Source organism: Duganella radicis (assembly GCF_009720825.1).
Classification (GTDB): Bacteria; Pseudomonadota; Gammaproteobacteria; order Burkholderiales; family Burkholderiaceae_D; genus Rugamonas; species Rugamonas radicis.
The window spans coordinates 1-44,415 of record NZ_WNKY01000050.1; the positions used below are offsets into that span (position 1 = coordinate 1).

The window sequence follows — 44,415 nt, forward strand, 5'->3', positions numbered from 1 at the left end:
CATGCAGCTTGAAGGATTGCAAAGCTTGAGCGACAATCAGGCCGCACGGCTCTCCGCCGTGATTAACTGACCGGGGACCCAGCCCCTTGAGAATCACATCTCATACACCACGCCTGGGGACACAATCGATTTGAAGATCCCCGGTTCGGGTTCAGCTTGCCACCAACCACCTTTGCCGCAATCGGTTACATGCACAATAAGGTAGACACCATCACCACCAGCCCTATGCTGAAAAAGCTTCCGTTCGAACGCACAATGAACGAAGTGGCGCAACTGCAAGGCATCTTTCAGGAGCAAGGCTGGCAACTTGAGAATGATGCCACCTGGTTTGACCTAAGCCCGCAGGGACGCGCAGACCTGCGCGCCAGGATTCGCCTCGGAAATCATGGATGCTGCAAATGGGTGTCGCTAAGGGCACCAGGGAAATACTCCATGATTTTCCGGCTGCGTTGCGTTGACGACTGTGACAGCAAACTAGGGTTGGACCGCTATCTGATAGACATCAGTATCGGCGAAGACTACCTTGACGAGATCGAGCAGCGTAAGCGCCAAAAAGCAAGCTCTTAATAAAGGGGAATCCCACCACCAAAATCCGGGAGCCGTAAATCACGCGTGTGATTTACGGCTTTTTCGTTTTGGATCAAGCGAATCACAGATCGCCAGCGCGATAATGTCCCTCTCAAGCGGAGGTACATCATGAATGACCGACCTGAACCATGGGACTGGCCCACACCGGTCCAGGACGAAATCTCTCCTGAGGACCTTGCCATGATCGTGCAAGACATGAAAAAGAGTCCTGGATATGAAGAAGCACGCGCGCGCCGAATCACGGCGCTTAAAGAGATCTTCGGCTTGTGGGCCGAACGTACCGACATTCCCAAAGATGGCCTGGAGTACCAACGCATGATGAGGAAAGAATGGGAGTAGTGCTATTCGATACAACATTCTGATTGACGCTCTTCATTCACATCAGGAAGCCCACAACGAACTATCCTCTTGGGGTAATCCGGCAATTAGCGTTATCACATTTGCCGAGATCTACGCAGGCGCCAGTTCCCGTGAAACGCTAAAGATCAAGAAATTCATGGATCATTTCGGGTTTGAAGTGATTCACACGGACGACCTGATCATGATGCTTGCGACTTCGCTGAGACGCGCAAGCGTTCACAATCGGCGCAAGATTGCTTTACCTGACGCCATTATCATGGCAACTGCCCAAGCGCGTCGTCTTTTGGTCATCACACGCAACAAGAAGGATTTCAAGGGCCCCAACGTGCGCGTCCCCTACGAACTGGAGACTGTCACCACCACCCGCGTGGTCAATGTCCGCCCACTGCCCACGTAGGTTTTTTTCCACAATTCATATAGAAAATTTGCGTCGGCCTATACGATGTCGGCATACCAGCGGGCCAAAATAATCACTATCTTGATCGTTTCCACTTTCATCACACAGAGGGAAAACTCTCCCTCATAGATAAACCGGGGCTGCCCGGCCTTTTCCCGCCCCGGCCTTCGGCAAAAAAACGTTTTCCAAACGTATTGCTCACGCAACGCGAAGTGTTTAGTCTTGCTTCTGACAGGTCATCAGACAACCTGCATATCCCAGAACTAATCACTGAGGAAGACATGAAAAAGAAAATACTGGAGACTTTGGTTCCGCTCGCACTGGCGGCCATGTATGCACCTGCGGCAATGGCCCAGGACACGACCAAAGAGCAATCCCCCGCACCTGCGGCAACCGACGATCCCAACACCACCACCATCGTGGTCACCGGCTTCCGTTCCAGCCTGCAGAAAGCGCTGAATCTCAAACAGCAGGCCATCGGCGTGCGTGACTCCATCGTGGCGGAAGACATCGGCAAGTTCCCCGAGGCGAACGTGGCCGAATCGCTGCAACGCGTGCCGGGCGTGATCCTGAACCGCGACGAATCGTCCGGCGAAGGCCAGCGCATCTCGATCCGCGGCCTGCCGACCGAATACTCGGTCACCACCCTGAACGGCGCGCCGGTCAACACCACCTCCACCGCCACCATCGGCTCGGCCGCACGCGGTTTCAACTACGACGTGTTCGCGTCCGAACTGTTCGGTCGGGTGGACTTCTACAAATCGCCGCTGGCCGAGCTGACCGAAGGCGGCCTGGGCGGCGTGGTCGACCTGCAAACCCCGCGCCCGTTCGACAATCCCAAGCGCACCATCCGCTACGGCCTGACCGACACCTACAACACCGCCTCCAAGCACAACGACCCGAACGGCTTCGTGCTGTACTCGAACACCTGGGACAACCTCGGCTTCCTGATCGGCGCCTCGCACTCGGGCAACGTCAACACCCGTTCCGGCTTCGAGGCGACCGGCGGCTACAACAGCTCCGCCAACGGCAGCGCCAGCCCGGTCAAGGGCAACTTCGCCTTGTCGCTGGACTTCGACAGCCCGCTGGCCAATCTGGGCGGCTACACCCGCGCCCAGGTGGCGAATGCCTTCCTGCCGCGTATCTACCGCTTCTACGGCTCGGAAAACGAGCGTACGCGTGACGGCCTGGTGTCCTCGGTGCAGTGGAAAACCTCGACCCTGAACGTCAGCTTCGACACCATGTACTCCAAGCTGGAGAACACCCGCAAGGAACAGCTGTTCGGCATCCTGATCCGCAGCACCGCCACCACCAACCGCAACGCCCCGGTGGGCGCCTCCGGCAACAACGGCCTGATTCCGCTGAACGTGAAGATCGATCCGGCCACCAACCTGCTGACTGGCACCTTCGGCAACACCACCTACAACGCCGGCGCCGGCTACACCAAGGACGAAACCGAGTTCGGCTACGGCGCCCTGAACGCCAGCTGGAAGGCCAGCCCGAAACTGACCCTGAGCGGCCAGGCCAGCCTGAACCAGAGCACCGCCATCAGCGCCACCGGCCAGCTGTCCGGCTACATTTATGGCGCCACCTCCACCATCGACTACGGCGACGACCACGTCTACCCATCGATCTCCTCGCCGACCAGCTACACCGATCCAAACAGCTGGAGCGGCTTCACCATCAGCAGCGGCCGCACCAAGGAGACCGACAAGGGCAAGCAGGCGCGCGTCATCGCCGATTACGACTACGACCTGCCCGGCGGCTGGACCGGCCACCTGAAGACCGGCCTGTCCTACGTCGCCACCATCAAGGGTGTGGACAAGCGCAACGGCACCGCCCTGGCCACGGCCAAGTTGAACAGCATCGGCGCGGCCGGCCTGCGCAGCGCCATGACCTCGCAACTGCCGATCGACAACCTGGACTTCGGCGCCGGCTGGCCGCACAGCTGGGCCACCTGGAACAGCAGCTACTTCTACTCGCAGTTCGATCCGAACGTGTACAACCCGGATTCGACCTTCACCCCGTCGCAAAGCTTCGCGGCGGAAGAGGATGTGAAGACCGCCTTCGCGCAGTCCGACTTCAAGGGCGAGATCGCCGGCCACGAGCTGCGCATCAACGCCGGCGTGCGCTTCTCCAAGACCGAGACCAAGATCGACAACTTCAAGCAGAAGGGCACCAGCCTGGTCTACTCGCCGAACCATGAGCAAGGCTCGTACAGCAATGTGCTGCCGGCCATCAGCAGCGCCTTCGACGTGACGGACAACCTGATGTGGCGCGCCTCGTGGGGCAAGACCATCACCCGCGCCTCGCTGTCCATCATCGCCGCGCAGACCGTGATCCCGAACCAGTTCGACACCACCGCCACCTCGGGCAATCCGAACCTGCGCCCGCAGCAGTCGAAGAATCTGGACACCAGCCTGGAATGGTACTTCCAGCCCGGCAGCATGCTGTCCGGCGCGCTGTTCCAGAAGAAGTTGACCGACGCCACCGTGGCCAACACCCGCGTGGTGAGCTTCGCCTCGCTGGGTCTGCCGGATACGGCGCTGGGCCCGCTGTTCCAGGACGCCAACGGCCACGTCGATCCTAACCTGCCGATGACGCTGAAGACCTACACCAACGCCGGTGAGCAAACGCTGAAGGGCTATGAGCTGGCTTACCAGCAGGCCTTCAGCTTCCTGCCGGCGCCATGGAACGGTCTCGGTGCGCTGGCCAGCTACACCCACATCAATCCCTTCAACAGCGTGCCTTGGGTGACCAATGCGGGCAAGGTGATCGATGTGAACTCGGTGCCGAAATACGCCTACAGCACCACCGTCTACTTCGAGCAGGGCCCATGGGCGGCGCGCATGTCCTACAACTACAAGGACAAGTCGCTGCATCCTGACAGCCCGCGCAACCTGGGTGACGATTTGATCCGCTGGCGCGCGGGCCGCGGCTACCTGGACGCCAACATCAGCTATAAGATCAGCGACAAGCTGGAGCTGCGTCTGGATGCGCTTAACCTGAGCAACACGCTGGCGTATGATTACTTCGAAGACGCCAGCGGCAAATACGGCAGCGGCAAGAAGACCCGCATGGACTACGCGAAGTATGATGGCCGCACCATCAAAATCGGCTTGAGGGGGAAACTCTAAACCATGATGAAACGACTCTACGCCGCCGGCTTGCTGGCGGCTAGCTTGGCCGGCTGCGCTTCGGCGCCGCCGGCAGTCGACACCTCCGAACAGGAGGTGGTCGGCATTATGAACAAGGTGAACAACTACTGGCAGCAGCGCGAGCCGGCGCAGAAGTGGGCGTTCTGGGATATCGCCGCCTACCACACCGGGAACATCGAAGCGTACCGCATCACCGGCAACAAGGCCTGGCTGAAGTACTCGCAGGACTGGGCCGCCCACAACGACTGGCAAGGCGCCAAGTCCACCGACAAATCCAAATGGAAGTACCAGTACGGCGAGACCGACGAGCATGTGCTGTTCGGCGACTGGCAGATCTGCTTCCAGACCTATGCCGACTTGTACCAGCTCGATAAAGATCCGAAAAAAATCGCCCGCGCGCGCGAGGTGATGGAGTACCAGATGAGTACTCCCAACAAGGATTACTGGTGGTGGTCGGACGGCCTGTACATGGTGATGCCGGTGATGACCAAGATGTACAAGATCACCGGCAATCAGCAGTACCTCTCCAAGCTGAGTGAATACTTCGACTATTCCAACAGCATCATGTGGGACAAGGACGCGCAGCTGTACTACCGCGATGCGCGCTACGTCTATCCCAAGCATCAAAGCGTCAACGGCAAGAAGGATTTCTGGTCGCGCGGCGATGGCTGGGTGTTCGCCGGCCTGGCCAAAGTGCTGCAAGACCTGCCGCTGAACGATCCGCACCGCACCGATTTCCTGGTCAAGTACCAGCAGATGGCCGAGGCCTTGAAGAAGGCGCAAACGGAAGATGGCTACTGGACCCGCAGCCTGCTCGATCCGCAGCACGCGCCGGGACCGGAGACCAGCGGCGCCGCCTTCTTCGTCTACGGCTACCTGTGGGGCATCAATAACGGCTTGCTGGACCGCGCGGAATACCTGCCGGTGGTGCGCAAGGGCTGGCGCTACCTGAGCCAGACCGCGCTGCAAGCCGACGGCAAGATCGGCTACGTGCAGCCGATCGGCGACCGCGCCATACCGGGACAGGTGGTGGACCAGAATTCGACCACGGCCTTCGGCGTCGGCGCCTATCTGCTGGCGTCCTCCGAGCTGGTGCGCCTGCTGCGTCAATAACAACGGAGACTGAATGGAACGACGTAATTTTATCCAGGCACTCGCCGCCGGCGCCGCAGCCGGTGGCATCACGGCGGCGCAAAGTGCTGCCGCCGCTACGGCCAACGCGGCCAACACGGCCGGCGCTGGCCCTGGCGTCAGTGGCGCCGAAGCCCGTGCCCAACTGGCCGCGCTGGCGCAAAAAATGTCCGAGCCTGTGCTGACCAACATGGCCGCCGGCACGCTGAAAAAAAACTTCGCGCTGGAAGTCAGTCCCACCTGGGATGGCCGCGACAAAGGCGTGGCCTACCTTGAATGCTTCGGCCGCCTGATCGCCGGCATCGCGCCGTGGCTGGCCTTGCCCGACGACGGCACACCGGAAGGCCGCACCCGCAAGCGCCTGCATCAACTGGCGCTGCAAAGCTACACCAACTCGGTCGACCCGGCCAATCCCGACTACCTGTCATGGAAAGTCCACGGCCAGACGCTGGTGGATTCGGCCTACTTCACCAACGCCCTGATACGCGCGCCGCAAGCGCTGTGGGACCCGCTGGACGCCAGGACCAAGCAGCGCATCATCGCCGAAATCAAATCCCTGCGCCGCATCGAACCGCCCTACATCAACTGGATGCTGTTCGCCGCCATGAACGAAGCTTGGCTGATGTCCATCGGCGAAGAATTCGACCCGCTGCGCATGAACGTCGCCATCCGCAAGATCAACGAATGGTACGTGGGCGACGGCTGGATCAAGGACGGCGAGGCCTTCCACTTCGATTACTACAACGCCTTCGTCATGCACCCGATGATGGTGGAAATCCTCGACGTGCTCGATGCGAAAAAAGGCGCGTTCTGGAATGGCAAGCCGGAAGAGCTGCGCGCACAAGCCATCAAGCGCATGCAACGCTACAGCGAGCACCTGGAGCGCTTCATCGCCACCGACGGCAGCTTCCCGCCCATCGGCCGCTCGCTCACCTACCGCACCGCCGCCTTCCAGCCACTGGCGCTGCTGGCGCTGCGCAAGCAGCTGCCGCAAAGCCTGCCCGAAGGCCAGATCCGCGCCGCGATGCACGCGGTGCACAAGGCGGTGTGGAACGCCCCATCCAATTTCACCAAGGACGGCTACCTGACCATCGGCTTCGTCGGTCACCAGCCGGAGCTGGGTGACTGGTATTCCAACAACGGCAGCATGTACATCGCCTCCGCCAGCCTGCTGCCGCTTGGCCTGCCGGCCAGCGACAGCTATTGGACCGCACCGGCACAGGACTGGACCCAGAAAAAAGCCTTTGCAGGCGCCCGCTTCCCTAAAGACTATCCAGTGAACTACTAATGACGATCAAATCCATCTCCCGCCGCCGCGTGCTGCGCGGCGCAGGCGCAGCGGCTGCCGCAACCGTCGGCAGCCTGATGCTGCCACTGTCCGCACAAGCCGCCGCCCGCTTCACCATCAGCGACACCGATTTCATGCTGGACGGTCAGCGCCTGCAAATCCGCTGCGGCGAAATGCACTTCGCCCGCGTGCCGCGCGAATACTGGCAGCATCGCCTGAAAGCCATCAAGGCCATGGGCCTGAACACGGTCTGCGCCTATCTGTTCTGGAACTACCATGAATGGCGCGAAGGCCGCTTCGATTGGCAAGGCCAGCGCGATGCGGCGGAGTTCTGCAAGCTCGCGCAGCAGGAAGGCCTGTGGGTCATCCTGCGTCCCGGCCCGTATGCCTGCGCCGAGTGGGAAATGGGCGGCCTGCCATGGTGGCTGCTGAAGCAGCCCGGCGACGCCTTCCTGCGCACGCGCGATCCCAACTTCGTCAAGCCGGCCAGCCGCTACATGAAGGAAGTCGGCCGCGTGCTCGGCCCCATGCAGATCACCCACGGCGGCCCTATCCTGATGGTGCAGGTCGAGAACGAGTATGGTTTCTTCGGCGAGGATCTGGACTACATGCGCGGCATGAAGCAGATGCTGGTGGACGCCGGCTTCGACGTGCCGCTGTTCCAGTGCAACCCGACCAATGCGGTGGTCAAGTCGCACATCGACGGCTTGTTCAACGTGGCCAACTTCGGCAGCGATCCGATGACCGGTTTCAAGGCGCTGGACCAGGTGCAGAAAGGTCCGCGCATGTGCGGCGAGTACTACTCCGGGTGGTTCGACACCTGGGGCGCGCCACACCGCCGCGGCTCGGCCGCCGGCGCGGTGGCGGACATCCAGGCCATGTTGAAGGTCAACGGCTCGTTCTCGCTCTACATGGCCCACGGCGGCACCAGCTTCGGCCTGTGGGGCGGCTGCGACCGCCCCTTCCGTCCCGACACCAGCAGCTACGACTACGACGCGCCGATCAGCGAGGCCGGATGGACCGGCGAAAAATTCGCCGCCTACCGCGACGGCATCAAGCCCTTCCTGCAAGCCGGGGAAACGCTGCCGCCCGCGCCGGCGCCGAATCCGGTCATCGCCATCAAACCATTCACGTTGAAAGAATCTTGCGCGGTGGCCGCCGCGCTGCCGGCGCAGGCCATCCGCGCCGTGTCGCCGCAACCGATCGAGCAGTACGACATCAGCCGCGGCGTGGTTTCCTACCGCGTGACGCTGCCCGCCGGCCCGGCCGGCACGCTGGAGGCGGCCAAGGTGCGCGACCTGGCGTGGGTCAGCATCGACGGCAAGCAAATCGGCACCATGGACACGCGCCACCGCCGCTTCAACGTCGACATCCCGGCGCGCAGCAAGCCGGTGACGCTGGAGATCCTGCTGTACACCATCGCCCGGGTCAACTTCGGCGTCGAGATTCATGACCGCAAAGGCCTGCACGGGCCGGTGCGCTTCAACGGCCAGCCGCTGGAGAACTGGGAAATCCGCGCCATCGATTTCGACGCCGACGGCGTGCTGCCGCCGCTGACATGGAAGACCGGCCGCACCCAGGGCGCCGCCTTCTGGCGCGGCGGCTTCGACGTTGCGCAAACCGGCGACACCTTCCTCGACATGTCCGGCTGGGGTCAGGGCATCGTCTGGATCAATGGCCGCTGCCTCGGGCGCTACTGGAGCATCGGCCCGACGCAGACCATGTACCTGCCCGGCCCGTGGATCAGGCAGGGCCGCAACGAGGTGGTGGTGCTGGACCTGACCGGCCCGCGCACCGCGCGCATCGAAGGCGTGAAGGCGCCTATCCTCGACAAGCTGCGTCCGGAGCTGGACCTGGCGCGTCCGCCGAGCAAAGTGAAGCCGGCGCTGGAGGGCGTCAAGCCGGCGCACGAAGGCGAATTCGCGCAGGGCTCCGCCGTGCAGGACGTGCTCTTCGCGCAGCCGGTGAAAGGCCGCCAGTTCTGCCTTGAATCGCTGGACGCCTTCGACGGCAAGCAGTACGCCGCCGTGGCCGAACTGGCGCTGCTGGGCACCGATGGCAAGCCGCTCAACCAGTCCAACTGGACCATCGCCTACGTCAGCAGCGAGGAGTTCACCAAGGAAGACGGCGGCGCCCTCAACGCCATCAACGGCCAGGCCTCGGACTTCTGGCACACGGCCTACAGCGGCAAGGCGGCAACCGCGCCGGGCGCCAAGCACCCGCACCGCCTGATCATCGACCTTGGCAAGGACGACGTGGTGGCCGGCATGCGCTATACGCCGCGCCAGGGACCGGAAGGCGTCACCGGCCGCATCAAGCACTATCGCGCCTACGTCGGCGCGGCGCTGGTGAAAGGCTAAACCTCGCCCTTGCGCCCGGCCACCTGCCGGTACTGGCTGGGCGTGAGGCCGGTGGTGGCCTTGAATTGACGGGTGAAGGCGGAGTGGTCGCCGTAGCCGCAGGCCTGGGCGATGTCGGCCACGCTGGCATCGCCGTTCAGCATGCGCGAGGCGGCGTCCACCCGCGTCTGGATGATCATCTGGCGCGGCGTTAAATGGAAGATGCGCAGGAAGTAGCGCTCGATCTGCGCCACCGACATATTGGCGATGCGCGCCAGCTCCGGCAGCTGCAAGGGCTGGCCGTACTGTTCATGAATCACGTTCACCGCCGCCGCCACCTTGCGGTAGGCGGGATTCTTTTTGTCCGCCATCGCCAGATCGCGCGAGATGCCGGTCAGGCCGATGATGCGGCCTTGCGCATCGCGCAGCGCGGTCTTGCGCGTCAGGCACCAGCCGGGATCGCGGTTGGGATACAGGTGCAGTTCCAGCTGGTCTTCGATGTCGGCATCGCCGGCCAGCACCGCCATGTCCTGCGCCAGATAGGTCTGGCCGAACGGATGGGCAAACACCTCGGCCGGCGTGCGCCCGATCAGCGCCGACTTGTGCCGCTGGCCGCAACGCTGGACCAGCGTCTGGTTGACCACCACATAGCGCCCGCCGACATCCTTAACGAAGAACACCACATCCGGCAAGGCATCGAACAGCCCCTCGGCAAAGAACGGGTCGGCGATTTGTGCGCCGATCGCATGGCGCATGCTGTCAGTGTCTTTATGCATGCGGCCCATTGTGCACCATTATGCAGATTTCGTCACCCATCGTGCGCAGACGGTGCAAGACATGGCGCGGCGCCCGGCCTAAGATTTATAGCATGAAAACCATCTCCATCATCGATTCCCACACCGGCGGCGAACCTACCCGTCTGGTGACCGAAGGCGGCCCGGACCTCGGCAAAGGCCCGCTCAGCGAGCGGGTGGCCACGCTGCGCGCGGAGCATGACAATTTCCGTTCCGCTGTGGTGTGCGAGCCACGCGGCTCGGATGTGCTGGTGGGCGCACTGCTGTGCGAACCCTGCGAACCCGATTGCGTGGCTGGCGTTATCTTCTTTAACAACGTTGGCTATCTGGGCATGTGCGGCCACGGCACCATCGGCCTGGTGGCGTCGCTGGCCTTCATGGGCCGCATCTCGGCCGGCCGTCACCGCATCGATACGCCCGTGGGCGTGGTGGAAGCGGTGCTGCACGACGATGGCAGCGTCACCGTGGACAACGTGGCGTCCTACCGCAGCCGCGCCGCCGTCACCGTCGACGTGCCGGGACATGGCGCCGTCACCGGCGACATCGCCTATGGCGGCAACTGGTTCTTCCTGGTGGCCGATCACGGCCTGGAACTGGGTGTGCGCAACGTGGAAGCGCTGACCAGCTACACCGTAGCCGTGGCGCAGGCGCTGGCCGACCAGGGCATCACCGGCGACAATGGCGCGGTCATCGACCATATCGAGCTGTTTGCCGATTCGCGCACCGGCGCCGACAGCCAGAGCTTCGTGCTGTGCCCCGGCAAAGCCTACGACCGCTCGCCATGCGGCACCGGCACCAGCGCCAAACTGGCCTGCCTGGCCGCCGACGGCAAGCTGGCGGAAGGCGCGATCTGGAAGCAGGAAAGCGTGATCGGCAGCGTGTTCGATGGTTCCTACCGCGTGCGCGACGGCCAGCTGCTGCCGAGCATCCGCGGCAAGGCCTGGGTCAACGCACAGGCGCAGCTGATCCTCGATCCGACCGATCCATTCGTCTGGGGCATCCGTTGATCAATGCCGACGTGATCGTCGTTGGCGCCGGCATCGTCGGCGCGGCGTGTGCGGACGCGCTCAGCGAGCGCGGCGTGCGCGTGGCGGTCATCGAGCAGGACATCCCGGGCGGCGGCGCTACCGCCGCCGGCATGGGTCACCTGGTGGTCATGGACGACAACGCCGCCGAACTGGCGCTGTCGGCCTATTCGCTGTCGCTGTGGAAGGATCTGGTGGGCGACCGCCCGCAGCGCCACGAATACAGCGGCTGCGGCACCATCTGGGTCGCCGCCGACGAAGAAGAAATGCAGGCGGCGCTGGACAAGGCGCAAACACTGTCCGGGCACGGCCTGCTGTGCGAGGTACTGACGCCGGCCGCGCTGTACGCGCGCGAGCCGCAACTGCGCGCCGGCCTGGCCGGCGGCCTGCTGGTGCGCGGCGATGGCCTGGTGTATCCGCCCAAGACCACGCGCATCCTGCTGGACCGGGCGATGCGGCGCGGCGCCGTCACCAAGCGCGCCATCGTCACCGCGATTGAGGATCACGCCGTGGTGCTGAGCGACGGCAGCCGTCATCTGGCGCAGCACATCGTGCTGGCGGCCGGCGCCCGCTCGCGCACGCTGCTGCCCGAACTGCCGATCGAACCCAAAAAAGGACATTTGGCCATCACCGACCGCTATCCCGGTTTTGTGAAGCACCAGCTGGTGGAGCTGGGCTACATCAAAAGCGCGCACGCCTCCAGCGGCGATTCGGTGGCCTTCAACTTGCAGCCTCGCCCTACAGGGCAGATATTGATCGGCTCCTCCCGCCAGTTCGACACAATCGATCCGGCGGTGGAGCCGACCATGCTGCAACGCATGCTGCGCCACGCGGCCAGCTTCACGCCGCAACTGGCGGAACTGAACATCATCCGCACCTGGACCGGCTTCCGCGCCGCCACGCCGGACGGCCTGCCGCTGATCGGCCCCAGCGCCGCCAGGCGCGGCTTGTGGCTGGCCACCGGCCACGAAGGACTGGGCATCACCACCTCGCTGGCCACCGCGCAACTGCTGGCCGCCCAGATACAGAATGAAACCACGCGCATCCCGTTTGCGCCTTACCTGCCGGGGCGCTTCCATGACTGACGCACTGGTCACCCTCACCATCGATGCGCGCAGCATCCGCGTCCACTCCGGCGTCACTGTGGCCGCCGCCATCGCCATGGCCGGCAACAGCGTCACCCGGCGCTCGGTCAGCGGCGCGGCGCGCGCGCCATTGTGCGGCATGGGCATCTGCCAGGAGTGCCGCGTCACCATCAACGGCCGTCCGCACCAGCTGTCGTGCCAGACCTTGTGCGCCGACGGCATGCAAGTAGTCACCGCCAGCGAGGGCGTGGCATGAAGCACTACGATATCCTGATCGTCGGCGCCGGCCCGGCCGGGCTGGCGGCGGCGCATGCGGCCGCCGCGCAGGGCGCGCACGTCGGCATCATCGACGACAACCCGCTGGCCGGCGGCCAGATCTGGCGCGGCGGCCCGGACCTGCAAGCCGACGCGCGCGCGCCGCGGCTATGGCAAGCCTTGCGCGATGCCGACAACGTCGAATTCATGCCGCGGACGCGCGTGATGTACGCGCCGGAGCCCAATCACCTGCTGGTGCAAACACCGGAAGCGGCGCTCACGCTGCACTACAAGAAACTGATCCTGGCCACCGGCGCGCGCGAGCGTCTGCTGCCCTTTCCCGGCTGGACGCTGCCCGGCGTGACCGGCGCCGGCGGCCTGCAAGCGCTGTCCAAGGGCGGCTATCCGCTGGAAGGCAAACGCGTGGTGGTGGCCGGCAGCGGCCCGCTGCTGTTGGCGGCGGCCGCCACGTTGAAAAACAAGGGTGCGCAGATCGTCGCCATCATCGAGCAGGCGCGCATGCCGTCGCTGCTGCGCTTTGGCGCCGGCCTGCTGGCGACGCCGTCCAGGATCACGCAACTGTTGCAACTGACGACGCAACTGAGCGGCGTGCCTTACCTGCACAACAGCTACGTGCACTCGGCGCACGGCGACGGCTCGCTGCAATCGGTCCAGGTGCAGCGCGGCGGCGCGCGCGACCAGGAAACCCTGCAATGCGACTTCCTCGCCTGCGGCTACGGCTTGCTGCCGAACGTGGAACTGGCACAGGCGCTGGGCTGCGCCACCGGCAGCGTCCATGGACAGGTGGCGGTGACGGTGGATGAATGGCAAAAAACCTCGGTGCCCGACATTTACTGCGCCGGCGAAGGCACCGGCGTGGGCGGCGTCGACCTGTCGCTGGCCGAAGGCCGCATCGCCGGCCTGGCCGCCAGCGGGCAGATGACACAGGCGCAGCAAGCGTTTTCCATCCGCGCGCGCTGGCGGAAATTCGCCGCCCGCCTGGCGCGCGCCTTTGTGCTGCGTGAGGAAGTGCGCACGCTGGCCGGCGACGACACCATCGTCTGCCGCTGCGAAGACGTCTGCCACGGCGAGCTGCGCACCCACACCGGCTGGCGCAGCGCCAAGCTGCAAACCCGCTGCGGCATGGGCCCGTGCCAGGGCCGCATCTGCGGCGGCGCCACCGAGATCCTTTATGGCTGGCGTCCGGACGCGGTGCGCATGCCGATCTCGCCGACGCGCATCTCCAGCATCATCGATTAAGAACGCTTGATGGTCGAGCCGCGCAGTATCAGTTGCGGCTCGATCATGGTGGTGGTCGACGGCGCCTTGCCGTCGATGGTGGCGATCAGTTTTTCCATCGCCGCCGCGCCCATGCGCTCGCTCTGCAAATCGACCGTGGTCAAAGGCGGGGAAGTATATAAACCGTATTGAATATTATCGAAGCCCGCCACCGAAATATCTTCCGGCAGCTTGAAGCCCAGGGTCTGCGCCGCTTTCATGAAGCCCAGCGCCATCAGGTCGTTGTAGCAGATCAGCGCATCGGGATGCTCGGCGCCCAGCATGATGGCCGAGCAAACGCGCTCGCCCTCGGCCGACGTCGGCGCCTCGCCTTCATGAATGGTCAGCTCCAGTCCCTGCGACGCCAGGCATTCGCGGATACCGCCCAGCCGCTCCTCGTCGCGGCGCGAGCGCGGGAAGCTCAGGTAGGAGATGCGCTTGTGACCCAGCGATACCAGATGGCGCGTCAGCATGTAGGCGCCGCGGTGGTCGTCGCTGATCACCCACGGGATCTCCAGCCGGTTCAAACGGCCGAAGAACACCAGCGGCTTGCCCAGCTCCGTCATCCAGTCCATTTCCGATTCCAGCATGCGTGAGAACACGATCATGCCATCCACCCGGCGGCTCAGCGCTTCCAGCAACGGCCGCTCGCGGCCCGGGTTCTCTTCCGTATCGACCAGCAGCAGCGTGTAGCCATGCGCCAGCGCCACGCGGTTGGCGCCCTTGACGATGCTGGTGAAGTGCGGATTGCTGACGTCCAGCACCGACAGGCCGATGCTCTTGGTGCGGCCGGTGATCATGGACGCCGCCAGCGGATTGGAACGGTAGCCCAGCTTGGCAATCACTTCCGTGATGGTCGCCTCCACCGCCGGCGAGAACCGCTGCGCGCCGTTGACGAACTTGGAGACGGTGGCAGTCGAAACCCCGGCGGCGGCGGCCACGTCACGGATGGTTGCTACATTTTTTTTCATGTTCAGACGGTCGGGATGCGTGGCGGCGGCTGCGCCAAAGCGACAATCTTATCATGACGGCATGACCAACCTAGTCGGCGGCAAAGCTAAAACTGGTGCGGGAACGGTACACCTGCCCCGGATACAACGCCGTGCCGGGGAAATTGGCGTGGTTGGGACTGTCCGGCAGGTGCTGGGTTTCAAAGGCGAAGGCGCCGTAGCGCTGGTAGGCCACGCCCTCGCTGCCGGTCTCGCCGCCATTGAAGCCGTTGACGGTGTACAGCTGCACCGACGGCTCGCTGGTGCTGACCTCCATGCGCAGGCCGCCGCCCCACACCGTCGCCACCGGCGCGTAGGCGCCGTCCGGCTTGGAGAAGACCAGGCTGTGGTCATAGCCGCCCGGCACCGACGGCAGGCGGTCGTGCACGCTGGCGGCCTGGCGGAAATCGAACGGCGTGCCCGCCACGTCCAGCATCGCGCCGGACGGAATGCGCATGGCATCGGTTTCCAGATAGCGGTCGGCGGCGATCCGGAAGCGGTGGCCTTCCAGCGTGTTGGCGGCCGCGCCGGCCAGGTTGAAATAAACGTGGTTGGTCAGGTTGTGCACCGTCGGCGCCGACGTGCGGGCCTCGTACTCGATGCGGAATTCGTCACTGTTGCGCAACAGGCGGTAGGTGACGCTGATGTCCATCGCGCCGGGGAAGTTCTGGTCGCCGTCGGGACTGTGCAGGCGGTAGATGGAACCCAGCGACTCGGCCTCGTTGAAATCCTCGCGCCGCCATACGCGCTTGTCGTAGGGGGCGGGGTCGCCGTGGATGGCCATGCCGCGGTTGTTGGGGACCAGCTGCACGGTCTTGCCGTCCAGCGTGTAGCGCGCGTTGGCGATGCGCCCGGCGTAGCGGCCGATGATGGCGCCGTAGCGGCCGCGCGTGCGCTCGAACGCCGCCAGGTCGGGCAGCGACAGGATCACGTTGCGGCCCGCCACCTGCGCCTGGATCAGCGTGGCGCCGTAGTCGATGTAGGCCAGCCGCATGCCGCGCGCGTTTTCCAGCGTGACCTTTTGCACCGGCTGGCCGGACTGCGTGACGCCATAGGCCTCGGCGCGGATGCCGCTGGCAGCCGTGGCGCAGGCGGAGGCCGCGAGCAACGCGGCCAGTAGCGTCAGGCGCTTCACAGGTCGGTGATTTCCTTGTGGCGCGGCACCAGCGCCTTCATCACCACCCACGCCGCCAAGTAGGCCAGCGCACAAATGGCGAACATGATCATGTAGCCGGTGCCGATATCGTTGACCTTCTTGTAGTAGTCGAACACCCAGCCGCCCAGCTTGGTCAGCGCCACGCCGCCGATACCGCCGGCCATGCCGCCGATGCCGATCACCGAGGCCACCGATTTTTGCGGGAACATGTCGGACACGGTGGTGAAGATATTCGCCGACCAGGCCTGGTGCGCCGAGGCGCCCACGCCGATCAGCAACACCGGAATCCAGTAGCTGATCGCGCCCAGCGGCTGCGCCAGCAGCACCACCAGCGGCACAAAGGCGATCATCAGCATGGCTTTCATGCGGCCGTCGTACGGCGCATAGCCGCGCGACATGAAGTAGCTCGGGAACCAGCCACCGCCGATCGAGCCGACCATGGTCATGCTGTACAACACGGCCAGCGGAACCACGATGGCTTCGCCCTTCATGCCGTATTGCGCCGACAGATAGGTCGGCAGCCAGAACAGGAAGAACCACCACACGCCGTCGGTCATGAATTTGCCGAAGGCGAAGGCCCAGGTCTGGCGGTATTTCAACAGCTGGAACCACGATACTTTTTTGGCCGGCTCGCCGGCGCTGGCAGCCACCGGCACCGGCGCGTCGCTGCGGATGTAGGCCAGCTCGGCGGCCGACAGGCGCTTTTGCTGTTCCGGCTTGTCGTACAGCCACAGCCAGACGCTCATCCAGATAAAGCCCAGCATGCCGATCATGATGAAGGCGGCCTGCCAGCCCCAGATGGCGGCCAGCACCGGCACCGTGATCGGCGCCAGGATGGCGCCGACGTTGGCGCCGGAGTTGAAGATGCCGGTGGCGAAGGAGCGTTCCTTTTTCGGGAAGTATTCCGCCGTGGCCTTGATGGCGGCCGGGAAGTTGCCGGCCTCGCCCACCGCCAGCACCGCGCGCGAAATCATGAAGCCGACGATGGACGGCGCCACCGCCAGGCCGAACAGCGCCACCGTGGCCTGGCCCACCGGCACCGAGGCGGCATGCAGCAGCGCGCCCAGCGACCAGACGGTGATCGCCACCACGTAGGCGGCCTTGGTGCCGATCTTGTCGACCACGCGGCCGGCGAACAGCATGGAAATCGCGTAGACAAACTGGAAGGCGGCGGCGATGTTGGCATAGTCGGTATTGCTCCAGCCGAATTCCTCCGACAGGGCCGGTGCCAGCAGACTCAGGACCTGGCGGTCCAGGTAGTTGACGGTGGTGGCAAAAAACAACAGGGCGCAGATGGTCCAGCGGTATTTACCGACAGACTGGGCCACCGCTTGCGCATTGACGGGCTCGCTCAGGTTCATGGCATCACTTATTTTGTGTTGTTGGTGATGATCTCTCGGTCTCCACGAGATCATATGTAGTCGTATGTCATCGTACAACCATAAAAGTCCAGAAGCAAGCAGAATCAACTGCTTGCCTTGCCGCTGTTGTACGACGACTTACTTGGTTTTTACCAAAATCAAAGCAATCAGGCTGATCAGCGCGGCACCCGACAGATAATAGCCCACGTACTGCAAGCCGAGGTTGGTCGCCAGCCAGGTGGCGGCATACGGCGCCAGCGAGGCGCCCAGGATGCCGGCCAGGTTGAAGGTCAGCGAGGCGCCGGTGTAGCGCACCTCGGCCGGGAACAGCTCGGACAGGATGGTGCCCAGCGGGCCGTAGGTCAGGCCCATCAGGCCCAGCCCCACCGACAGGAAGATGGTCACCTGCACCGCGTCGCCGGAGCCGAACATCGGCGCCATCGCCAGGCCGAACACGGCGATCGCGGCCGAGACCCAGATCAGGGTGGTGCGGCGGCCCTTGCGGTCGGCCCAGATGGCCGAGAACGGAATCGTCAGCGCAAAGAACAGCACCGCGAACAATTGCAGGATCAGGAAGTTCTGGCGCGAGAATTTCAGCGCGCTGGTGCCCCAGCTCAGCGCGAACACCGTCATCAGGTAGAACAGCACGAAGGTGGCCAGCGCGATCAGCGTGCCCAGCAACAGCGCGCGGCCGTGCTCGTGCCAGACGGTCAGCACCGGCACTTTGACGCGTTCGTTCTTGTCCAGCACTTTCTGGAAGTCCGGCGTTTCATGGATTTTCAGCCGGATGTACAGGCCGACGATCACCAGCAGCGAGCTGGCCAGGAAAGGGATGCGCCAGCCGTAGCTGAAGAATTCGGCGTCGCTCAGCATCTGGCTCAGCAGCAGGAAGATGCCGCCCGACAGGAAGAAGCCGATCGGCGCGCCCAGCTGCGGGAACATGCCGTACCAGGCGCGCTTGCCCGGCGGCGCGTTCTCGGTGGCCAGCAGCACCGCCCCGCCCCACTCGCCGCCCAGGCCCAGGCCTTGGCCGAAGCGGCACAGCGCCAGCAGCGCCGGCGCCAGCGTGCCGATCGCGGCGTAGGTCGGCAGCAGGCCGATCACCACGGTGGACAGGCCCATGGTCAGCAGCGCCGCCACCAGCGTGGCCTTGCGGCCGATGCGGTCGCCGAAGTGGCCGAACACGGCCGAACCGACCGGGCGCGCGAAGAAGGCGATGGCGAACGTCGCCAGCGATTGCAGGGTGGCGGCGGCGGGATCGCTGGCCGGGAAAAACAGTTTGGGGAACACCAGCACGGCGGCGGTGGCGTAGATGTAGAAATCGAAGAACTCGATCGTGGTGCCGATCAGGCTGGCAAACAATACCGTGGCCGCCGAATTGGTCTTGGGCTGACTCATGCTGGACGCTCCTGCTGATGGTGGTGTGCGGGCCATCATACACACCACATTGCAGGATTGCCAAGCTTGCCAAGCTTGTCTAAGCGTCGATTTGCGCAAACGCCGCGGAGATGTCGTCCGCTTTCAACGGCCGCACCAGGCGCGCCACTTCCTGGCCATCGCGCAGGAAGATCAGCGTCGGCCACAGCTTGACGCGGAAGGAGCGCCCCAGCGGCCGGCCGGGCCCGTCCTCCACCTTGTAATGGGCGACTTGGTCGTGGCCGTGGAAGGCTTGCTCCAGCGGCGCCTGGGCCGCCATGCAGTGGCCGCACCAGTTGGCGCCGAACTCCAGCAGCAGCGCGCCCTGGGTGGCGTCGATCTCGGCGCGCTGCGGCGCCTCGGGGATGTAGCGTGTCTTCATTTTCTGACCTGTTTGCAGGGATCGTCGCGCGTTTGCGGCGCCACGGTCTGGATACTGTCATAGCGGCCGCCGTTATCGCCGCCCTCGATAAAGCCGACGCTGCGCACCTTGAGCGCCGGCGCCGCCTCGTGCAGCCAGTAGCCGACGCCGATGTCCTTGCGCACATGGCCGTTGCCGGCGATGAGCACGACGTCGCGCGGCAGCTGGTCGCGGATGATCCTGGCCATCCAGATATCGCGCGCCACCTGGGCGTTGACCATGCCGCCCACCATCATCTCCGGCAGCATATCGCAATGGCCGGTGACGATTTCCCTCTGCTGGGCGCTGATCAGCGCGGTGGGCAGCGGCTGGTCCAGCTTGTAATCCTTGACGCCTTGCGGGTCGAAGCTGGAGGCCACGCCGTCGCGCACCACACGCGAGGCATCGGCGCGCGACAGGTTGCCCGCCACCAGCGGCAGCTGGTAGGTGAGCGCCAGCTGAATCACAGGATAATACAGTTGCCAATCCCAGCGCGCACCGCCGGCCACCCGGATCACGCACTGGGCGTCGAGACAGCCTTTTTGCGCCTTGTTCAGCAAATCCTGGTTTTCGCGGTCGAACTGCTCCATGACGAGCGACGGCCGCCAGCCGGCTTCCACCCGCTGCCGCAGCAGCTCATAGCGCAGCTTGTGGCCCTGGGCATTGTCGTGCACTTCGCCCAGCAGCAAAACCTGGGGATTGGCCGCCTCCAGCAGCCCCGGCGCAAGGGTGGCGGCCGGCTTGCCGCCGCTGGCGCAGCCGGTTGCCAGCGCCGCCGCGGCCAGGCCCAAAGTCAATCGAATTCCGGGCTTATATGTGGAAATCATCTGATAGTCGCAAGTGTGCATAGAATTCAGTTGTTGTAGGGCTGGAGTTCATCTGCGCCACTGGCAAACTGCCGGTGGGTGTTGCTGCGACGCAAAAATCCGTTGTCACCAAAGAAAAAGACATGGCAAATTACTACTGGATATGGTTTAATAGCAGAACGGTAGCAAGTGTTAGTCGTTTGCGCCGTGGATTTTACAATGTGTGCATTAACCCGGCCTTAACTTCCTGTCTAAAAAAAACCATGCAGGAGTGTATCGTGAAAGTTTTGTCCTTGATCTCAACCGCATTACTTGCCCTCAGTCTCGCCGGCGCCGTACAGGCCAAGCCTGTCGCGCCTGTTACCAATAGCAATGTTGCACCCGCAACAATCGTACTCGCACATTGCGAGGAAAAAGACCCTGCACCATGTAGCATCAGCAGCAACGCGCCTGCCGCCAGGAACAGTGAAGCGGATCAAACCGCTTTGCCGCCGGCAGACCCGCAGCAGTCCGCCAACGATCCGGCTACGCCGGTACCGGAACCACAAACCTTCGTCATGTTGATGCTGGGTTTGGTTGTGCTCGGTTTCGCTTCGCGCCACCGTCAGGGCTCGGAAAAATTCACAGACGAATAAACTTTTCCAGCCTGGTCAAAAAATATCCCGCTCATGAAGCGGGATTTTTTTACAGGCAGACGCCTCGGATATTGCTCAGCGCCACGCCATGCACGATGGCGCGCAATACGCAGCCCAGCTTGTGCCAGCCATCCTCGGTGCCGACGATGGACAACAACACCAGCGCCACACCGACGGCCAGCAAAATCAGCAGGCCTTTGATCGCTTGTTTATCCATTCATTGATTGTAGCCGCTCAGACATGCAGGCGGGCATCGGCGTGCAGGGTGGTGTCATCGGCCGGCGTCACGCAGGGCATGCGCAGCACAAAGCTGGCGCCCTGCCCCAGCACGCTGGACACGGTGATGCTGCCGCCAAACTGCTTGGCGATCAGGTTGAACACGATGTTCAGCCCCAGCCCGGTGCCGCCCTGGCCGCGCCGCGTGGTGACGAAGGGGTCGAACACCTTGTCCAGCATGTCGGGCGGAATGCCCTTGCCATTGTCGGTCACCTGCATTTCGATCCAGTCGCCCTGCTGCGCCACGCCGATCGTGATGCGGCCCTCGTCCTCCGGCTCGAAGGCGTGCTCGACGCAGTTCAGGGTCAGGTTGGTGATGACCTGCGCCAGCGCGCCCGGATAACTGTCGAGCATGATGTCCGGCGGGCAGGCGATGTCGACCGTGATGCGGGTTTTCTTCAGCTTGGGCTGCAGGCTGGACACCACCTCGTTGATATAGTCGCGCAATTCGAAGCGGCGGCGCGCCTCGCTGACCTGGTCGACCGCGATCTGCTTGAAGCTGTGGATCAGGTGGGCCGCGCGGTAGGCGTTGTTCATGATCAGGCGCGTGCTTTCGGAGGCGGTCTCCAGGTAACGCGTGATATCGGATTTCTTGATATTGCCATCCTGGACCGAGGCCTGCACCTTCTCGGTGGCCTCCATCAGCACCGAGGCGCTGGTCAGGGCGATGCCGACCGGCGTGTTGATCTCATGCGCCACGCCGGCCACCAGACCGCCCAGCGAGGCCAGGCGTTCGGCCTGCAACAGCGATTCCTGGGTGCGGCGCAAATCGTCCATGGCCTTGGCGGTGGCCTGCGCCGATTTGCGCGCCTCGTCCTCGGCCTCGCGGATGCGCTGGATGTTGGATTTGATCTTGCGCTGGATGGCGTTGAAGCCGCGGATCACCTCGCCCAGCTCGTCGTGGCGGCTGTCCGGCAACTCCTCCACCTCGTCGCTGCCGCGCGTGGCCAGATCGAACAGGCCGTCGCGCAGGCGCTTGAGCGGATCGAACACAATCCGCAGCGACAGCGCCAGCGCCGCCACCAGGATCAGGTCCAGCAGCAGCACCTCGGTGACCTTGCGCCGCACCTCGGCCGCCAGCGTGGCGTCGATTTGCGCGCGGCTGAAATTGACCACCACGCGGCCGACGATCACCGGCTTGAGCGCGGCGCCGGCCGCGCCGGAATCGCGGTAGGCCAGGTCGGCCACCACCGGCGTGCCGCCGACGGCGGCGTCGTTCTCGATCGACGTGATGGTGCCGTTCTCGTTGCGCAGCTTGCCGGAGAACAGCCCGACCGAGGTGTCGTAGACGCGGATGGAGACCAGCTCGGGCGGCATCATCTCGGCCGCGACGATGTTGTCGACCTTGGCCTTGTCGAGGTCCCACAGGGCGGAGGGCAGGCTGGTTTGCAGGCGCGTCAGCACGCCCTCGCGCAGGCGCTGGCTGCTGACCTCCAGTTCGTGGCCGAGGCTGTATTGCGCGTAGGTGCCGGAGATGCCCAGCACCAGGGTCACGATGACCACGAAAAGCAGCGTCAAGCGGCCTTGAATCCCAAACATCTAGCGATCTCCCGACAACATGGATTTGACGGCAACGCCCCAATGTACGGTATGGGCTGCGTCTTGGCAAGACAATGGTAATATCAGGAAATATAGTTCAGGATGCAAGCAGGAGGCGGCATGACAGGCAATTATCATCAACTGACGCTGGCGGAGGTGCGGCCGGGCATGGCGCTGTCCGACGTGCTGCTCGACGCGCAGGGCAATGTGCTGCTGCCGCAGGGGACGGTGCTGACCGAGGCCATGCTGGCGCTGATGCCGCGCCACGGCATTTCGGTGCTGCCGATCGCCCGCGAGGAAGTGACGCCGGAAGTGGTGGCGGCCACGCTGCAACACCACCAGGCGCGCCTGGACCATCTGTTCCGCAAGAACGATCCCGACAGCGGCAGCGACTGGGCCACCGCCACCCTGCGCCGCTTTGTCACCGATTTCCGCCTGGGCGCGGAGGAGGCGCCGCAACATGAGTAACACCACGCTCAGCTACGATGATGTGGTCCGCACGCTGGACGACCTGCCCTCGCTGCCGGCGGTGGTGATGGAGCTGCTCAACAGCATCGACCAGGACGACGTCGACATCTCGGTGCTGGCCAAAAAGGTTTCGCACGACCAGGCGCTGACCGCCAAGACCCTGCGCCTGGCCAATTCCTCGCTGTACGGCTTGCAGGTCAAGGTCACCACCATCCAGCAGGCGATCACCTATCTCGGTTTCCAGACCACGCGCAACCTGATCACGGCGGCGGCCGTGACCGGCTGCTTTGCCGAAGGCCATTGCCCCGGCTTCGACCACAAGGCGTTCTGGCGCCACTCGATCGCCACCGCCGCCTGCGCCAAGGTGCTGGCGCGGCAGATGCGTTTCAACCAGGATTACGCCTTCACCGCCGGGCTGCTGCACGACATCGGCCGGCTGGTGCTGGTGTCCTGCTTCCCGGAGCAGTACGCGCAAACCATCGCCTGGCGCGCGCAGCACGACTGTTATCTGCTGGACGCGGAACGGGCGGTGCTGGGGGTCGACCACGTCGACGCCGGCCTGGCGCTGGCGGAACACTGGAATTTTTCGGACACGATGCGCCTGGCCATCGGCGGCCACCACGATCCCGAGGCGCCGGGCGCGGGATTCCTCGCGGCCATCATCCATGTGGCCGACGCTATCGTGCATGCGCTCGATCTGGCGCGGGTGCAGGACGATCTGGTCCCGCCGGTCTCTACCGTGGCCTGGACTGCGCTGGGCCTCGATGAGGAAATTTATCTGCAACTGTTCCGCGAGACGGAGTTGCAATATGAAGAAATCTCGATGGTGCTGCTAACCTGAAGTGGCGGCCTGCCGGACCGGGTTCACACTCGACACGGCAGGCGCGTGCGCAGCGCGCGCATCAATGATGGGCCGCGTTTCCGGCCTGCTGGGCCTTGTCGGTTGCCGGACGGTCTTCAGGCTTCGGGCGGCCCTGGGCGTCGGACAGGCGGTACTTGGTGCGGCGGTCGCCCATCAGGTCGCGCAGGTCGCGGATGCTCATGCCGGTCACTTCGTGCATGCGGATCAGCAGCGAGGCGCCGACCGGCAGGCGGTGGTGGCGGATCTTGCTGATGACCGGCGGCGCGACTTCCAGCAGACGCGACAGCGCGGCATCGTTTTTCAACTGCATCTTGCCCAGCAAGATATCCAGCAGGTGGTTAGGGTTGTAGCTTTCCTGAGAAGCGAGTGCATGATGTGCCATGATTTTCCTCGTTGGTTGGGGTGAACAAATAGTGCTGGTTTGAACTTAAGCAAAACTTAGCGTTCCGAATTGCCATTCGTGCAAGATACCAGCATGCACCGCGCTAAGATTGTTCGGCATCAATCAGAAGCTAGAAACCTTAGCAACAATGCTATTTCATCACATGGGACCGGAGGATGGCGCACGCAAGAAAACTACAGGAAACAAACGGGGGAAATCAGGCGGTGGTGTCGATGTTGCGTCCCAGCGTTTTCTGGCTGTCGCGGCGCTGGGTATCGGCTTTTTTGTCGGCCTGCTGGGCGGCGCGGCGGTCGGCGGCGGCGGCCTCGTCGTTGGCGCGGGCCTGGTTGCGGGTGGTTTCGGTGTTTTGCTCGACGCGGCGGCGGGTGGCGGCCTCGTCCTTCCCGGCGCGGTTGTCCTGTTGGGCGCGCCGGGTCTCCGCAGCCTGCTCGCTACGCTGCTCGGCACGGTTGGCGCGGGTTTCGCGCAGATTGGTTTGCACCGGGTCGGGCCGCGGCGCGTTGGTGACGTTGATGGCCATACCTCTACTGTAGAGCAAAGGCGCTATCGACGGCAAATTACGATAAACTATCGCCTGTGCCGATCGACGGCCCTCTCTCCTAAAGCACGCCATTGAAAACCAAGACCCCAGTCCAGCCGCACTATTTCGTCCCCGAGCCGCTCGATAACGCGCGCCTGGCCCATTTGTGCGGCCCGCTCGACGAAAACCTGCGCCAGATTTCCGCCGCGCTGGACGTCACCATTTTCCGCCGTGGCGACAAATTCATCGTCAGCGGCCACAACGCCGAACGCGCGGTCGAGATCCTCGACCATTTCTACGCCATCGCCAACAAGATCGTGCCGATCGAGGAGGTGCAACTGGCATTGGTCGAGCAGCGCGCCAGCATGCACGCCGACAATATCGCCGCGCTGGCCCCGGCGCCGGCCGCGGACGACGCCGCGCCGGCCGCCCGGCCGCGCAAGGTGGAGCCGGTGCCGGCGGTCGAGATCGACATCAACAGCCCGGTGCTGAAAACCCGCCGCGCCGACCTGCGCGGCCGCACGCCGCACCAGATCCGCTACCTGCGCAACATCCTCGAACATGACATCAGCTTCGGCGTCGGCCCGGCCGGCACCGGCAAGACCTACCTCGCCGTCGCCTGCGCGGTCGACGCGCTGGAGCGCGACGCCGTCAAGCGCATCATCCTGACCCGACCGGCGGTGGAGGCCGGCGAGCGCCTCGGCTTCCTGCCGGGCGACCTGTCGCAAAAGGTGGACCCGTACCTGCGCCCGCTGTACGACGCCCTGTACGACCTGCTGGGCTTTGACCGCACGCAGAAAATGTTCGAGAAACAGGTGATCGAGATCGCCCCGCTGGCCTACATGCGCGGCCGCACCCTGAATCATGCCTTCGTGATCCTGGACGAGGCGCAAAACACCACGGTCGAGCAAATGAAAATGTTCCTGACCCGCATCGGCTTTGGCAGCAAGGCCGTGGTCACCGGCGACGTCACTCAGGTCGACCTGCACAAGAGCCAGAAAAGCGGCCTGGTGGACGCCATCCAGGTGCTGAAAGAAGTGCGCGGCGTGGCCTTCAGCCACTTCACCAGCGAAGACGTGGTGCGCCATCCGCTGGTGGCGCGCATCGTCGACGCCTACGAAACCGCCCACAACCACGAAGCGGAAATCGCTCCCCTCCTCAAAGCCACGGCGCTCAAAAATGTCCGCAAAAAATAAACTGACGCTGTCGGTGCAGTACGCCGATCCACGCCTGCAAGCAACGATTACCCGTCCCAAAATCCGCAAGTGGGTGCAAGCCGCCCTGTTCGCGCCGGCCGAGCTGACCATCCGCTTTGTCGACGCCGGGGAAGGCCGGACCCTGAACCGCGAATACCGCGGCAAGGACTACGCCACCAACGTCCTGACCTTCGCCTACAACGAAGGCGAGGAAGCGCTGCCGGAAGACGCGCCCACGCAAGCCGACATCATCCTCTGCACCGACGTGCTGGAGAAGGAGGCGGCCGAGCAAAAGAAAACCGTGGAAGAACACACCGCCCACCTGATCATCCACGGCGTCCTCCACGCCCAGGGCTACGACCACGAGGACGACGAGGAAGCCGCCGAAATGGAAGGCATCGAAACCGACATCCTCGCCGAACTCGGCTACGCCGATCCGTACGCCGCCTGAGCCGTCGTGTCGGCGCCAGCGCCGGCGCGGCTGACACCCTGTAGGGATTTCCTGATTGAACTATTTCCGCAAAGAAATTACTATCACCGCCAGATAGTTTTGTCTTGGTTCATCATCGAAATCCTGCCACGGGGAACAGCATCGCATGAAAATCAGCCTGAACAAGCCATCGGCCCGCGCCCGGCTGGCCGCCACCCTTTTCCTGACCAGCCTGAGCCTGGGAGCCGGCGCGGCGCCGGCCACGTTTGCCCATCCGGGCGTGCTGCTCAGCCGGGCCGACCTGGACGGCCTCAAGGCCGAGCTCGCCTCCGAACCGTGGAAGTCGGCCTATGAACGGCTGAAAAACGACGCCCGTTCGCAAAAGACCTATGTCATGCAGGGTCCATGGGCCAGCGTCAGCCGCAATCCGGACCTGCACCGCAGCGAATGGCTCAACGACATGCAGGCGGTCTACAACCTGGCGCGCATGTGGTACCTCACCGGCGACGGCGGCTATGCCCAGCGGGCGCATGACATCCTGCTGGCCTGGGCCACCACCCAGACCAGCTTTGGCGGCGCCGAGGCCGCGTTCGACATCGGCGACAGCCGCTGCGCCACCGCCGCCGACATCCTGCGCGGCACCTGGCCCGGCTGGACCGCCAGCGACACCAGCGCGGTGCAGCACTATTTCAACACCGCGTTCTGGCCGGCGCTGGCCGTGCCCGGTCCCCTGTTCACCGGGTCGCAGGGCATGGAGCAACTGACCGGCGCGCTCGGCATTGCCATCTTCAACGACGACGCCACCCGCTTCGACCAGGTGCTGTCGGCCTTCCTGACCGACGCCAACACCGGCCTGCGCGGCATGCTGCCCAACGGCGAGGTGGTCGACACCGGCCGCGACCAGGGTCACACCGCGCTGTACGTGCGGCTGGCGGCCGAGATGGGCCAGGCGTTCTGGAACCAGGGCGTGGACGTGTTCTCGCTGCTCGACCACCGCATCCTCGCCGTCGGCGAGTACTACGCGCGTTACCACCTGCCCGACAACGCGCCGTCCTACGTGCCGTTCGGCGGCATGTCGTGGGGGATTTTCAACGCCATCGCCGGCGCGCCGCGCTCGACCACCCAGGGCCGCACCGCGCTCAACCTGCTGCACACGGCCTACGCCGTGCGCAAGGGCCTGGACACGCCATGGATCGACCTGTACGGCAACGACCAGGCCGAGGACACCGACAGCTTCATGTTCCGCCGCAGCGGCGACAGCTCGGCCGCCACGCCGCCGCCGCCGCCGTCGCTGCCGCCGGCGGCTACCCTGACCACCGGCCTGACCGCGGCCGACCTGTACGGCGCCGGCCCGGCCGGCGCCAGCGCCTACGCCAACGGCGTCTGGACCGTGAGCGGCGGCTACAACGGCCAGACGCCCGCCAGCAGCACGCCCAGCATCCGCTTCGCCTACCGTCCGGTCAGCGGCGACTTCACCATGATCGCCAGGGTCGCGTCCGTCTCCAGCGCCGGCTCGAACGACGCCCAGGGCGGCATCATGATCCGCGACGTCGCCACCGGGCAGTCGCACAGCCAGACCTATATCGCCATGACCACCGACCACCGCGCCGGCTGGAACGAGCGCGGCGCCACCGGCATGGCCTATTCGTGGATGGCCGGCGCGGTCAACCCGGCGCCGCAACTGCCCTACTGGATCAAGCTGGAACGCATCGGCAACCGGGTCCAGACCTCGACCTCGCCCGACGGCGCCAGCTGGGCCGGCGCCAACAGCAACGACTTCGCCAACCTGCCCGCCACCGCCTACGTCGGCCTGTTCGCCTCCTCGGCCGTGAACGGCCAGTCCAGCACGGTGACCTTCACCGACGTCGCCATCACCGGCGGCGACGGCGGCGCGCCGCTCACGGCGCCGCCCGCGCCGCTGTCGGTGGTGGCCGCGCCGGCCGATGGCCGCGTCATCGTGCGCTGGACCGAAACCCATGGCGCCACCAGCTACCACGTGCTGCGCTCGACCGCCAGCGGCGGCCCGTACAGCGAGGTGGCCGCCGTCGACGGCACCAGCTGGACCGACACGGCGGTCAGCAACGGCACCCGCTACTACTATGTGGTGAGCGCCGCCAACCTGGCCGGCACCAGCGACCGCTCGCCGGAAGACAGCGCGCTGCCGGCGCCGTCCTGGGTCAACATCGCCTTCGGCGGCACCGCCACGGCCAGCAGCGTCGGCGACGGCGCCGCCAGCTACGCCTTCGACAGCGATCCGGGTTCGCGCTGGCACGCCTCGACCACGGCCGTGCCGCAGTGGCTGCAATACGATGTCGGGGCCGGCCTCACGCAGACGGTGCAGCGCTACGGCGTGACCAGCTCGGTCGATTCGCCCGGCCGCGATCCGTCCGCCTGGCAGCTGCAAGCGTCGCAGGACGCGGTCAACTGGGTGACGCTCGACACCCAGGCCAGCCAGGCGTTTGCCTTCAAGTACCAGACCCGCTACTACAACATCGCCAACAGCACGGCCTATCGCTACTACCGCCTGTACATCACCGGCGGCGCCAACGTGCAGGTCGCCGAGCTGGGGCTGTACGCCAACAGCGGCCACCTGGTCGCCAACGGCAGCTACCGCCTGCTGAACCCGGGCAGCGGCCAGGCGGTGGGCGTGGCCGGCGACAGCACCGCCAACGGCGCGCTGCTCCAGCCGCAACCCTACGCCAGCGGCGCCCCCGCCCAGCAATGGACCCTCAGCGACCAGGGCAGCGGCCGCTACCAGGTGCTGGGCGCCGCCAGCGGCAAGGCCATGGACGTCACCGCCAAGAGCACGGCGGACGGCGCCAGGATCGAACTCTGGTCCTGGAACGGCGGCAACAATCAGTTGTGGCAACTGGTCCCGACCGGCAGCGGGCATTTCAAGCTGGTGTCGGTCAACAGCGGCAAGGTGCTGGACGGGCCGGCCGGCGCCGGCGCGCTGATACAGTCGACCTACAACGGCGGCGCCAGCCAGCAGTGGACCCTCTCGACCGCGCCATAGCCGCCCCGCATTGTGTCTCGGCTACGCCGATCCTTACGTCGAGTGATCAGACAGCTCGCCCGCTAGCCGGGCGAGTCATTTTGCTCACGACATCTTCCCACTGCACAGCAGTCGGGAGCCAAGAAATCTGCCCGTCTCGCGTAACCAATAGTGGACCGTTACCTGCCAGGGCATACAAACAGGTCCATTGGATATGACCTCTCCAGCATGCTCCGGTCCGGTTGGCATAAGCTGATCAAGGTCAAACCACACCGCTGTTTTTTTGACAAAAACCGCCCCACCTTCCCATTTGGTGTATGCTATACCCCTTCGAAACAACGGCTTTACGCCTGCTATGCAAGAGCACTCTAGTAGCGTCAAGACTGACGCTAAACCACACAGGTCACTGTTTGAACGACTGACCGCCCTGATTTCCCCAGAGCCCGAGAACCGCTCGGAGCTGCTCGAAGTTCTGCACGACGCCCACGAACGCAATCTGATCGATGCCGACGCCCTGTCGATGATCGAGGGCGTGTTCCAGGTATCCGATCTGTCCGCCCGCGACATCATGATCCCGCGCTCGCAGATGGACGTCATCGACATTTCCAAGCCGATCGAGGACTGGCTGCCGCTGGTTCTGGAAACCGCCCACTCGCGCTTCCCCGCCATCGAGGGCGAGCGCGACAAGGTGATCGGCATCCTGCTGGCCAAGGACCTGCTGCGCTACTACGCCGAGGAATCGTTCGACGTGCGCGACATGTTGCGTCCGGCCATCTTCATCCCGGAATCCAAGCGTCTGAACGTGCTGCTGCGCGATTTCCGCGCCAACCACAACCACATGGCCATCGTCGTCGACGAATACAGCGGCGTGGCCGGCCTGATCACCATCGAGGACGTGCTGGAACAAATCGTCGGCGATATCGAGGACGAGTACGATTTCGACGAGGAAGAAGACAACATCCTGTCGATCCGCGAAGGCCAGCACGGCCCGCGCTGGCGCATCAAGGCGCTGACCGAGATCGAGCAATTCAACGAAGAGCTGGACACCGCCCTGCCGGAAGATGACGCCGACACCATCGGCGGCCTGGTCTCCAAGCACCTCGGCCGCATGGCCCACAAGGGCGACGTGTTCGACTACGAAGGCCTGCGCTTCGAAGTGCTGCGCGCCGACGCCCGCCAGATCCACGTGCTGACGGTGGAAAAACTGCCGCCCGCCCCCGACCACGGCGACGACGCATAATGCGTTTTCGCCGCGCCAACCCGAACGATCCACCCAAGCCGCAACGCTCGACCCGAGGACGCATGCTCATCACCGGCCTGGCCGGTGCGCTGTGCGTGTTCGCGTTCGCGCCGTTCGGCTGGTGGCCGCTGGAAATCCTCGGCCTCGCCACGCTGTTCTATCAAGTCCTGCGCAGCACCAGCGTCAAATCCGCCGCGCTGATCGGCTGGGCCTTCGTGGCCGGCTGGACCGCCGCCGGCGTGCACTGGCTGTACGTCTCGATGCACACCTACGGCGGCATGCCGGCGCCATTGGCCGCGCTGGCCGTGCTGCTGCTGGGCGCCGCCATGGGCGTCTACGGCGCACTGGCCATGGGCACCGCATGGTGGCTGCGCCAGCGCTGGACGCTACCGCTGCCGGCCGCCAATCTTTTGGTCTTCCCCGCCGTCTGGGCGCTGTTTGAATGGGTACGCGGCTGGCTGTTCACCGGCTTCCCGTGGCTGTCGTCGGGCTACGCCCACAACCACAGCCCGCTGGCCGGATTCGCGCCCATCATCGGCGTGTACGGCCTGGGCTGGCTGGCCGCCGTGATCGCCGGCGCCCTGCTGTTGCTGCTGCACCGTTCGCGCCTGCGCGCGGCCGTGCTGGCGGTGGCCATCTGCGTGGCCGGCGTCGGCCTCGGCTTCCTGCAATGGACCTACCCGGAAGGCAAACCGATCTCGGTACGCCTGCTGCAAGGCAATATCCCGCAGGATGAGAAATTCAACGGCGCCAAGGTGATGACCACCATGAAGCTGTACCAGGACGCCATCACCGCCGCCCCGGCCGACCTGATCGCCACGCCGGAAACCGCCATCATCACGCTGCCGCAGCAACTGCCGCCGGACTACCTGCCCGGCATCGCGCAGTTCTTGAATAAGACGAATAGCAACCTGATCCTCGGGATCTTCACCGCCGACAGCCAGACCGCCTACTTCAACAGCGTGATCGGCATTCCGGCCAAGCTGGGCGCGGGCTACTACCGTTACGACAAACACCATCTGGTGCCGTACGGCGAATTCATCCCCTACGGCTTCCGCTGGTTCGTCAACCTGATGTCGATCCCGCTGGGCGACATGACCAGCGGCCGCGAGATCCAGCCGGCGTTCCCGGTCAAGGACCAGCGCGTGCTGCCCAACATCTGCTATGAAGACTTGTTCGGCGAGGAAATCGCCGCCCAGCTGAACCACCCGGCTCTGGACCAGAAGCCGGCCACGCTGCTGCTGAACACCTCCAACCTGGCCTGGTTTGGCGACACCATCGCCATTCCGCAGCATTTGCAGATCTCGCAGATGCGCACGCTGGAAACCGGCCGCCCCATGCTGCGGGCGACCAATACCGGGGCCACCGCCATCATCAATGGCGACGGCAAGGTGGTGCGGCAGCTGCCGGTGAACACCTTCGGCACGCTGGCGGCCCAGGTGCAGGGCACGGCCGGCAGCACGCCCTACATCATCTGGGGCAACAAGCTGTTCCTGGCGCTGACCGCCCTGTCGCTGGCGGGCGCGTGGTTTTGGGCAACGCGCTCAAAAAACCAGCCAAAAACCGCTTAACCCGCTAAAATCATCGCTTTAGCGAAACTGCAACCGCATGCCCCGGGCATGCCACCGACTGACAAAAGATGCTGACATTTCAACAAATTATTCTGACCTTGCAAACCTACTGGGACAAGCAAGGCTGCGCCCTGCTCCAGCCATACGACATGGAAGTCGGCGCCGGCACCTTCCACACTGGTACTTTCCTGCGCGCAATTGGCCCTGAGCCTTGGCGCGCCGCCTACGTCCAGCCGTCGCGCCGCCCGAAAGATGGCCGCTACGGCGAGAACCCGAACCGCGGCCAGCATTACTACCAGTATCAGGTGGTGATGAAGCCGGCGCCGGAAAACATCCTCGACCTGTATCTGGGTTCGCTGGAAGCGCTGGGCCTGGACCTGAAGCAGAACGATGTCCGCTTCGTGGAAGACGACTGGGAATCGCCAACGCTGGGCGCGTGGGGTCTGGGTTGGGAAGTCTGGCTGAACGGCATGGAGGTGACGCAGTTCACCTACTTCCAGCAAGTCGGCGGTCTGGATTGCAAGCCGGTGCTGGGTGAAATTACCTACGGCGTCGAGCGTCTGGCCATGTACCTGCAAGGCGTGGAGAACATGTACGACCTGGTGTGGACCACCTGGGAAGAGAATGGCGAGACCAAAGTGCTGAAGTACGGCGACGTATTCCACCAGAACGAGGTCGAACAATCGGCCTACAACTTCGAGCACTCCAACACCGAACTGCTGTTCTCGCAGTTCAACAACCATGAATCGGAAGCCAAGCGCCTGATTGAAGCGCAGCTGACGCTGCCGGCCTATGAGCAGATCATGAAGGCCTCGCACAGCTTCAACCTGCTGGACGCGCGCGGCGCCATCTCCGTGACCGAGCGCGCCGCTTACATCGGCCGTGTGCGCGCCCTGTCGCGCCTTGTGGCGCAAGCCTACTACGATTCGCGCGAGCGCCTCGGTTTCCCGATGCTGCCTGCCGCCGCCGCTGAATAAACGATATAAATAATATGACTCAAACTCTGCTCATCGAACTGCTGACCGAAGAACTGCCGCCGAAGGCGCTCGCCAAACTGGGCAAGGCTTTCGCGGACGGCATCGTCAACGGCCTGAAATCGCGCGACTTCCTGGAAGCCGACAGCGTCGCCACCGCCTATGCCACGCCGCGCCGCCTGGCCGTCTCCATCACCAAAGTGCGCGCCACCTCGCCGGACAAAATGATCCGCGAAAAAATTCTACCTGTGAGCGTCGCGCTCGACGCTGCCGGTGCTCCGTCCGCGCCGCTGCTGAAGAAGCTTGCCGCCATGAGCCTCGCGCACGTCACAGTGGCCGATCTGGAGCGCGCGCAAGACGGCAAAGCTGAAAGCTTCTTCTACACATCGCTCGCTGCTGGCAGCAATCTGTTGGTTGGCCTGCAATCTTCGCTAGAAGACTCGGTTGCCAAGCTGCCGATTCCAAAAGTGATGAGCTATCAGCGTCCGGATGGCAGCACCGTGCAATTCGTGCGTCCAGCCCACGCGCTGATTGCGCTGCATGGCGACAGCGTGGTACCGGTGGGGATCTTGGGCCTGGAGGCCTCCAACATCACCGAAGGCCACCGTTTCCTGACCGCGCCGGGCAAGCGCGCCGTCACCATCGCCAACGCCGACGCCTACGCCGCCACCCTCGCCACCGAAGGCAAGGTGCTGGCCAGCGTGGAGCAGCGCAAGGAACAGATCCGCACTGAACTTCTGGCTAAAGCCGGCGCCGACAAGGTGCTGATGCCGGAAGCCCTGCTGGACGAAGTGGCCGCGCTGGTCGAATGGCCGGTGGTCTACGAGTGCAACTTCGAGGAAGAATTCCTGGCTGTGCCGCAGGAATGCCTGATCCTGACCATGCAGACCAACCAGAAATACTTCGCGCTGACCGACACCAACGGCAAGCTGCGCTCGCGCTTCCTGATCGTCTCCAACATCGCCACCGACACCCCGGCCGCCATCATCGACGGCAACGAGCGCGTGGTGCGTCCGCGCCTGTCCGACGCCAAATTCTTCTTCGAGCAAGACAAGAAGAAAACCCTGGAATCGCGCCTGCCGCTGCTGAAGAACGTCGTGTACCACAACAAGCTGGGCACCCAGGCGGAACGCAGCGAGCGCGTGACCGCATTGGCCGGCGCCATCGCCGCCAAGCTGGGCGCCGACGTGGCCCTGACCGAACGCGCGGCGCGCCTGTCGAAAGCCGACCTGCTGACCGACATGGTGGGCGAATTCCCTGAGCTGCAAGGCATCATGGGCACCTACTACGCCCGCAACGACGGCGAACAAGAAGACGTCGCGCTGGCCGCATCGGAACACTACCAGCCACGCTTCGCCGGCGACGCCCTGCCATCGACCGTGACCGGCACCGCCGTCGCGCTGGCAGACAAGCTGGAAACCTTGGTCGGCATCTGGGCCATCGGCCTGCAACCGACCGGCGACAAAGACCCGTTCGCGCTGCGCCGCCACGCGCTGGGCGTGCTGCGCATGCTGATCGAGAAGCGCCTGTCGCTGTCGATCTCCGGCCTGCTGGCCGACGCCGCCAAGCAGTTTGCCACCGTGGCCGGCTTCAAGGACCCGAGCGCCGACGTCGCGGCCTTCATGCTGGACCGCCTGCGCGGCATCCTGCGTGAGCGCGGCTTCTCGGTCAACGAAATCGAAGCCGTGGTCGCCCAGAACCCGGACCGCCTGGACGACATCGTCCAGCGCCTGGAAGCAGTGCAAGCCTTCGCCGCGCTGCCGGAATCGGCCTCGCTGGCCGCCGCCAACAAGCGCATCACCAACATCCTGAAGAAGAACGAAGAAGCCCTCGCCGCCGTCGGTGAGCAAGGCGTCAACGTCGCGCTATTGCAGGACGCGGCCGAGAAGAACCTGAACGCCGCCGTGGTGCGCGTGCTGCCGGAAATCGACGCCGCCTTCAACCAGGGCGACTTCGCCGGCACGCTGAAAACGCTGGCCCAGCTGAAAAACGAAGTCGATGCCTTCTTCAACGACGTCATGGTCATGGCCGAAGATGTCGCCCTGCGCAACAACCGTCTGGCGCTGCTGTCTTCCCTGCACGGGATGATGAACCGCGTGGCCGACATCTCCAAGCTGGCGGTGTAAATGGGTACGCCGTCCATGAAGCTGGTCATCCTGGATCGGGACGGCGTGATCAACCACGACTCGCCGGACTTCATCAAATCGCCGGCGGAGTGGCTCCCCATCCCCGGCTCGATGGAGGCCATCGCCCGCCTGAACCAGGCGGGCTACCGGGTGGTGGTGGCGTCGAACCAGTCGGGCATCGCCCGTGAGCTGTTCGACATGACCATCCTCAACGCCATCCACCAGAAGATGCACAACCTGGCGCAGCAAGTGGGCGCGGACATCGACGCGGTGTTCTTCTGCCCGCACGCGGCGGCCGACAACTGCGACTGCCGCAAACCCAAACCGGGCATGTTCACAGAAATCTCGCAGCGCTATAAAATCAGCCTGAAAGGCGTGCCGGTCGTCGGCGATTCGCTGCGCGACCTGCAAGCGGGCTATGTGAGCGGCTGCGTGCCGTACCTGGTCCTGACCGGCAAAGGTGAAAAGACCCACGCCACCGGTGGTCTGCCGCCGGGTACCATGGTGTTCCCGGATCTGGCGGCGATGGTCACCCACCTGCTGAAAACCAGCACCCCGCCGACGCTGCACGTCGTCAGCTAAACAGTTTTTGGAGTCTGCATTGGGTCATCCCATTCTATTTTTGCGTTCCCTGATTTTCACCATCGTGATGGTGGTGTCGACCGTTCTCTGGTCGCTGGTGTGCTTCGCGGCCTCGCCGCTGCCTTACCGCCAGCGCTTCTTCATCACCTCGCGCTGGAATGTGTTCATCATCTGGTGCCTGCGCGTGATCTGCGGCATCCGCTACCAAATCCGCGGCAAGGAAAACCTGCCGGATGCGCAGGCCATCCTGCTGTCCAAGCACCAGTCGGCGTGGGAAACCATCTTCCTGCTGCCGAACATGCCGCGTCCATTGGTGTTCGTGTTTAAAAAAGAGATCCTGTACATTCCCTTCTTCGGCTGGGCGATGGCGCTGCTGCGCATGATCCCGATCGACCGCAAGCAAGGCAAGAACGCCTTCCAGGAAGTGGTCCGCCACGGCAAGCGCCGGCTGGCGCAGGGCCTGTGGATCATCATGTTCCCGGAAGGGACACGCATCCCGGTCGGCAAAGCGGGCAAGTACAAAAGCGGCGGCACGCGCCTGGCGATCGAGACTGGCTCGGTGGTGGTGCCGATTGCGCACAACTCTGGCGAATGCTGGCCAAAAAACTCTTTCATCAAACGCCCCGGTCTTGTTACAGTATCGATAGGTAAGCCAATTTCGCCCGAAGGCCAGACGCCCGACGGCATGATGCAACAGGTGGAAAATTGGATCGAATCAGAAATGCGCGTCATTTCGCCCCACGCCTACAACGCTGGTTAGACGATCTGGCGACCTCGGTCAAACCGGCGTCGCCAGAGCCACAGGGCCCCAAGCCGGTGTACACCACACCGGTGTGGTCCGTTCCACCTGTATCGAAGACCCCACCTCCCGTTTCCCCCTACGTCTCGCCGCCTGAAACGGCGGTCCCGGTCAAGCGGCGTCCCCTGGTTGCGCCGCCCACCGACCAGCCGCCGCGCCGCCAGTTGATGGTCGGCGAATTCATACTGGAATACGAACTGCGTCGTTCGACGCGGCGTTCGATCGGCTTCATGATCGACGACGACGGTTTGCGCGTGACCGCGCCCAAGCGCGTCAGCATCGCCGAAATCGACGAAGCGATCCGCACCAAGCAGCACTGGATTCTGAGCAAACTGAAAGAGCGCCGCGAACGCCGCGCGGCGCGGCTGGAAAAACCGCCGGTGGAATGGATAGACGGCGCGCAGCTACCGTATCTGGGCGCCGACATCACCCTGCGCTTGCTTGTAGGCGGACGCAATCGCGCCATCTACAACCCCAACACGCGCGAGCTGTGGATGACCTTAGTGCCCGGCGCCAGCGAAGAACTGCTGAAAAACCGCGTGCAGACGTGGTATCAGCAGCAAGCCAAAGTGCTGTTTGAGGAACGGCTGGATGTATACGCTGGGCGGCTGGGTGTGCAATATCACTCGTTCGGCCTGTCATCGGCGGGGACGCGCTGGGGCTCGTGCACGGTCGACCGCAAAATCCGCCTCAACTGGAAACTGATCTACTTCTCGCTGCCGCTGATCGACTACGTGGTGGCGCACGAACTGTCGCACATCCTGGAAATGAACCACAGCCAGCAATTCTGGGATACCGTCGGCCTGATCTACCCCGAATACGAAGAAGCCAAAAACCTCCTCCGCAAACGCTCGCAAGAGCTACCGGTGCTGTTCCCCTAAATGGCATTAAGGAAAATCCCGACGCGTGTGTATAACGCGAAGGAATTCGACAACCTGTAATCTTGGCCTGAGCCGATACACCAGAACAATCTGCTTTGTAATATCGAACTCGAATGTTCCACTGACCCGGCCTTGGTGACCGAGATGAGGAAAGTCAGCAATCAAAGTCGCCATTTTCCGAATTTCCTCATCTGTAGAAATTGCACCCTCAACGCTTCGTTGCTCGATGTAATCAAATAAGCTCTTCCTGTCTTGCGCCGCGCGGCGCGTCCAGCGGGCATTCATCACTCATGCCTTAGCTAGTTTTTTCAGAAGCGCGGCCCGCCGCGCAGCAAATTTTTCTTCAACCTCGGAGTGAGGTATACTCGATCGAGGGTCGTTCAAAGCCTCTTCGACCTGCTGCCGAAACCACCTGTCATACTCTTCCGCTTTTTTTGCTTCACCAAACCGCTCTTGGGTTTTCCGATCTTTAGCATTTCTGTCCAATCCACTTACATCAGTCAGAAAAGAGGTAATACCTAATCCGCGAAGATAGTCTTCAAGCGCAGACAGGGTGCTGAATATTTGCAGCCCCTCTTCATGGGCAAGCACCAGCGACGCCTGCTCCTGCTTAATCATCACGTGCCATCCGGCTTTTTGCCCCACTGCATAAATAGGCGCAACCTTGTCGGCCTTGGACAAATTTATCAGGGCAGCTTGATTGATCGGATGAACGGTAGAGTTCATATGACCTCCAGATACGGTGTGCATAGGCGATCAAGTATATCAAGGCGGAGAATGCACAAAGGCGATTTGCATCAAAGTTGAGATAATCATTCTAGGTCGTAACGCGCAAACGCTGGTTACTTGCTCGTGTCAGAATGGTTGCACATTTTGTTCTGCGAGGATGCTATGAATCCTGGTGATGACGCTCCGGCCGGTACGCCGGGGACTGGTGAAGATGTTTGCCCTGTCTGCCAAGGGACGGGACGTTTGGTTGATGAGGACGACGGTGACGGCGAGCCCTGCCCCAACTGCGGCGGCACCGGCGTTGTCACCGAAGGTATCGGTGGCGGCTAGCGCTCAATCAAAGCGGGCAGCAGAGCCAGGGTGCGGCGGGTGGCGCCACGATGTTGGTTGGCGAAGTTGAGGGCGTTTTGGCCCATGGTTGCGCGGGCGCTCGCATCGCTCAACAGGTGGGCGGCGGCGGTCATCAGGTCGGCGGCGTCGGCGATGCGCTGGGCGCCACCGGCGGCCAGGGCGTCCTCGGTCACCAGTTCGAAGTTGAAGGTGTGCTGGCCGATCAGCACCGGTTTGCCCAGCGCGGCTGGTTCGATCAGGTTCTGACCACCCAGCGGCATCAGGCTGCCGCCTACAAAAGCCACGTCGCAAGCGGCGTAGTAGGCGAACATTTCGCCCATGGAGTCGCCCAGCAGGACGTCGGCTTGCAGTTTGCCGCCGTCCAGCGCGAGTTTGCTGCGGCGCTCGACCACCAGGCCTTGGGCGGCGATCAGTTTCTCCACTTCGTCGAAGCGCTGCGGGTGGCGCGGCACGATCAGCAACAGTGTGTTGGCCGGCAGTGTGGCGCGCGCGGCGGCAAAGGCTGACAGGATCAGTTCTTCTTCGCCTTCGCGGGTGGAGGCGCACAGCAATACGGGACGTTCGCCGATGGCGCTGCGCAGCGCGGCGCCGATGGCCAGTGCGGCATCCGGCACCACGACGTCGAATTTGATGCTGCCGGTGATTTCCACGCGCTGTACGCCAAGGGAGCGGATGCGCTGAGCGTCGGCTTCTGTTTGCGCGGCGACCAGGGAGATGCCGCGCGCGGCGTCGGTCAGCAGGGAGCCGAAGCGGCTGGCTTTGCGCAGGGAGCGTTCGGACAGGCGGGCGTTGGCCAGCACCACCGGCACGTTACGCGCTTTGCAGACGGCGATCAGGTTGGGCCAGACTTCGGTCTCCATCAGGATGCATACCTGCGGCTGGAAGTGGCGGATGAAGCGTGAAACCATGCTGCCGGTATCGTATGGCAGGTAGGCTTGCATCAGGCGCTCGCCGTGTTTGGCGAACAAGGCTTTGCCGGTGGCGCGGCCGGTTGGCGTCATGTGGGTGAGGATGATGCGGCTTTGCGGATATTCGGACAGCAAGGCGTCTACCAGAGGTTCGGCGGCGCGCGTTTCGCCGACGGAGACCGCGTGGACCCACAGCACCGGGCCGACGGGGCGCACGTCGCCGAGGGCGGACGATGCGGCACCGGTGCGCGGCACGGCGGTGGCGCTTGCGGTGGCGCGCGGCGCGGTGGAGGCGGCGGAGCTTGGCGTGGCTGTAGCGCTTGGGTAGAAGCCGAGGCGTTCGGACCAGTGTTGGCGGTAGCCCGGCTCTTTGCGGCCGCGCAGCCACAGGCGCGTGAGCACCAGCGGCAAGGCCAGCCACCACATCAGGGAATAAAGCACGCGCATGATCAGCCCAGCAGACTCCGGGCCGCCGTCAGCACCTCCGCCACCGATGGCGGGGTGCCCTGATCGCCCAGGTTGATAATGCGCGGCGACCAGTTGCCCTCGGTCTTCCAGCGCGGCGAATCCGCGTAGATCTCCACCGTCGGCCGCACGAAGGCCGCCGCGATGTGCACCAGTCCCGTATCGACACCGATCACCAGCGAGGCCCGGCGCGCCACCATGATGGCGTCGGCCATGGACAGCTTCGGCAGCACGCGCGCATTCGGCAGGCCGGCGGCGATCTGCTCCGCTTCCGCTTTCTCTTTCGGCGATCCCCAAGGCAGCAGGATGGGCATCTGCGCCAGCTCGCGGCCCAGCGCAATCCAGTTTTCAATCGACCATTTCTTGGCGTCGCGCGCGGTGCCATGGAAGTAGACCGCATACGATTCAGGCATCCACTCGGGACGCGGCGTATCGTCCGGCACAGCGGGCAGGCCAAAATCGGCCGGTGTGTCGACCGCATAGCCCAGCGCCGCGCCAGCCACGATGCGGCCGCGCGCCACCGCGTGCGTGCGCGGATCGGTCGGAATACTCAGGTTATGGAAGATGCGCGAGATGCCCTCGTAACCCGAGCCCTCGCTGCCATTGGCCAGGCCAACCTTGCGGCCGCCCTTCACCACGCGCGCGGCCCCCATGATGATGCCGGTCTTGAGCAACCCCTGGGTGTCGAACACATAGTCGTATTCCTGCTGGCGCAGGGTGCGGAAGAAGGCCTTGATCTCGGCCCGCGTCTCCGCCTTGCCGAGACTCTTGCGCCAGCGCCGCAGCGCGAACGGAATCACATTGCGCACGCGCGCGTTCATCCGCACCAGGCTGACAAAGCCCTCCTCCACCACCCAGTCGATATTCGCGTCGGGGAAGTGGCGGGCGATGTCGGCCACCATCGGCATGTTATGCAGCACGTCCCCCAGCGAGGAGACGCGCACCAGCAGAATGTTCAGGGGCCGCGTCATGAACTTAGAACGGCAGTTCCGCGTCCGGCTTGGCGGCCAGAATCACATCGCGGAACTGGCCCTGAATGCGTTCCAGCGCGGCCGGCGTTTCGGCCTCGAAGCGCATCACAATCACCGGCGTGGTGTTGGACGAACGCGCCAGGCCGAAGCCATCGGCGTATTCGACGCGCAGGCCATCGATGGTGATGATGCGCTCGTTGCCCGGGAATTTGGCGTCGGCGCGCAGCTTGTCCATCAGCGCGAAGTTCTCGCCTTCCTTCAGGTGCAGGTGCAACTCCGGCGTGCTGTCCGACTGCGGCAGTGCATTCAGCAGCGCCGACGGATCGTTTTCCTTGGTCAGGATTTCCAACATGCGCGCGCCGGCGTACAAGCCATCGTCGAAGCCATACCAGCGGTCCTTGAAGAAGATATGGCCGCTCATCTCGCCGCCCAGCGGCGAACCGGTTTCCTTCAGCTTGGCCTTCACCAGCGAGTGGCCGGTTTTGTACATCAGTGGCTTGCCGCCGGCTTTCTCGATGTAAGGCGCCAGATGGCGGGTGCACTTCACGTCGTACAGAATCTCGGCGCCCGGGTTGCGCGACAGGACGTCGGCCGCGAACAGCATCATCTGACGGTCAGGGAAAATGATCTGGCCATCCTTGGTCACCAGGCCGAGACGGTCGCCATCGCCATCGAAGGCCAGGCCGATTTCGGCGTCGGTCTCTTGCAGGCAGCGGATCAGGTCTTGCAGGTTTTCCGGATGCGCAGGGTCCGGGTGGTGATTGGGGAAATTGCCATCCACTTCGCAGAACAGCTCAATCACTTCGCAACCCATGCCGCGATACAGGTCGCCGGCAAACGCGCCAGCCACGCCGTTGCCGCAGTCGACGGCGATCTTGATCGGACGCGCAATCTTCACATCGCCGATGATGCGTTGCAGATACTGCTCGCGGATATCATGCGTGCTGTAGGCGCCAGGCGTAGCCGCCGATGAACCATCGTGCGCCAGAATGCTTTCATACAGGCCGGTGATCGCCTCGCCATGAATCGCCTCGCCGGCCAGCACCATCTTGAAGCCGTTGTAGTCCGGCGGATTGTGGCTGCCGGTGACCATGATGCCCGAGGCGGCGCCCAGCACATTGGTGCCGAAGTAGACCATCGGCGTGGCCACCACGCCCAGATCGATCACGTCCACGCCCGACGATTGCAGGCCTTCGGCCAGCGCCTTGATCAGCGATGGACCGGACAGGCGGCCGTCACGGCCGATCACCACTTTCTTCTCGCCCTTGGCCAGCGCGGCACGGCCGAAAGCGGCGCCGATCTGGAGCGCCACACCGGCATCCAGGGTTTTATCGATGATGCCGCGAATGTCGTAAGCTTTGAAAATCGTCTTGGATAAGGTAACCATAGGTGAACTAAGCGAGAATGGATGGAATAGTGTACATCAGTGTTTCTTGTGCCGGATCATCCAGCGCGGCGCCTTGAAGCGCACGATGCGGACGTAGATCCAGATATAGCTGCCAATGAACAGCAGGCAGGACAGCATCAGCACCCAGGTATGGCGCCAGAACACGGTGGCCGGAATCACCGCCATCAGCGAGAACAGCCAAAGATAGGGCGACGTCAGCGAATTACGGCGGATCAGCGCGCGCGCTTCCTTGCGCCCGACCGCCCACTGCACAATGCGGCGGAAGATCAGGCTATGCAGGTGAATACCGTCCGGCATGGCCGGCGACTTGCCGCGCACGAACATGCGGCGGTACACCGAGAACATGGTTTCAAACGCCGGATAAATCAGCAGCAGCGCGGCATACCAGGTCGACACCTGCGGATTGCGCATCACCAGCAGCAAGGCCAGTTCGCCCAGCATGAAGCCGATGAAATAAGCGCCGCCGTCGCCAAGGAAAATCAGGCCAACCGGATAATTCCAGATCAGGAACCCGGCGGTGGCGCCGGCCACCATCAGCGCGGCGATCAGCACGAACATATCGTTGACCTGCAAGGCCACGTAGCCGAGCGACAGCAGCATACAGATACACACCACGCTGGCCAGACCATTGAAACCGTCGATGATATTAATGGCATTGGCAATGCCGGCCACCATCAGCACCGTCAATGGCAGCGTCACCCAGATATACGGCAGGGTCCAGACCGAAAACGCCCAGTCGAGGCGGTCGATGCGGGCGTCCAGCAGAAAATAGCCGATGGCGGCGGCGGCCATGGTCAGCAGCAGGCGGCGCAGCGCGCTCACACGGCCGGTGTAATCTTCCACGATGCCGCCGGCAAAGGCCACGGCCGAGCAGAACAGCAGGGAAAGCAGCCACTGGCTCATCACCGGCACGCGCCAGATGGAAATGGCCGAACTGAGCGCCACCGCCAGGAAAATCGGCAAGCCGCCGATGCGCGCCACATTGTGGACGTGCACTTTTTGCACGCCGTCGAAATTGGAGTCGAGCGCAGGACCGTGCAATCTCGCTTCTTTAATCACCAGCAGGGTAAGCAGCGCCGAAGCGATAAAGCTCAGTAAGAAGGAAAACATATTATCATTATCAGCATGCCAACTGCTGATTGTACCTGATTAAACACGGCGGCCCGGGAAATCAGGCCGCCGGCATGATACCAGCAGGTAAATGCTCAGGTGAGCATGCTTACCAATCGATACAACTGAGGTTGCAAATCAGCGCATGCAGAGGTGCAGCGCCTCTTTCCAATCTGGCAAGTGGCAGAAGCGCGCCATCAGGCGCTCGGACGACATCACCGAATACTGCGGACGGCGCGCCGGGGTCGGATAGTCGGCCGTGGTGATCGGCAATACCTTGCAGTTCAGGCCCGCCTCGGCAATGATGGCCTCGGTGAACGCGTGCCAGGTGGTCTGGCCCTGCGCGCTCAGGTGATACACGCCGCTGTTCTGCACCCACCACTCGCGTCCGCCGGCATGCGCCTGCGACAGCACCTGCGCCGTGATGTCGGCGATGGTGCGGCTCCAGGTCGGCGCGCCGTGCTGGTCCGCCACCACGCGCAGTTCGTCGCGCTCTTTCGCCAGACGCAACATGGTCAGCAGGAAGTTCTTGCCGCGCATGCCGTACACCCAACTGGTGCGGAAGATCAGGTGCGGAATGCCGGCCGCCGCGATCGCCTGTTCGCCGGCCAGCTTGCTGGCGCCGTAGACGTTGAGCGGGCCGACCGGATCGTCCTCCACGCGCGGCGACGGCTGCGCACCGTCGAACACATAATCAGTGGAGTAATGCACCAGCGCCGCGCCCAGCGCCCTGGCTTCCTCGGCCATCACGCCCGGCGCCTCGGCATTGATGCGGTACGCCAGCTCCGGCTCGCTTTCAGCCTTGTCCACCGCCGTGTAGGCGGCCGGATTGACGATCAGTTGCGGCTTAACGCTGCGGATCACGTCGCGCACCTGATCCAGATTGGACAGGTCCATCACATTGCGGTCCACCGCCACCACCTCGCCCACGCCTTGCAGGCTGCGCGCCAGTTCGTACCCCACTTGGCCGGTGCTGCCGGTCAGCAGCACCTTCATGCGAACACCTCGGCGTCGGCCAGCAACGCTGCCGCCTGATCCTTGCCGGACAGCAGCGGCGCCGCCGCCAGCGCCGGCCATTGAATGCCGACCGCCGGATCGTTCCACAGGATGGCGCGCTCGTGCTCCGGCGCCCAGTAGTCGGTGGTCTTGT

At 63.9% G+C, this 44,415-nt stretch carries 43 protein-coding genes; 24 read left to right on the plus strand and 19 right to left on the minus strand.

All coding sequences use genetic code 11. The annotated features are described in order from the left end of the window. The first annotated feature begins 156 nt into the window (after window positions 1-156). The 7 genes from GM676_RS26810 to GM676_RS26840 all read left to right on the plus strand — a co-directional run bounded on the left by GM676_RS26810 (window position 157) and on the right by GM676_RS26840 (window position 9,282). The gene (locus GM676_RS26810) at window positions 157-567 is read left to right on the plus strand and encodes a hypothetical protein (protein WP_155467266.1); all 411 of its coding nucleotides are present in this window, start codon (window positions 157-159) and stop codon (window positions 565-567) included. 129 nt (window positions 568-696) lie between these two features. Continuing rightward, a complete protein-coding gene (locus tag GM676_RS26815; protein ID WP_155467267.1) occupies window positions 697-927 on the plus strand; it encodes an SGNH/GDSL hydrolase family protein in 231 nt (76 codons plus the stop codon). Window positions 928-949: 22 nt separating this feature from the next. Further along, window positions 950-1,345 (plus strand): PIN domain-containing protein, encoded by a 396-nt coding sequence (locus tag GM676_RS31625; protein ID WP_371866386.1) that lies wholly within the window; start codon window positions 950-952, stop codon window positions 1,343-1,345. 281 nt (window positions 1,346-1,626) lie between these two features. Then, a complete protein-coding gene (locus GM676_RS26825) occupies window positions 1,627-4,482 on the plus strand; it encodes a TonB-dependent receptor (protein ID WP_155467269.1) in 2,856 nt (951 codons plus the stop codon). 3 nt (window positions 4,483-4,485) lie between these two features. After that, a complete protein-coding gene (locus GM676_RS26830) occupies window positions 4,486-5,616 on the plus strand; it encodes a glycoside hydrolase family 88/105 protein (RefSeq protein WP_229262883.1) in 1,131 nt (376 codons plus the stop codon). A gap of 13 nt (window positions 5,617-5,629) precedes the next feature. Continuing rightward, window positions 5,630-6,922, plus strand: a complete 1,293-nt coding sequence (locus tag GM676_RS26835; protein ID WP_155467270.1) for a DUF2264 domain-containing protein — start codon at window positions 5,630-5,632, stop codon at window positions 6,920-6,922. Next, window positions 6,922-9,282 (plus strand): beta-galactosidase, encoded by a 2,361-nt coding sequence (locus GM676_RS26840; RefSeq protein WP_155467271.1) that lies wholly within the window; start codon window positions 6,922-6,924, stop codon window positions 9,280-9,282. The genes GM676_RS26835 and GM676_RS26840 overlap by 1 nt, the downstream gene beginning before the upstream one ends. Here GM676_RS26840 and GM676_RS26845 read toward each other — a convergent pair. Further along, on the minus strand, window positions 9,279-10,016 hold the full coding sequence (locus tag GM676_RS26845) for an AraC family transcriptional regulator (RefSeq protein WP_371866387.1): 738 nt from the start codon (window positions 10,014-10,016) through the stop codon (window positions 9,279-9,281). The genes GM676_RS26840 and GM676_RS26845 overlap by 4 nt on opposite strands. Window positions 10,017-10,129: 113 nt before the next feature. On the opposite strand from GM676_RS26845, the gene GM676_RS26850 reads away from it, so the two are divergent. Genes GM676_RS26850 through GM676_RS26865 form a run of 4 tightly spaced genes read left to right on the plus strand, consistent with a single transcriptional unit; the run spans window position 10,130 to window position 13,680 of the window. Then, window positions 10,130-11,062 carry a 4-hydroxyproline epimerase gene (locus tag GM676_RS26850; RefSeq protein WP_155467273.1) on the plus strand — a complete coding sequence of 311 codons (933 nt, stop codon included), beginning with the start codon at window positions 10,130-10,132 and terminating at the stop codon, window positions 11,060-11,062. After that, window positions 11,059-12,165 carry an NAD(P)/FAD-dependent oxidoreductase gene (locus GM676_RS26855; protein ID WP_155467274.1) on the plus strand — a complete coding sequence of 369 codons (1,107 nt, stop codon included), beginning with the start codon at window positions 11,059-11,061 and terminating at the stop codon, window positions 12,163-12,165. Before GM676_RS26850 ends, GM676_RS26855 begins: the two co-directional genes overlap by 4 nt. Further along, window positions 12,158-12,421 carry a (2Fe-2S)-binding protein gene (locus GM676_RS26860; protein ID WP_211923295.1) on the plus strand — a complete coding sequence of 88 codons (264 nt, stop codon included), beginning with the start codon at window positions 12,158-12,160 and terminating at the stop codon, window positions 12,419-12,421. Before GM676_RS26855 ends, GM676_RS26860 begins: the two co-directional genes overlap by 8 nt. Then, window positions 12,418-13,680 (plus strand): NAD(P)/FAD-dependent oxidoreductase, encoded by a 1,263-nt coding sequence (locus GM676_RS26865; protein WP_155467275.1) that lies wholly within the window; start codon window positions 12,418-12,420, stop codon window positions 13,678-13,680. The genes GM676_RS26860 and GM676_RS26865 overlap by 4 nt, the downstream gene beginning before the upstream one ends. Here GM676_RS26865 and GM676_RS26870 read toward each other — a convergent pair. From GM676_RS26870 to GM676_RS26895, 6 genes are all read right to left on the minus strand, one after another. After that, window positions 13,677-14,669, minus strand: a complete 993-nt coding sequence (locus GM676_RS26870) for a LacI family DNA-binding transcriptional regulator (RefSeq protein ID WP_155467276.1) — start codon at window positions 14,667-14,669, stop codon at window positions 13,677-13,679. The genes GM676_RS26865 and GM676_RS26870 overlap by 4 nt on opposite strands. A 70-nt stretch (window positions 14,670-14,739) precedes the next feature. After that, a complete protein-coding gene (locus GM676_RS26875; RefSeq protein ID WP_170304367.1) occupies window positions 14,740-15,822 on the minus strand; it encodes an aldose epimerase family protein in 1,083 nt (360 codons plus the stop codon). Next, the gene (locus GM676_RS26880; protein ID WP_155467278.1) at window positions 15,819-17,204 is read right to left on the minus strand and encodes an MFS transporter; all 1,386 of its coding nucleotides are present in this window, start codon (window positions 17,202-17,204) and stop codon (window positions 15,819-15,821) included. Before GM676_RS26880 ends, GM676_RS26875 begins: the two co-directional genes overlap by 4 nt. A 138-nt stretch (window positions 17,205-17,342) precedes the next feature. Further along, entirely contained in the window at window positions 17,343-18,602 is a 1,260-nt protein-coding gene (locus GM676_RS26885) for an MFS transporter (protein ID WP_155467279.1), read from the minus strand. A gap of 79 nt (window positions 18,603-18,681) precedes the next feature. After that, window positions 18,682-19,002: a thioredoxin family protein gene (locus tag GM676_RS26890; protein WP_155467280.1), complete on the minus strand. Its 321-nt coding sequence runs from the start codon at window positions 19,000-19,002 to the stop codon at window positions 18,682-18,684. Beyond that, entirely contained in the window at window positions 18,999-19,817 is an 819-nt protein-coding gene (locus GM676_RS26895; protein WP_229262885.1) for a ChaN family lipoprotein, read from the minus strand. The genes GM676_RS26890 and GM676_RS26895 overlap by 4 nt, the downstream gene beginning before the upstream one ends. Before the next feature lie 104 nt (window positions 19,818-19,921). On the opposite strand from GM676_RS26895, the gene GM676_RS32675 reads away from it, so the two are divergent. Next, window positions 19,922-20,461, plus strand: coding sequence for a PEP-CTERM sorting domain-containing protein (locus GM676_RS32675; protein WP_371866385.1), 540 nt, complete (start codon window positions 19,922-19,924; stop codon window positions 20,459-20,461). A 49-nt stretch (window positions 20,462-20,510) separates the two neighbouring features. Here the strand turns inward: GM676_RS32675 and GM676_RS31630 are convergent, their stop codons facing one another. Together GM676_RS31630 and GM676_RS26905 are read right to left on the minus strand one after the other, a co-directional pair. Then, window positions 20,511-20,678, minus strand: a complete 168-nt coding sequence (locus tag GM676_RS31630) for a hypothetical protein (protein ID WP_170304368.1) — start codon at window positions 20,676-20,678, stop codon at window positions 20,511-20,513. A 17-nt stretch (window positions 20,679-20,695) separates the two neighbouring features. Continuing rightward, on the minus strand, window positions 20,696-22,276 hold the full coding sequence (locus GM676_RS26905) for a sensor histidine kinase (RefSeq protein WP_155467282.1): 1,581 nt from the start codon (window positions 22,274-22,276) through the stop codon (window positions 20,696-20,698). A 120-nt stretch (window positions 22,277-22,396) separates the two neighbouring features. On the opposite strand from GM676_RS26905, the gene GM676_RS26910 reads away from it, so the two are divergent. After that, the gene (locus GM676_RS26910; protein WP_155467283.1) at window positions 22,397-22,744 is read left to right on the plus strand and encodes a hypothetical protein; all 348 of its coding nucleotides are present in this window, start codon (window positions 22,397-22,399) and stop codon (window positions 22,742-22,744) included. Continuing rightward, window positions 22,737-23,585, plus strand: coding sequence for an HDOD domain-containing protein (locus tag GM676_RS26915; protein WP_155467284.1), 849 nt, complete (start codon window positions 22,737-22,739; stop codon window positions 23,583-23,585). Before GM676_RS26910 ends, GM676_RS26915 begins: the two co-directional genes overlap by 8 nt. A gap of 61 nt (window positions 23,586-23,646) precedes the next feature. Here GM676_RS26915 and GM676_RS26920 read toward each other — a convergent pair whose 3' ends face one another. Next, complete coding sequence (locus GM676_RS26920; RefSeq protein ID WP_155467285.1) at window positions 23,647-23,988, minus strand: hypothetical protein; 342 nt, start codon at window positions 23,986-23,988, stop codon at window positions 23,647-23,649. A 217-nt stretch (window positions 23,989-24,205) separates the two neighbouring features. Continuing rightward, a complete protein-coding gene (locus tag GM676_RS26925) occupies window positions 24,206-24,529 on the minus strand; it encodes a hypothetical protein (RefSeq protein WP_155467286.1) in 324 nt (107 codons plus the stop codon). Between the two features lie 92 nt (window positions 24,530-24,621). Here GM676_RS26925 and GM676_RS26930 point away from each other — a divergent pair, with 92 nt between their 5' ends. From GM676_RS26930 to GM676_RS26975, 10 genes are all read left to right on the plus strand, one after another. Next, window positions 24,622-25,725 (plus strand): PhoH family protein, encoded by a 1,104-nt coding sequence (locus tag GM676_RS26930; protein ID WP_155467287.1) that lies wholly within the window; start codon window positions 24,622-24,624, stop codon window positions 25,723-25,725. Further along, window positions 25,709-26,176: an rRNA maturation RNase YbeY gene (ybeY, locus tag GM676_RS26935; protein ID WP_155467288.1), complete on the plus strand. Its 468-nt coding sequence runs from the start codon at window positions 25,709-25,711 to the stop codon at window positions 26,174-26,176. The genes GM676_RS26930 and ybeY overlap by 17 nt, the downstream gene beginning before the upstream one ends. 145 nt (window positions 26,177-26,321) lie before the next feature. Next, a complete protein-coding gene (locus tag GM676_RS26940; protein WP_155467289.1) occupies window positions 26,322-29,171 on the plus strand; it encodes an RICIN domain-containing protein in 2,850 nt (949 codons plus the stop codon). Window positions 29,172-29,505: 334 nt separating this feature from the next. Continuing rightward, a complete protein-coding gene (locus GM676_RS26945) occupies window positions 29,506-30,390 on the plus strand; it encodes a CorC family transporter (RefSeq protein WP_155467290.1) in 885 nt (294 codons plus the stop codon). Beyond that, complete coding sequence (lnt, locus tag GM676_RS26950; protein WP_155467291.1) at window positions 30,390-31,961, plus strand: apolipoprotein N-acyltransferase; 1,572 nt, start codon at window positions 30,390-30,392, stop codon at window positions 31,959-31,961. The genes GM676_RS26945 and lnt overlap by 1 nt, the downstream gene beginning before the upstream one ends. Before the next feature lie 68 nt (window positions 31,962-32,029). Continuing rightward, on the plus strand, window positions 32,030-32,938 hold the full coding sequence (gene glyQ / locus GM676_RS26955; RefSeq protein WP_155467292.1) for a glycine--tRNA ligase subunit alpha: 909 nt from the start codon (window positions 32,030-32,032) through the stop codon (window positions 32,936-32,938). Between the two features lie 14 nt (window positions 32,939-32,952). Beyond that, complete coding sequence (glyS, locus tag GM676_RS26960; protein WP_155467293.1) at window positions 32,953-35,061, plus strand: glycine--tRNA ligase subunit beta; 2,109 nt, start codon at window positions 32,953-32,955, stop codon at window positions 35,059-35,061. A 15-nt stretch (window positions 35,062-35,076) separates the two neighbouring features. After that, complete coding sequence (gmhB, locus tag GM676_RS26965; RefSeq protein WP_155467305.1) at window positions 35,077-35,643, plus strand: D-glycero-beta-D-manno-heptose 1,7-bisphosphate 7-phosphatase; 567 nt, start codon at window positions 35,077-35,079, stop codon at window positions 35,641-35,643. 67 nt (window positions 35,644-35,710) lie between these two features. Next, entirely contained in the window at window positions 35,711-36,403 is a 693-nt protein-coding gene (locus GM676_RS26970; protein ID WP_371866388.1) for a lysophospholipid acyltransferase family protein, read from the plus strand. Further along, window positions 36,349-37,323 (plus strand): M48 family metallopeptidase, encoded by a 975-nt coding sequence (locus tag GM676_RS26975; protein ID WP_229262886.1) that lies wholly within the window; start codon window positions 36,349-36,351, stop codon window positions 37,321-37,323. Before GM676_RS26970 ends, GM676_RS26975 begins: the two co-directional genes overlap by 55 nt. Before the next feature lie 6 nt (window positions 37,324-37,329). Here GM676_RS26975 and GM676_RS26980 read toward each other — a convergent pair whose 3' ends face one another. The 8 genes from GM676_RS26980 to GM676_RS27015 form a co-directional block, all read right to left on the minus strand. After that, a complete protein-coding gene (locus tag GM676_RS26980; RefSeq protein WP_155467295.1) occupies window positions 37,330-37,608 on the minus strand; it encodes a type II toxin-antitoxin system RelE/ParE family toxin in 279 nt (92 codons plus the stop codon). A 3-nt stretch (window positions 37,609-37,611) separates the two neighbouring features. After that, window positions 37,612-38,049 (minus strand): antitoxin PaaA2 family protein, encoded by a 438-nt coding sequence (locus GM676_RS26985; RefSeq protein ID WP_155467296.1) that lies wholly within the window; start codon window positions 38,047-38,049, stop codon window positions 37,612-37,614. A gap of 329 nt (window positions 38,050-38,378) precedes the next feature. After that, window positions 38,379-39,758 (minus strand): lipid IV(A) 3-deoxy-D-manno-octulosonic acid transferase, encoded by a 1,380-nt coding sequence (waaA, locus tag GM676_RS26990; protein ID WP_155467297.1) that lies wholly within the window; start codon window positions 39,756-39,758, stop codon window positions 38,379-38,381. 2 nt (window positions 39,759-39,760) lie between these two features. Further along, a complete protein-coding gene (gene waaC / locus GM676_RS26995; protein WP_155467298.1) occupies window positions 39,761-40,747 on the minus strand; it encodes a lipopolysaccharide heptosyltransferase I in 987 nt (328 codons plus the stop codon). A gap of 4 nt (window positions 40,748-40,751) precedes the next feature. Next, the gene (locus tag GM676_RS27000; RefSeq protein ID WP_155467299.1) at window positions 40,752-42,134 is read right to left on the minus strand and encodes a phosphomannomutase/phosphoglucomutase; all 1,383 of its coding nucleotides are present in this window, start codon (window positions 42,132-42,134) and stop codon (window positions 40,752-40,754) included. A gap of 36 nt (window positions 42,135-42,170) precedes the next feature. Then, entirely contained in the window at window positions 42,171-43,265 is a 1,095-nt protein-coding gene (locus GM676_RS27005; protein ID WP_155467300.1) for an MraY family glycosyltransferase, read from the minus strand. Between the two features lie 138 nt (window positions 43,266-43,403). Further along, window positions 43,404-44,261, minus strand: a complete 858-nt coding sequence (gene rfbD, locus GM676_RS27010; protein WP_155467301.1) for a dTDP-4-dehydrorhamnose reductase — start codon at window positions 44,259-44,261, stop codon at window positions 43,404-43,406. Further along, window positions 44,258-44,415, minus strand: a 158-nt coding sequence (locus GM676_RS27015) for a dTDP-4-dehydrorhamnose 3,5-epimerase family protein (protein ID WP_211923296.1), incomplete at its 5' end; no start/stop codon positions are given. The genes rfbD and GM676_RS27015, both read right to left, overlap by 4 nt.

Bases quoted from the DNA above. Each gene is read 5' to 3' on its own strand.
- GM676_RS26815 (WP_155467267.1), top strand. From the start codon at position 697: ATGAATGACCGACCTGAACCATGGGACTGGCCCACACCGGTCCAGGAC.
- GM676_RS26825 (WP_155467269.1), top strand. From the start codon at position 1,627: ATGAAAAAGAAAATACTGGAGACTTTGGTTCCGCTCGCACTGGCGGCC.
- GM676_RS26830 (WP_229262883.1), top strand. From the start codon at position 4,486: ATGATGAAACGACTCTACGCCGCCGGCTTGCTGGCGGCTAGCTTGGCC.
- GM676_RS26835 (WP_155467270.1), top strand. From the start codon at position 5,630: ATGGAACGACGTAATTTTATCCAGGCACTCGCCGCCGGCGCCGCAGCC.
- GM676_RS26840 (WP_155467271.1), top strand. From the start codon at position 6,922: ATGACGATCAAATCCATCTCCCGCCGCCGCGTGCTGCGCGGCGCAGGC.
- GM676_RS26845 (WP_371866387.1), bottom strand. From the start codon at position 10,016: ATGCGCCATGCGATCGGCGCACAAATCGCCGACCCGTTCTTTGCCGAG.
- GM676_RS26850 (WP_155467273.1), top strand. From the start codon at position 10,130: ATGAAAACCATCTCCATCATCGATTCCCACACCGGCGGCGAACCTACC.
- GM676_RS26860 (WP_211923295.1), top strand. From the start codon at position 12,158: ATGACTGACGCACTGGTCACCCTCACCATCGATGCGCGCAGCATCCGC.
- GM676_RS26865 (WP_155467275.1), top strand. From the start codon at position 12,418: ATGAAGCACTACGATATCCTGATCGTCGGCGCCGGCCCGGCCGGGCTG.
- GM676_RS26870 (WP_155467276.1), bottom strand. From the start codon at position 14,669: ATGAAAAAAAATGTAGCAACCATCCGTGACGTGGCCGCCGCCGCCGGG.
- GM676_RS26880 (WP_155467278.1), bottom strand. From the start codon at position 17,204: ATGAACCTGAGCGAGCCCGTCAATGCGCAAGCGGTGGCCCAGTCTGTC.
- GM676_RS26885 (WP_155467279.1), bottom strand. From the start codon at position 18,602: ATGAGTCAGCCCAAGACCAATTCGGCGGCCACGGTATTGTTTGCCAGC.
- GM676_RS26890 (WP_155467280.1), bottom strand. From the start codon at position 19,002: ATGAAGACACGCTACATCCCCGAGGCGCCGCAGCGCGCCGAGATCGAC.
- GM676_RS31630 (WP_170304368.1), bottom strand. From the start codon at position 20,678: ATGGATAAACAAGCGATCAAAGGCCTGCTGATTTTGCTGGCCGTCGGT.
- GM676_RS26905 (WP_155467282.1), bottom strand. From the start codon at position 22,276: ATGTTTGGGATTCAAGGCCGCTTGACGCTGCTTTTCGTGGTCATCGTG.
- GM676_RS26910 (WP_155467283.1), top strand. From the start codon at position 22,397: ATGACAGGCAATTATCATCAACTGACGCTGGCGGAGGTGCGGCCGGGC.
- GM676_RS26915 (WP_155467284.1), top strand. From the start codon at position 22,737: ATGAGTAACACCACGCTCAGCTACGATGATGTGGTCCGCACGCTGGAC.
- GM676_RS26920 (WP_155467285.1), bottom strand. From the start codon at position 23,988: ATGGCACATCATGCACTCGCTTCTCAGGAAAGCTACAACCCTAACCAC.
- GM676_RS26925 (WP_155467286.1), bottom strand. From the start codon at position 24,529: ATGGCCATCAACGTCACCAACGCGCCGCGGCCCGACCCGGTGCAAACC.
- ybeY (WP_155467288.1), top strand. From the start codon at position 25,709: ATGTCCGCAAAAAATAAACTGACGCTGTCGGTGCAGTACGCCGATCCA.
- GM676_RS26940 (WP_155467289.1), top strand. From the start codon at position 26,322: ATGAAAATCAGCCTGAACAAGCCATCGGCCCGCGCCCGGCTGGCCGCC.
- GM676_RS26945 (WP_155467290.1), top strand. From the start codon at position 29,506: ATGCAAGAGCACTCTAGTAGCGTCAAGACTGACGCTAAACCACACAGG.
- lnt (WP_155467291.1), top strand. From the start codon at position 30,390: ATGCGTTTTCGCCGCGCCAACCCGAACGATCCACCCAAGCCGCAACGC.
- glyQ (WP_155467292.1), top strand. From the start codon at position 32,030: ATGCTGACATTTCAACAAATTATTCTGACCTTGCAAACCTACTGGGAC.
- glyS (WP_155467293.1), top strand. From the start codon at position 32,953: ATGACTCAAACTCTGCTCATCGAACTGCTGACCGAAGAACTGCCGCCG.
- gmhB (WP_155467305.1), top strand. From the start codon at position 35,077: ATGAAGCTGGTCATCCTGGATCGGGACGGCGTGATCAACCACGACTCG.
- GM676_RS26970 (WP_371866388.1), top strand. From the start codon at position 35,711: ATGGTGGTGTCGACCGTTCTCTGGTCGCTGGTGTGCTTCGCGGCCTCG.
- GM676_RS26980 (WP_155467295.1), bottom strand. From the start codon at position 37,608: ATGAATGCCCGCTGGACGCGCCGCGCGGCGCAAGACAGGAAGAGCTTA.
- GM676_RS26985 (WP_155467296.1), bottom strand. From the start codon at position 38,049: ATGAACTCTACCGTTCATCCGATCAATCAAGCTGCCCTGATAAATTTG.
- waaA (WP_155467297.1), bottom strand. From the start codon at position 39,758: ATGCGCGTGCTTTATTCCCTGATGTGGTGGCTGGCCTTGCCGCTGGTG.
- waaC (WP_155467298.1), bottom strand. From the start codon at position 40,747: ATGACGCGGCCCCTGAACATTCTGCTGGTGCGCGTCTCCTCGCTGGGG.
- GM676_RS27000 (WP_155467299.1), bottom strand. From the start codon at position 42,134: ATGGTTACCTTATCCAAGACGATTTTCAAAGCTTACGACATTCGCGGC.
- GM676_RS27005 (WP_155467300.1), bottom strand. From the start codon at position 43,265: ATGTTTTCCTTCTTACTGAGCTTTATCGCTTCGGCGCTGCTTACCCTG.
- rfbD (WP_155467301.1), bottom strand. From the start codon at position 44,261: ATGAAGGTGCTGCTGACCGGCAGCACCGGCCAAGTGGGGTACGAACTG.